Here is a 57,671-nt window from a genome sequence, read left to right as displayed (position 1 = left end):
CCGCGTCGGGCGAGGCGATGGCATCGCCGGCGCTGCCGCCGCTGCGCATCCTGCTGGTCGAGGATGATGCAACCGTGGCCGAGGTGATCGCCGGGCTGCTGCGCGGTCGCGGCCACAGCGTGGTGCATGTGCTGCACGGCCTGGGCGCACTGTCGGAGATCGCGACCGAGGGCTTCGATGTCGGCCTGCTCGACCTGGACCTGCCGGCACTGGATGGCACCGCCATTGCCCGCCAGCTGCGTGCACTGGGCTACGAACTGCCGCTGGTGGCGGTGACCGCACGTTCGGATGCCTACGCCGAAACGCAGGTGCTGGCGGCCGGCTTCGATGGTTTCCTGCGCAAGCCGGTCACGGGCGATCTGCTGGTGGCAGCGATTGCCCAGGCACGCGGAAAACGGCAGAGCAACGTCTAGGCACGGCAGTGCGCGGCGTGAATTGCGTGACTTTCGGTTTACCATGCCGACGCCCACGGCGTGGGATCATCATCAGCAGCATGAGGAGGCAATCGGTGGCGTATCTGCGGGCGGCAACGCTGCTGCTGATCCTGCTGTGCTGCGTGGCGCCCGCCGCGGCGCAGCCGGTGCCACCGACGCCGCGGCAGGTCACGGTGTTCGACGGCTTGCCGTCCAACACGGTCAACCGCATGGCCGAAGACCGCTACGGCTACCTGTGGATCGCCACCAACGATGGCCTGGCCCGCTATGACGGCCGCAACTACCGGATCTGGCGTTCCGAAGACGGGCTGCGCGACAACCGCATCTGGAGCGTGCTGGTGGATGCGCGCAACGAACTGTGGATCGGAACTGAGAACGCCGGGCTGGTGCGGATGTCGGCCGACCGGCGCCAGCTGCGCTTCTACGACCGCAGCAGCCAGCCGCTGATGGGCAGCAACACGGTATGGAGCCTGGCCACCACGCCCGATGGCGCGATCTGGTTCGGTACCCACGAAGGCGGCCTGTACCGGCTCGACAGCAATGACCGCCTGCAGCGGTTCCTGCCCGAGGCGAACAATCCACGCAGCGTGCCGGCGGCGTCGGTGCCCTATCTGGCGACCCTGGCCGACGGCAGCCTGTGGGTGGGCACCAAGCACGGCGTCGCGCGCTGGACCGGCACCGACTTCGAGCGGGTCGGCAGCAGCCTGGTGCCCAGCCTGCTGATCAACGGCCTCAGCACCGAACCCGATGGCAGCCTGTGGATCAGCACCCTGGCCGGAGCCACGGTGCGCCGGCCGGACGGCCATTTCGAGCCGGTGCCGTGGTCGCTGCCGGCGGGCGACCAGGTGCTGGGCATGATGCTGCGTGACGAACAGGGCGGGCACTGGCTGGATACCCGCAGCGGCCTGGGCCGCGCGATCGACGGCCAGTTCCAGACGGTGCCGCTGTACAGCGCGATCGCGCGTGGCCAGGTGCGGCCGAACTGGACCGGCGCCTATGAGGACCGCGAAGGTGGCATCTGGCTGGCCAGCACCAATGCCGGGCTGTGGCATCTGCTGCCGCGCTGGTGGCAGTTCTCGGTGTTCTCGCGGCTGGAGGATGATCCGTCCTCGCTGCGCAATTCCTATGTGCTCGGCACCAGTCCATCCGCCAATGGCGGGGTCTGGACCGTTGGCAGCCACGGTGCGCTGGACCGCTTCGATCCACGTACCGGCACGATCGAACAGCACCGGACCTTCGTCAATGGCATGCACTGGCTGACCTCGGTGCGCGAGGACCGGCAGGGCCGGGTCTGGGTCGGCTCCACCGATGCGCTGATGCGTTACGACCCGCGCCGCGGCGAGCTGCGGCGCTGGGGTCGCGATGCCGGCGCCGACGCGACCATGGAAGGCAACATCGAGGCGATGATGACCTGCGACGGCGACAGCCTCTGGTTGATGCTGTCGGCGGGCCTGCAGCAGCGCGATCTGGAGGGCCACGTGCGCCGCCGCCTGGAGAATGGCGAGGACGGCCTGCAGGCCGGGCAGCTCAACCTGGCCGTGGAATGCGGGCCGCAGGACCGGATCTGGCTGGCCAGCAGCCGCGGCCTGCTGCAGTGGCAGCCGGATGCCCAGCGCTTCCAGCCGGTACCCGGCGCGCCGGCCACCGCGGTGTATGCCCTGCACGTCGGCCAGGACGGGCAGGTCTGGTTGTCCGAGGACGGCCGCCTGTCACGCTATCGGTGGAGCCAGGGCCGCTTGGAGCGGCAGGCGGTGGTCGGTGCCGAACAGGGCTATCCGGCGATCTCGGCCACCGGGCTGGTGGTCGATGCGCAGGGCGTGGCCTGGGCCACCAGCGCCCGTGGGCTGGTGCGGGTGAGCGCCGATGGCGCCAGCGTGCGCCTGTACGGCGTGCATGACGGCCTGCCCAGCCAGGAATTCCGGGAGCACACGCTGGTGGCCACGGCCACCGGCCGCATGGTGGCCGGCACGCCGGCCGGCGTGGTGGTGTTCGACCCCGAGCAGGTGCGCCCGTCCACGCGGCGTGCGCCGCTGGTGATCGAGCGGGTGGAGGTGCGCCGCAACGAGCAGCTGCTGGACCTGACCCACGACACCCCGCTGCAGATCGCCGACGGCGACCGCGACCTGCGCATCGTCGCGCGGTTGTTGTCCTTCGCCGATTCGGCGTCCAATACCTACCGCTACCGCTTGGCCGGTTACGACCCGGACTGGGTGGAAGTGGGGCCGGCAGGCGAACGTCTGTTCTCGCGCCTGCCGCCCGGCGCGTACCGCCTGGAAGTGCAGGCGCGCTCGGCCGACCATGTCTGGTCGCGGGTGCAGACCCTGGAATTCCACGTGCAGCCGCCGTGGTGGCGCAGCCTGTCCGGCCTGCTGGTACTGGCCTCGATCGCGCTGCTGCTGACCAGCTGGTTCGCCTGGTTGTACCGGCGGCGCCTGCAGCGCCGGCATGCCTACCAGCTGGCGCTGCACAAGCAGGAGCTGGCCGAGCACGCGTCGGCGGCCAAGACCCGCTTCCTGGCCAACCTCGGCCACGAAATCCGCACGCCGATGACCGGCGTGCTAGGCATGAGCGAACTGCTGCTGGCGTCACCGCTGGATCCGCAGCAGCGCGGCTACACCCAGTCGATCCGGCATGCCGGCGAGCACCTGCTGCACCTGGTCAACGACGCGCTGGACCTGGCACGGATCGAATCGGGGCGACTGGAACTGCAGTCCAATCCGTTCCCGCTCAACCGCCTGCTTCAGGACCTCGCCGCGCTGATGGGGCCACTGGCCGCGCAGAAGGGCCTGCGCTTCATCCTCGACAACCAGCTGCCGGCGGGACTGCAGGCCACCGGTGACGCCATGCGGGTGCGCCAGATCCTGCTCAACCTGCTGTCCAACGCAGTCAAGTTCACCAGCCGCGGCAGCATCACCCTGCACGCGCGCTGCGATGACGGCACGCAGGGCCTGTATTTCGAAGTGCGCGATACCGGTCCTGGTATCAGCCAGGAACAGCAGCAACGGCTGTTCCGCCGCTTTGAACAGGCCGATGGCGCGCGCACGGCCGCGCAGTACGGCGGCAGTGGCCTGGGCCTGGCGATCTGCCGCGAACTGGCACTGGCGATGCAGGGCCGCATCCGGGTGGAAAGCCAGCTTGGCAACGGCACCTGCTTCGGCGTCAGTCTGCCGTTGCCGGTGCAGCAGGACAGCGCGGGCGAGGGCGGCGCCGAAGGCGAGGGCGCCGATGCCGTGGCCAGCCTGCCGGCGCTGCGGGTGCTGCTGGTGGAAGACGATGCGACCGTGGCCGATGTGATGTGCGGCCTGCTCAGTGCCCGCGGGCATGAAGTGGTACACGCCGGCCACGCGCTGGCGGCGCTGCGCGAGATCAGCGCCGGCGATTTCGATGTCGGCCTGCTGGATCTGGACCTGCCGGGCCTGAGCGGCTTCGAACTGGCCCAGCACCTGCGCAACCAGGGCTACATGCTGCCGCTGCTGGCGGTGACGGCGCGTACCGATCCGGACCTGCAGCAGCAGGTGGAGGCGGCGGGCATCGGTGGCTTCCTGCGCAAGCCGGTGACCGGTGAGCTGCTGGTGGAAGCGATCGCGCGCGTGCTGGGGCGGTAAGGAGGGGGGGCGGCAGGGCTGCGCCCTGCACCTGCCGAAGCCAGAGCAACAGCAACGGCAACGGCAATGGCGGGGATTGCGTGGGATGACGGGGCGGTGTCGGAGTGCGGGGACGCCGCAAGTACGTCCGTGTAGGCTTTTCAGCCGCATCCATGCGGCTGAAACCCCGCACTCCGACACCGCCCCGCCTCTGACAGATCGCCGTGGCTGTTGGTCGATGTCGACCTCGGTCGACACGTCAGTCAGATCCCGGAATTGATCGATCGAGATTCAACAGATCGCGGAATATTGTCGAAGGCGGGGTGGCACCCGCCATCCCATGGAATTCCGCTGTTGCAGTTGCTGTTGCTGTTGCCCTGGCTTCGGCAGGTGCAGGGCGCAGCCCTGCAGGCGCTCTACTCCGCTACTTCTTCCACCTGGCGCGGCTCGGGCCTGGTATCGGGCAGCTGCCAGAAGATCAGCGTCGATGTGAGCGTTATCGCGCCCACGCACAGGAAGGTGGCATGCAGCGCCGCTGTCGCGCCGTGGCCATCCAGATGGCTGCCGAATGCCGCCAGCAGGCTGCCGGCCGCGGCGGCGCCGAAGCCGGCCGCCAGCATCATCACCATCGACAGCAGGCTGTTGCCGGAGCTGGCGAACTCGCGGTCGAGGTCGCGCAGGGTGACGGTGTTCATCACGGTGAACTGCAGCGAATTGACCGCACCGAAGAACGCCAGCTGCAGCAGGCGCCACGCCAGGTGCTGGCCCGGGGTCATCAGGATGAAGCTGGCCATCGCCAGCCCGACCAGCACCGTGTTGACCATCAGCACGCGGCGGTAGCCGTAGCGCTCCACCAGCCTCACCGCCAGCTTCTTCGAGACCATGCCGGCGGCGGCCACCGGCACCATCATCAGCCCGGCGTTCATCGGTCCCAGCCCCAGGCCGACCTGCAGCAGCAGCGGAATCAGCATCGGCATGGCGCTGCTGCCGATGCGCGAGAACAGGTTGCCGAGAATGCCGATGCGGTAGCTCGGCACCCGGAACAACGCCAGCGAGAACAGCGGTGCCGTGGAATTGGCGGCATGCAACCAGTAGCCCACCAGCGCGGCCAGGCCCGCGACCGTCATCAGCATCACCAGCGCATGCGGGGTGCCGAGCCCGGAAATGCCATCCAGTGCCAGTGACAGCACCACCATCGCGAAGGCCAGCATGAGATAGCCGCGCAGGTCGAAGCGGGTGCGATGGCTGGCGTAATGGTCGGGCATGATCTTCATCGCGGCGATGAATCCGATCACGCCGATCGGCAGGTTGATCAGGAACACCCAGTGCCATGAGGCGATTTCGACCAGCCAACCGCCGAGCGTCGGCCCGATCAGCGGGCCCACCAGCGCGGGGATGGCGATGAAGCTCATCGCGCGCAGGAACTGCTCGCGCGCGACCGAACGCATCACCGCCAGGCGGCCGACCGGCAGCAGCATCGCGCCGCCGATGCCCTGCAGCACGCGGGCGCCGACCAGCTGGTGCAGGTGCTGGGCCAGCGCGCAGGCCAGCGACCCCAGGGTGAACAGGATGATGGCCACCAGGAAGGTGCGCCGGGTGCCGTAGCGGTCGGCAATCCAGCCCGATGCCGGGATGAAGGTAGCCACCGCCAGTGCATAGCTGAACACCACCGACTGCATCTGCAGCGGGCTTTCGCCGAGGCTGGCGGCCATCGCCGGCAGGGCCGTGTTGACGATGGTCGAATCCAGCATCTGCATGAAGATCGCCAGCGAGACCAGCCACAGCAGGGGGCGGTGGCGGGAGTAGTCGTCTGGCGGTGCGGACATGGCGTGCGGCCGGTGCTGCGTGGGGGACGCCATGATCGCGCACTGCGGGTCACGGCGCGATAAAGACGGTGGTCCCGATCGCGCAGTGAGCGAGCCGGACGCTCAGCGACGGCTGTGCGCGTGCACCGCGTCAACCAGCACCTGCACGTGCGCCGGGTCCATGTCCGGCGACATGCCGTGGCCCAGATTGAACACGTGGCCTTCGCGCGAGCCCCCGTTTCCAGCGGCATAGGTATCCAGCACCCGCGCCGCAGCGGCAGCGATCGCATCGGGCGAGGCGTACAGCGTGGTCGGGTCGAGGTTGCCCTGCAGGGCGACGCGGCCACCGGTACGGCGCATCGCCTCGTCCAGGTCCAGCGTCCAGTCCAGGCCCAGCGCATCGGCACCGGTCTGTGACAGCGCTTCCAGGTGCAGGCCGGTGCCCTTGCCGAACAGGATCAGCGGCGTGCGCTCGCTGCCCTGGCCACGGTCCAGGCCCTGGGCAATCCGCTGCAGGTAGCGCAGCGAGAACTCGCGGTACATCGCCGGCGACAGCACGCCGCCCCAGGTGTCGAACACCTGCAGGGCCTGCGCGCCGGCCGCGCGCTGTGCGCCCAGGTAGGCGATGACCGCATCGGTGGTGACTTCCAGCAGGCGGTGCAGGGCCTGCGGATGGTTCAGCGCCATCGCCTTGATGCGGGCGAAATCCTTGCTGCCGCCGCCTTCCACCATGTAGCAGGCCAGCGTCCACGGGCTGCCCGAGAAGCCGATCAGCGGCACCTGGCCGTCCAGTTCGCGGCGGATCAGGCGCACTGCGTCCATCACATAGCCCAGGTCCTGCTCCATGTCCGGCACGGTCAGCCTGGCGATGGCGGCTTCGTCGCGTACCGGGTGACGGAACTTGGGGCCTTCGCCTTCGACGAAATACAGCTCCAGGCCCATCGCATCGGGAATGGTGAGGATGTCGGAGAACAGGATGGCGGCGTCCAGCGGGAAGCGGCGCAACGGCTGCAGGGTGACTTCGCAGGCGATCTCCGGGTTCTTGGCCATGGCCAGGAAGCTGCCGGCCTTGGCCCGGGTGGCGCGGTACTCCGGCAGGTAGCGGCCGGCCTGGCGCATCAGCCAGACAGGGGTGCAGTCCACCGGTTCACGGCGCAGGGCGCGCAGCAGGCGATCGTTGCGGAGAGGGCGGGTCACGATGGGCATTCCTTGTGCGAAGTGGCGGCGGCGCGTTCAATCGCCGTGCGAAAGGATCTGGAAGCCGCGATGCAGCTCGGCATCGCGGGCCTTGTCGAAGGCGTGGCGGGCTTCGTCGGCGTGCAGGTACACCTCGCGCCGCAGCTGCGAGCGGGCCCCGACGCGACCGGATTCGCGCAGCAGTTCCCAGCCGCCGAACAGGTCCGGTAGCAGGGTCAGGCGCAGGAAGCGCGGTACCTCGGTGCCGATGGCGGGTTGTTGCAGGTGGACGTGCATGTGCCGATTGTAGCGGGGCCAGGGTGACCCCGGCCGCAACGCGGTAGCGCCGGCCGCTGGCCGATAACCTCGTGAATCGTCCCGGCAGCGCCGGGCCATGCCCGGCGAGCGCGCAAGCGGTCAGCCCGCAGCCAGCACCTTCAGCACCGCGGCCTCGTCCACATCGGGCACCACTTCGGCGCGGCCGATGCCGCGCCACAGCACCAGGCGCAGGCGGCCGGCCACGTTCTTCTTGTCCAGGCGCATGCGCCCGAGCAGGGCCTGCGGATCGAGCCCGGCCGGGATCGCCACCGGCAGGTCGAGCTGTTGCAGCAGGGCCTGCAGGCGCGCCCGGTCGGCGTCGTCGGCCAGGCCCAGCGCGCTGGACAGTTTCGCCGCCAGGACCATGCCCACCGCCACCGCCTCGCCGTGGTTCAGCGCGTCGCGGCCCGGTGCGGAATAGCCCTGCTCGGTTTCGATGGCATGGCCGAAGGTGTGGCCCAGGTTGAGCAGGGCACGTTCGCCCTTCTCGAAGGGATCGCGCGCGACGATCGCCGCCTTGTGCCGGCAGCTGCGGGCGATGGCTTCGGCGATCACGGCCTGCTCGCCATCGAGCAGCGCAGCGGCATGCTGCTGCAGCCAGTCGAAGAATGCCGCGTCGCCCAGCGCGCCGTACTTCACCACTTCGGCCAGGCCAGCGCGCAGCTCGCGTGGCGGCAGGGTGGCCAGCACGCGGGTGTCGGCGATCACCGCACGCGGCGGGTGGAAGGCGCCGACCAGGTTTTTGCCGGCCGGAATATCCACGGCGGTCTTGCCGCCGACGGAGGAATCGACCATCGCCAGCAGGGTGGTCGGCAACTGCACGCAGTCCACGCCGCGCATCCAGCAGGCGGCAGCGAAACCGGCGAGGTCGCCGACCACGCCGCCGCCGAGTGCGAACACGCAGGCATCGCGGGTGGCGCCCAGTGCGGCCAGCGCTTCGATCGCGCGGCCGAACTCGGCCAGGGTCTTGGAGGCCTCGCCGGCGGCCAGGACATGCTCGGCAACGATCAGGTCCGGGCGTGCGGCCAGCAGGGCCTGCTTCACGGCAGCCAGGTAGCGCGGTGCCACCTCGCTGTCACTGACCAGCAATGCATGGCGGCCACGCACGTGGGCGGCGAGTGCGGCGCCGTCGGCCTGGGCACCGGTGCCGATGGTGATGGTGTAGGGACGGTCGCCGCCAACGGCGACCTGCAGCAGGGCAGGGGAGGTCATGCAGTGGGGTCCTGTCGCTGCCATTGCGTGGCCAGCTTGACCACAAGCTGGGCCGTCGCATCGGCGGCGGTGTACGGGTCGGTATCCAGGGTGAGGTCGGCCAGCTCGCGGTACAGCGGGTCGCGCTGCGCGGCCAGGTCGTGCAGTACCTGCTCGCGGTCCGGTCGCTGCAGCAGCGGCCGGCCCTTGTCGCGCGCCAGCCGCTCGAGCTGGGCGGCCACGCCGACCCGCAGGTAGACCACGAAGCCGCGCCGGGCGATCAGGCGGCGGTTGTCCGGATCCAGCACCGCGCCGCCACCGGTGGAGACCAGCTGGCCGCGCCCGGCCAGTACCTCCGCCAGCGCCTGGCGTTCGTGGGCACGGAAGCCGGCTTCGCCGGAATGCTCGAAGAGGGTCGGGATGCTGGCGCCGGCGGCATCGACGATGACCTGGTCGACATCGACGAAGTCCAGCGTGAAGCGCTCGGCGAGGCGGCGGCCGATGCAGGTTTTACCGGCGCCCATCGGGCCGATCAGGATCAGGTTCGGAGCGGGATTCATGCCCTCTGATCCTAACACCTCCGTGCCCTGGCCTTTACGTTCTTCACGTCAGGGTGGGCGTTCCTGCGGGGTTTCCCGCGCTTGACGGAGTACCTGCCATGTCGGTTGCCAAGGTCATCGAAATCAATGCGTCTTCGCCCAAGAGCGTGGAGGATGCGGTGCGCAGTGGCTTGAAGAAGGTCTCCGGGACGGTCAAGGGGATCCAGGGCGCCTGGATCAACGAAACCAAGGTGGTGACCGATGGCAACGGTGAAATCACCGAGTGGCGGGTGAACCTGCGGGTGACCTTCCTGGTCGAGTAGCCGCCCTCAGCGCACGCTCTGCACCTGGCGCTGGCCGTCCAGCACCACCACGTGGTCGGCCAGCGCGGGCAGTGCGCGCAGCGCCTGCCGGCTGACCCGCTCGTAGTACTGCACGAAGCGCTCCAGCTGCGGCCGGCTCATGCCGTGCCGGCCCGGCTGCGCGGTCTGCAGGTTCTGCTCCTGCTGCCAGCGCCAGCGCGGCACCACCGAGAAATCCGGCGGCTGCAGGAACCACAGACGATCGCAGCGTTGCCACAGCGCCGGGTAGTCGCGCGCCAAGGCCTGGTTGCACCAGTGCCGCCAACGGCCGTCGGCGTCGGCTTCGCGCTCCAGGGCGTTGAGCGGTGCCAGCAGGTCGGCTTCGTCCTGTGCCGGCGTGCCGAGGAACCAGCCTTCGAACACCAGCAGATCCAATGGCTGCTGCAGCTGCGGCCACTGAGCCTCGGGCAGGCGCTCGTCGGCCAGCTTGTCGAAGCGCGGCAAGGCCACGGGCTGGCGTGCGGCCACCGCATCCAGCACCGCATGCGCCAGCGGCAGGTCATGGGTGCCCGGCGGGCCGCGGGTGATCAGCAGCGGATGCACCTGGCGGGCCAGGCGCTGGCGCTGGCCACGGGTCAGGTAGACATCATCGATCGACAGCGTGGCCGCGTTCAGCCCGCGCACCTGCGCGCGCGCCACGATCTGCGCGGCCAGCGTCGATTTGCCGCTCCCCTGCAGGCCGCTGATCGCCAATACTGGAACGGCTGCGCCGCTGTCCAGCGCATCGTCGAGCGCCTGCTCGGCAAGCGTTTCCGGGAATCCTTTCACGTGGGGCATGTACGCTGCAGCGACCATGCCGCCACAATAGCCCAATCCGTGTGAGAAGAAGCGAACCATGAGCGACCTGTACGCCGAAGCCCTGTCCACCTTTGCGGCGCTGTTTGAAGAAGCGAAGCAGAGCCGCGAGGTCGAGCCCAACGCAATGACGGTGGCCACCGCCGATACGCAGGGCCGGCCATCGGCGCGCACCGTGCTGCTGAAGGCATTCGATGAGCGCGGGTTCGTCTTCTATACGCATCTGGACAGCCACAAGGGCCGGGAACTGCAGGCCAATCCGCAGGCGGCGCTGCTGTTCCTGTGGCGCAGCCTGCGCGAGGCCGGCATCCAGGTGCGTATCGAAGGCCGCGTCGAGCAGGTCGCCGATGCCGAGGCCGATGCCTATTTCGCCAGCCGCCCGCGCATGAGCCAGATCGGCGCATGGGCGTCGCTGCAGTCGAAGACGCTGGCGACGCGCGAGGAATTCGATGCGCGCGTGGCCGAGGTCGAAGCCCGCTTCGAAGGCAAGGACGTACCGCGCCCGGACGGCTGGAGCGGCCTGCGCGTGGTGCCCGACCGCATCGAGTTCTGGTACGGCGCGCAGTTCCGCCTGCACGAACGCTGGTGCTATGAAGCCGGTGCCGAAGGGCGCTGGAGCAAGCGCCTGCTGTACCCGTAAGGCCGCGTGATGAAACGCCTGCCGCTGTACCGCGTGGTGGTGTTCGTGCCGACTGATGCACTGGACGCGGTGAAGCGGGGCATCCTGGCGGTGGACGCGCTGGCGGCAGGCGACTACGAGCACGGCATGTGGTGGTCTGCGCCGGGGTTCGAGCAGTTCCGCCCCCGCGCGGATGCGATGCCCGAGCAGGGAGAAGCGGGCCGTACCGAAGTGGTCGGCAGCGTGCGGCTGGAGTTCTGCCTGCCACGCGATCCGCAGCGGCTGCAGCGCATTTTCGAGCAGGGCATCGCGCCGCATCACCCGTGGAAGGTGCCGGTGGTGCAGGTGGAGGAAATCGAGCTGCTGCTGGCCGACAGGCGGCCGTTGTAGAGCCGAGCCATGCTCGGCTGCGGTTGCTCTGGCGCGTAGGGCAGTCGAGCATGGCTCGGCTCTACAAGGGCAGGGTGTCGCGAACGGACTGGTCAGCTTCATCTGCGAGCAGGTCAGCAACCGGCACACTCCGACGAATGCCCTCGATTTCCGGAGTCGCCATGCCCTCCTGGCGTTGCCTGTTTGCCGTGCCGCCGCCTCGCCGCGGCGCCGAAGCACTCTTGCTGCTGCTCGCCCGCATCGTCGCCGGTGTGATGTTCTGCGTATCCGGCTGGAACAAGGTGTTCACCGATGCGGGCCGCGAGCGCATGGTGCATACGTTGGTTGATGCGGGCATTCCGTTCCCGGTGTTCAGTGCGCCGGTGCTCGGTGCGATCGAATGGATCGCCGGCGGCCTGCTGGTGCTGGGTCTGTTGAGTCGCCCCTCGGCCCTGCTGCTGGCGGCGATCTGCGCGGTTGCTGCGCTGACCGATGGCATCGCGCGCATTCCTGCCGGGCTTAGCGTGCCGGATTGGCTGAGCTGGTTCTTCTATCTGAGCGAAGTGCCGCTGGGCGTGCTGCTGTTATGGGTTTCGGCAGTGGGCAGCGGCCGGTTTGCGATAGAGGCGCGCTGGGCACGCTCGCGCCATCTGTAGAGTCGAGCCATGCTCGACTGCTTCTGCTCCGGGTCGTAAGGCAGTCGAGCAAGCTCGACTCTACAAACCCTCCGCGCGCAACCAGCGCCACAGCGTGGTGCGCGATACACCCAGCGCCTGCGCCATGCCCTCGCGATCATTGCGATGTTCCTGCAGCAGCGCTTCCAGCTGCGTACGCGGCGGGCGCTTGCCGTTGCTTTCCACCGGCAATGCTGCAACGCCCTCATTCACAAGTTCGGGCGCCAGCTGCAGCAGTCGCGCAGCATCAATCAGCCCTTCACCGGGCTGCCAGTGGATGCGCAGGCGATCCACCAGGTTGCGCAGTTCGCGCACGTTGCCGGGCCACTCGGCGGCGGTCAGCATTGCCATCGCATCTTCATCCAGGGGCGCGTCGATGCCGCGCAACTGGCGGAAGAAGTGCTGTGCCAGCAACGGGATGTCCGCTCGCCGCGCACGCAGCGAGGGCAGGGCGATGCGCAGCGCCGCCAGGCGGTAATACAGGTCGCGCCGGAAGCTGCCGGTGGCCGCGCGCTGCTCCAGCGACTGCAGGGTGGCGGCCACCACGCGCAGGTTCACCGGGGTCGGTTCGGTGGCGCCCACGCGCAGCACTTCGCGTTCCTCCAGCACCCGCAGCAGGCGGGTCTGCAGCGGTAGCGGAAGTTCGCCGATCTCATCCAGGAACAGGGTGCCGCCATCGGCGGCCTCGACCAGGCCGACCCGGCCACCGCGCCGGGCGCCGGTGAAGGCGCCATCGCTGTAGCCGAACAGCTCGGCTTCCAGCAGCGATTCGCTGATCGCGCCGCAGTTCAGTGCCACGAAGCGTCCACGACGGCCGCTGGCAGCGTGCAGCTGGCGCGCGACCAGTTCCTTGCCGGTGCCGGTTTCGCCGGTCACCAGCACGGTGCTGTCATGCGGCGCGTACAGCGCGATCTGCGCGCGCACGTCCGCCATTGCGCTGCTGTCGCCGAGCAGCGCCTGCGCATCAGTGCGCGCGGCGGCGCGGCGGCGCGGGGCGGGGCGCTGGCCACTGGAACGGGCCAGGGCCTGGGTCAGCTCCAGCGCATGCTCGAACGCCTGCCGTACCGAATCGGCCGAGTACAGCAGCACCCCGGGCAGGCCGGCCTGCTCGGCATGGTCGATGGCCATGCCGGTGCCCACGATCACTTCGATGCCGTTGGCACGCAGGTCGGCGATGCAGTCACGTGCGTCCTCGCGGGTCACGAAGCGCCGATGCTCGATATCCAGGCCGAAGCTCTGCTGGAAATTGCTGAACACCGGTACGTCGCTGGCGTGGGTGACCAGGCCGATGCGCGGGGCGATGCGGCGGGCGCGTGCCAGCGCTTCCATCAGGTCGAAGCCGTTGGCCTGGATCGGCACCAGGGGCAGCTCGAGCCGTCCGCGCAGCCAGGCCGCGTTGGAGCCGCCGGCAATCACCACATCGCAGTGCTCGCGGCGCAGGCGTTGACCGATCACGTCCACCGCCTCTTCGAAGCCGAGGTTGATCTGCTCGATGCGCGCGCGGCGGTCGAATTCGGGGATGACATCACCGAGCAGGCCGGTCAGCCGCGAGACGCTGACCGTCCAGATCACCGGGCGGCCGGGGTCGGCATCGGCGTGGCGCAGGGGGGAGCGGGGCAGGTACATGGCGGCGGGTTCGGGCGGGACGTTTCATGATACATCTGTTTCAATGTTTCATATGTTCCACTGTTGCAGGATGGTCATGCCCGTGAAATCAACGGCTTGCAGCTTGGCATGGTGCTTGCGCCTACCCATCCGTTCTTCAACCTGGATCGCCGCATGACCGCTTCCACTCCTTTCTCTGCCGGTGCCCGCTTCCGTGAGGCGCTGGCTGCCGAATCGCCGCTGCAGGTGATCGGCGCGATCAACGCCAACCACGCCCTGCTGGCCAAGCGCGCCGGCTTCCGCGCCATCTACCTGTCCGGTGGCGGTGTCGCTGCCGGTTCGCTGGGTCTGCCGGACCTGGGTATCAACACCCTGGAAGACGTGCTGATCGACGTGCGCCGCATCACCGATGTCTGCGACCTGCCGCTGATGGTCGATATCGATACCGGCTTCGGCCCGAGCGCGTTCAACATCGCGCGCACCGTGAAGTCGCTGATCAAGGCCGGCGCGGCCGCCTGCCACATCGAGGACCAGGTCGGCGCCAAGCGCTGTGGCCACCGCCCAGGCAAGGAGATCGTCTCGCAGGGTGAAATGGTCGACCGCGTGAAGGCCGCCGCCGATGCCAAGACCGATCCGGACTTCTTCCTGATCGCGCGTACCGACGCCATCCAGGTGGACGGCGTGGACAAGGCCATCGAGCGTGCCATTGCCTGCGTCGAGGCCGGTGCCGACGGCATCTTCGCCGAGGCCGCCTACGACCTGGACACCTACCGGCGATTCGTCGATGCGGTGAAGGTGCCGGTGCTGGCCAACATCACCGAGTTCGGTGCCACCCCGCTGTTCAGCCGCGATGAACTGGCCTCGGCCGGCGTGGCCATCCAGCTGTTCCCGCTGTCAGCGTTCCGTGCGGCCAACAAGGCGGCGGAGAACGTCTACCAGGCGGTGCGCCGCGATGGCCACCAGCGCAACGTGGTGGAGACCATGCAGACCCGCGAAGAACTCTACGACCGCATCGGCTACCACGCCTTCGAGCAGCAGCTCGATGCACTGTTCGCCGCCAAGAAATAAGCAGTACCCTGCACCATCAAGTTTTCGGAGGGAAACATGAACGATACGACCGCAACCCCGACCTTCAAGCCGAAGAAGTCCGTCGCCCTGTCCGGCACCGCTGCCGGCAACACCGCGCTGTGCAGCGTCGGCCGCAGCGGCAACGACCTGCATTACCGCGGCTACGACATCCTGGACCTGGCCAACACCAGCGAATTCGAGGAGATCGCCTACCTGCTGGTGCACGGCAAGCTGCCGACCCGCGCCGAACTGGTTTCGTACAAGGCCAAGCTGAAGTCGCTGCGTGGCATTCCGGCCGCGGTGAAGGCCGCGCTGGAAGAACTGCCGCCGTCGGCCCACCCGATGGACGTGATGCGCACCGGCGTGTCCGTGCTCGGCTGCGTGTCGCCGGAGAAGGACGACCACAACCATCCGGGCGCGCGTGACATCGCCGACAAGCTGATGGCCTGCCTCGGTTCGATGCTGCTGTACTGGTACCACTGGAGCCACAACGGCCGCGCCATCGACGTGGAAACCGACGACGACTCCATTGGTGGCCACTTCCTGCACCTGCTGCACGGCGAGAAGCCGCAGGATTCGTGGGTGAAGGCGATGCACACCTCGCTGATCCTGTACGCCGAACACGAATTCAATGCGTCCACCTTCGCCTGCCGCGTCATCGCCGGCACCGGCAGCGACATGTACAGCGCGATCTGCGGTGGCATCGGCGCGTTGCGCGGTCCCAAGCACGGCGGCGCCAATGAAGTGGCGTTCGAAGTGCAGAAGCGCTACGACAACCCCGATGAGGCCGAGGAAGACATCAAGGCCCGCGTGGAGCGCAAGGAAGTGGTGATCGGCTTCGGTCATCCGGTCTACACCGTGTCCGATCCGCGCAACAAGGTGATCAAGGACGTGGCCCGCGAGCTGTCCGAAGAACAGTCCAGCATGAAGATGTACGACATCGCCGAGCGCCTGGAAACGGTGATGTGGGACATCAAGAAGATGTTCCCGAACCTGGACTGGTTCAGCGCCGTCAGCTACCACATGATGGGCGTGCCGACGGCGATGTTCACTCCGCTGTTCGTGATCGCCCGCACCGCCGGCTGGAGCGCGCACATCGTCGAACAGCGCATCGACGGCAAGATCATCCGCCCGAGCGCCAACTACATCGGCCCGGAAGATCGCGACTTCGTGGCGATCGACAAGCGCGTCTGATCACACCGCTGCACCTGCTGCAAGCGTCCGGCCGGCCCCGCGCCGGCCGGATGCCTTCACCGCCGTATCGCCGGCACCCGGCCCGCCACGAGCATTCCGCCAGCCCATGAATACCGATTACCGCAAGACCCTCCCCGGCGCTTCGCTGGACTACTTCGACGCGCGTGCCGCCGTCGATGCGATCCAGCCCGGCGCCTATGCCACGCTGCCGTACACCTCGCGCGTGCTGGCCGAGAACCTGGTCCGTCGCTGCGACCCGGCCACGCTTGCAGATTCGCTGAAGCAGCTGATCGAGCGCCGCCGCGACCTGGATTTCCCCTGGTTCCCGGCGCGTGTGGTGTGCCATGACATCCTCGGCCAGACCGCGCTGGTGGATCTTGCCGGCCTGCGTGATGCCATCGCCGACAAGGGCGGCGACCCGGCCAAGGTCAACCCGGTGGTGCCGGTGCAGCTGATCGTTGATCACTCGCTGGCGGTGGAATGCGGTGGTTTCGATCCGCAGGCGTTCGAGAAGAACCGCGCGATCGAGGATCGCCGCAACGAAGACCGGTTCCACTTCATCGACTGGACCAAGCTGGCCTTCCAGAACGTGGACGTGATTCCGCCGGGCAACGGCATCATGCACCAGATCAACCTGGAGAAGATGTCGCCGGTGATCTACGTGCAGGACGGCGTGGCCTTCCCGGATACCTGCGTGGGCACCGACAGCCACACCCCGCATGTGGATGCGCTGGGCGTGATTGCCATCGGCGTCGGCGGCCTGGAAGCAGAAAACGTGATGCTGGGCCGCGCCTCGTGGATGCGTCTGCCGGACACCGTCGGCGTCGAATTGACGGGCCGCCCGCAGCCGGGCATCACCGCCACCGACGTGGTGCTGGCGCTGACCGAGTTCCTGCGCAAGGAACGCGTGGTCGGTGCCTGGCTTGAATTCTTCGGCGAGGGCGCCGCGGCACTGACCATCGGTGACCGCGCCACCATTTCCAACATGTGCCCCGAATACGGCGCCACCGCTGCGATGTTCTACATCGATGCGCAGACCCTCGACTACCTGCGCCTGACCGGCCGCGAGGAATCGCAGGTGGCGCTGGTGGAGAACTACGCGCGCACCACCGGCCTGTGGGCCGACGATCTGGCCACCGCGCAGTACGAGCGCGTGCTGCGCTTCGACCTGTCCAGCGTGGTGCGCAACATGGCCGGCCCGTCCAATCCGCACAAGCGCGTGGCCACCGCCGAGCTGGCCGAGCGCGGCATCGCCGACGAAGCCAAGCTGGAAGCGGGCCGGGCCGAGCAGGCGCAGGGCCTGATGCCGGACGGTGCGGTGATCATCGCCGCCATCACCAGCTGCACCAATACCTCCAACCCGCGCAACGTGATCGCCGCGGCATTGCTGGCGCGCAACGCCAATGCACGTGGCCTGCAGCGCAAGCCGTGGGTGAAGTCGTCGCTGGCACCGGGCTCGAAGGCCGTGCAGCTGTACCTGGAAGAATCCGGCCTGCTGCCGGACCTGGAGCAGCTGGGCTTCGGCATCGTGGCCTTCGCCTGCACCACCTGCAATGGCATGAGTGGCGCGCTGGACCCGAAGATCCAGCAGGAAATCATCGACCGTGACCTGTATGCCACGGCGGTGCTGTCGGGCAACCGCAACTTCGATGGCCGCATCCATCCGTATGCGAAGCAGGCCTTCCTGGCCTCGCCGCCGCTGGTGATCGCCTACGCCATCGCCGGCACCGTGCGCTTCGACATCGAGAAGGACGTGCTGGGCGTGGATGCCGATGGCAACGACGTGCGCCTGAAGGACATCTGGCCGAGCGATGCCGAGATCGATGCCGTGGTGAAGGCTTCGGTGAAGCCCGAGCAGTTCCGCAAGGTCTACAACCCGATGTTCAACGTGCGCGTGGAGCACGGTGCGGCGGTCAGCCCGCTGTATGACTGGCGCCCGCAGAGCACCTACATCCGCCGCCCGCCGTACTGGGAGGGCGCGCTGGCCGGTGAGCGCACGCTGTCCGGCATGCGCGCGCTGGCGGTGCTGCCGGACAACATCACCACCGACCACCTGTCGCCGTCCAACGCGATCCTGGCCTCCAGCGCCGCAGGCGAGTACCTGGCGAAGATGGGTCTGCCGGAAGAGGACTTCAATTCCTACGCCACCCACCGCGGCGACCACCTGACCGCGCAGCGTGCCACCTTCGCCAACCCGAAGCTGTTCAACGAGATGGTGCGCAATGACGACGGCAGCGTGAAGCAGGGTTCGCTGGCGCGCGTGGAGCCGGAAGGCAAGGTGATGCGCATGTGGGAAGCAATCGAGACCTACATGGACCGCAAGCAGCCGCTGATCATCATCGCCGGCGCCGATTACGGCCAGGGCAGCTCGCGTGACTGGGCCGCCAAGGGCGTGCGCCTGGCCGGCGTGGAAGCGATCGTGGCCGAAGGCTTCGAACGCATCCACCGCACCAACCTGATCGGCATGGGCGTGCTGCCGCTGGAGTTCAAGCCGGGCACCACCCGCCTGACCCTGGGCATCGACGGCACCGAGACCTTCGATGTGGTGGGCGAGCGCACCCCGCGCGCCGACCTGACCCTGGTCATCCACCGCCGCGACGGCCAGGACGTGGTGGTGCCGGTCACCTGCCGTCTGGACAGCGATGAGGAAGTGGCGATCTACGAGGCCGGTGGCGTGCTGCAGCGTTTCGCACAGGACTTCCTGGAAGGTGCCAGGGTGGCGTGATGCCGGGCTGAATGCCTGCCCCCGGAGGCCGGGGGCGGGCTTGTCCGACTCCAGGGCTGGGCGCACATTGACTTGGCAGAAACTGCCAAAGGAGAGTTTCATGGCCACCATGAACATTTCGCTGACCGATCCGCTCAAGCAGTTCGTGGACGAGGAAGTGCGCGAAGGCGGCTACTCCAGTACGTCGGACTATGTGCGTGACCTGATCAGCCAGCGCCAGCGCAGCAAGGCCGAAGCACTGCTCAGGCAGCTGATTGCCGAGGGGCTGGCTTCTGGCCCTGGCGTTCCGGTGACGGCCGACACACACTCGAGCGCATGCGTCGCGAACTGACCGAAAGGATGGAGCGTGAAAGCGATTGAATGGCGGCCCAGGGCCGAAGCCGACGCGGCCGATGCGGCGCTGTGGTTCGCTCGACAGGGTGGCCTGGTACCTGGTCGGCGCTTTCTCGCCGAGTTGCAGGTCACGCTTCAACGAATCGCGTGTTTCCAGGCTCGGGTTCGACCCGGCACGCCGACCTCGCAGCACAACTACCGGTGCCGTTGTGCCTCATGCGGGTTCCGGGCTTCGAACACTACCTCGTCTATTGCCTCGATCTATCGGACCGCGTGGACATCATGCGTGTGTGGTGCATTGATCGTGGTCTTGACGCACTGATGCAAGACATTTCCTGAAATCCAAACGCGTGGATTCGACGATGACCTTTCTCCCGCAACTCCGTATTCCCGCCACCTACATGCGCGGTGGCACCAGCAAGGGCGTGTTCTTCCGCCTGCAGGACCTGCCCGACGCCGCGCAGGTGCCCGGCGCCGCACGCGACGCGCTGCTGATGCGCGTGATCGGCTCGCCCGATCCGTATGGCAAGCACACCGATGGCATGGGCGGTGCCACCTCCAGCACCAGCAAGTGCGTGATCATCTCCACCGCTTCGGTGCCTGACCACGATGTCGACTATCTGTACGGCCAGGTCTCGATCGATACCGCCTTCGTCGACTGGAGCGGCAACTGCGGCAACCTCAGTACCGCAGTGGGGCCGTTCGCGATCGCCAACGGCCTGATCGATCCGGCGCGTGTGCCGCGCGATGGCCTGTGCACCGTGCGCATCTGGCAGGCCAACATCGGCAAGACCATCATCGCCCACGTGCCGATGCAGAATGGCGAAGTGCAGGAGATCGGCGATTTCGAGCTGGACGGCGTGACCTTCCCGGCCGCCGAGATCCAGCTGGAATTCATCGATCCTTCCGATGACGGCGATGCCGGCGCGATGTTCCCGACCGGCAATCTTGTCGATACCCTGGATGTGCCGGGCGTGGGCAGTTTCGAGGTGACGATGATCACCGCCGGCATCCCCACCATCTTCCTCAACGCCGCCGATCTGGGCTACACCGGCACCGAGCTGCAGCCGGCGATCAATGAGGACAAGGCCGCACTGCAGAAATTCGAGACCATCCGTGCACATGGTGCACTGCGCATGGGTCTGATTTCGAAACTGGAAGATGCAGCGACCCGCCAGCACACGCCGAAGGTCGCCTTCGTGGCGCCGGCGCAGAACTACGTATCGTCCAGTGGCAAAGCGATCCCGTCTTCGGCCATCGACCTGCACGCGCGTGCGTTGTCGATGGGCAAGCTGCACCACGCGATGATGGGCACTGCTGCCGTGGCGATTGGCACGGCGGCGGCGATTCCAGGCACGCTGGTCAACCGTGCCGCCGGCGGAGGCGAACGCGAGGCGGTGACCTTTGGTCATCCCTCCGGCACGCTGCGCGTCGGCGCCCAGGCCGGCCTCGTTGACGGCCAGTGGACGGTGACCAAGGCCATCATGAGCCGCAGCGCCCGCGTGCTGATGGAAGGCAAGGTGCGGGTGCCAGGCGATACCTTGTAAGGCAGGTGCTTGCGGTAGCGCCCGGCCGTGCCCGGCGAGCGCAGCGGGCCCGCCGATGAACCGCCGGGCGTGGCCCGGCGCTACCGGAGCACGAGTGATGTCCGAGAGTCCTACCTCCTCCAATGAACATGCGGCGTGGGATGCGCTGCTGGTGGACATCGTCGACTACGTGCGCGATGCCCGCATCGACTCGCCACTGGCCTTCCAGACCGCGCACCACTGCCTGCTCGACACTCTGGGGTGTGGTCTGGAGGCGCTGTCCTTCCCCGCCTGCAGCAAGCTGCTGGGTCCCCTGGTGCCGGGCATCAGCGTGGCCAACGGCGCGCGGGTCCCGGGAACGAACTTCGTGCTGGACCCGGTGCAGGCCGCTTTCAATCTCGGCGCGATGGTGCGCTGGCTCGACTTCAACGACACCTGGCTGGCTGCGGAGTGGGGACACCCCTCGGACAATCTCGGCGGCATCCTTGCCGTGGCCGATTGGCTGGGCCGCAATGCGGCAGCGCTGCGCCGTCCGCCACCGACCATGCACGATGTGCTGCTGGCGATGATCAAGGCGCACGAGATCCAGGGGGTGCTGGCCCTGCAGAATTCCTTCAACCGGGTCGGCCTGGACCATGTGCTGCTGGTCAAGGTCGCCACCACCGCCGTGGTCGCACAGCTGCTCGGGCTGGACCGTGGGCGCATGCTCAATGCGTTGTCGCTGGCGTGGGTCGATGGCCAGGCACTGCGCACCTACCGGCATGCGCCCAACACCGGCTCGCGCAAGAGCTGGGCCGCCGGCGATGCCACCAGCCGCGGCGTGCGCCTGGCATTGATCGCCGCCAGCGGAGAGATGGGGTATCCCAGCGTGCTGAGTGCGCCGACCTGGGGCTTTGAAGCAGTGTCCATGCACGGCCAGGCACTGACGCTGGGCCGCCCGCTGGGCAGCTACGTGATGGAGAACGTGCTGTTCAAGATCAGCTATCCCGCCGAATTCCATGGCCAGACCGCAGTGGAGGCGGCGATCGCGCTGCACGGCCAGCTGCGCGCGTCGGGGCGCACGGTCGATGACATCGCGCACATCGCCATCCGCACCCAGGAAGCCTGCCTCCGCATCATCGACAAGCAGGGCCCGCTGCACAACCCGGCCGACCGCGATCACTGCGTGCAGTACATGGTGGCCATCGCGCTGCTGCATGGGCGGCTGGTGGCCGAGGACTACGAGGACGACATGGCGGCTGATCCGCGCATCGATGCCTTGCGCGCGAAGATGGCCTGCCACGAGGACCCGCAGCTCAGTGCCGACTATCTGGACCCCGCCAAGCGCAGCATCGCCAATGGCCTGAGCGTGCGCTTCACCGACGGCAGTGAACTGCCGGAGGTGCTGGTGGAGTACCCGCTCGGCCACGCGCGTCGCCGGCAGGAGGGTATCCCGCTGCTGATGGACAAGTTCCGCCGGCACCTGGCCCATCGCTTCCCGACCGCCCAGCAGCAGCGCATCCTGGCCGCATCACTGGACCCGGTCACACTGGCGGCGATGCCGGTGACCGACTACGTGGACCTGTACCTGCCGGGGTAACCCGCTTCGGCAGGCGTCGACCCTGGTTGGCCCCGGTCCGGTCCCGCCGGGCATGGTCCGGCACTACCGTTCCGCGGCATTCCTGCCGAATCCGCGTCAACACCTTGACGCGGCCTGCCTATAATGGCCGCCTCGATCAAGGAGTGACGACATGAGCGGTCCGGCACGGCGGAAGCGGTGGGGATGGACGGCGGCAGTGCTGGCGGCAGGCCTGGTGCTGGGCCTGGCCGGTTGCCGCAACGACAGCGGTCAGCTGCCCAAGGCCAGCGGCGAAGCCATCGCCACCCAGGCCGAGCAGGTGAAGGAGTTCACGCTGCTGCGCGCCTTCCCGGACCAGAAGAGTGACGGCCTGTCGTTGGCGCTGGAGTTCTCGCGCCCGCTGGTCGGCACCCAGGACTTCGACAAGCTCGTCCGCTTCGAGGAGAAGGTCGGCACCGATGACAGCAGCTGGACCCTGTCCGACGACGGCCTGACCCTGCGCTACCCGTTCGTTGAAGCCGGCAAGGAATTCAGCCTGGTGGTATCGGCCGACCTGCTGGCCGCCGACGGCAGCCGGCTGGGCAAGGAGCTGAAGCAGAAGGTGTTCAGCGGCGAGCTGAAGCCGGTGGCGGGCTTCGCTTCGCAGGGGAGCGTGCTGCCGGCCAAGGACAGCCGCGGCCTGCCGGTGGTATCGGTGAACGTGCCCGAGGTCGACGTCGAGTTCCTGCGCGTGCGCGAAAAGGACCTGCCGACCTTCTTCAGCCAGTACCAGCGCGGCGGCCGCCGCGGCAGCTGGGAACTGAGCAGCGACTACGAGCGCAGCCCGATCAGCAAGCTGGCCGAGCCGGTCTACGTCAACCGCTTCATCCTGGGCGGCAAGCAGAACGAGCGGGTGCTGACCTACCTGCCCACCCAGGACATCAAGGAACTGCAGGAGCCGGGCCTGTACTTCGCCCTGCTCAAGCGCACCGGCGATTACGAGGGCGAGTTCGATACCGCGTTCTTCTCGGTCAGCGACATCGGCCTGCACACCCGGGCCTACAAGGACAAGCTGTTCGTGCACACCGCCAGCCTCAAGGAGGGGGCGCCGCTGAAGAGCATCGACCTGCGCGTGCTGGACGCCAAGGGCGAAGTGGTGCTCAAGGGCAGCACCGACGGCAACGGCAACGCACTGCTGAACTACACCCTGGACGCCACCCACGTGCTGGTGGCCAGCAGCGGCAAGGACACCAGCTTCCTGCCGTTCAACCAGCCGGCGCTGGACCTGAGTGAATTCGCCGTGGCCGGCCGTGACAATGCCTGGTTCGACGTCTACGCCTGGTCCGGCCGCGACCTGTACCGCCCGGGCGAGACCGTGCGCCTGTCGGCGCTGCTGCGTGACAACGACGGCAAGCCGGTGAAGGCTCAACCTGTCTTCCTGCGCCTGAAGCAGCCCGACGGCAAGACCTTCCGCGAAACCCGTGTGCAGCCCGGCGAGCAGGGCTACATCAACTTCGAACAGACCATCCCCGCCGAGGCGCCGACCGGGCGCTGGCAGGTCGAGTTCCGCACCGACCCGGCCAGCAAGGAAGCGATCCAGGGCATGACTCTGCGCATCGAGGAGTTCCTGCCCGAGCGCATGAAGCTGGACCTGGACAGCGCGCAGAAGACCCTGAAGCCGGGCGAGGACCTGCGCCTGCAGGCCAATGGTGCGTATCTGTACGGCGCGCCGGCCGATGGCAACCGCTTCACCGCGCGCTTGGCCGTGGCCGCCGAGCAGCAGCCGGTGGAAGGCCTGCCGGGCTATTTCTTCGGCGATCCGACCCTGCAGCTGCCGCGCGAAGCCAAGGACGTGGTCGATACCACGCTGCCGGCCAATGGCCAGCTGCGCGAGGACGTGGCGCTGCCGGAAGAGGCGGCCAAGGCCAAGGCGCCGATCGCCGTGGTGCTGTCCGGCAGCCTGTACGAGACCGGTGGCCGCACCGTCACCCGCACCCTGAAGCGGGTGATGTGGCCGGCCAACGCGCTGGTCGGCGTGCGCCCGCTGTTCAACCCCGATGACGGTGCCGATGCCAACGGCACTGCGCGTTTCGAACTGATGCGCGTCGATGCGGCGGGCAAGCCGCAGCCGGCCAAGGGCCTGAAGGTCACCCTGGTGCGCGAGCTGCGCGATTACCACTGGACGTTCAACGACAATCGCTGGGACTACGATTTCACCCGCCGCTTCGAGAACAAGGAAACCCGCACCGTCGACGCCGGCAGCAGCGCGGTCGCCTTCGATGTACCGGTGGAATGGGGCGAGTACCGGGTGGACGTGTTCGATCCGTCCACCGGCCTGACCAGCCGCTATCCGTTCCGCGCCGGCTGGAGCTGGGGCGATGACAACCGCGGCCTCGATGCGCGCCCGGACAAGGTCAAGCTGGGCCTGGACAAGACCAGCTACAGGGCCGGCGACACCCTGGAAGTGACGGTGACCCCGCCGCATGCCGGCAAGGGCGTGCTGATGGTCGAGACCGACCGCATGCTGTACGTGCAGGACATCGACGCCAAGCCGGGTGCCACGTTCAAGATTCCGGTCACCGCCGACTGGGAGCGCCACGATGTCTACATCACTGCGCTGGTGTTCCGTGGTGGCAGCGCGCCGAGCAAGATCACCCCGGCCCGGGCCGTCGGCGTGGTGCATGTTCCGATGGACCGCAAGGGCCGTACGGTGGCGGTCGGCCTGGTCGCGCCCAGGCAGATGCGTCCCGAGCAGGACCTGCCGGTGACGGTCAGCGCGCCGCAGCTGGCCGGCAAGACCGCGCACGTCACCGTGTCGGCAGTGGATGTGGGCATCCTCAACATCACCCGCTTCCCGGTGCCGGATGCCGGTGCGCACTTCTTCGCCCAGCGCCGTCTTGGCATCGATGCCTACGACATCTACAGCCGGGTGATCGAGAGCTTCGACGGCAGCAGCGGCAAGCTGAAGTTCGGCGGCGACATGGCGCTGCAGGCATTGCCGCAGGCCAAGCGACCGACCGCGCGCGTACAGACCGTGGACCTGTTCTCCGGCCCGGTGCAGCTGGATGCCAAGGGCAACGCGCGCATCCGCCTGAAGGTGCCGGACTTCAATGGCACGCTGCGGGTGTCGGCACTGGTGTACAGCGACGAGCAGTACGGCAAGCGCGACGTGGAAACGGTGGTGCGTGCGCCGATCCTGGCCGAAGCCAGCATGCCGCGCGTGCTGGCGCCGGGCGACCGCAGCACCGTGACCCTGGATGTGCAGAACTTCACCGGCAAGCCCGGTCAGTTCAACGTACGGGTCGACACCGAAGGGCCGTTGTCGCTGGCCGAAGGCACGCGCAGCGTGCAGTTGAACGCCGATGCCAAGAGCACGCTCAGCTTCCCGCTGTCGGCGCGCGAAGGGCACAGCGTGGCCAAGGTGCGGGTGCGGGTGGACGGCAACGGCTTCAAGGCCGACCGCCGTTACGAGCTGCCGGTGCGTGCGGCCTGGCCGCAGGTGCTGCGCTCGCAGGTGCGCACGCTCGATCCGCTGGCCGCGGTCAGCCTCGATGGCGGCCTGATGGACGGGCTGATGACCGAGTCGGTCAACGCCCGACTGCTGGTCAGCCCGCTGCCACCGATTCCGTTCGCCAGCGCACTGCAGGGCGCACTGAACTACCCGTACGGCTGCGCCGAGCAGACCACCAGCAAGGGCTACGCCGCGCTGATCCTGGACCAGGCGACGTCGTCGATGCTCGGTGCCGACGGCCTGGATGCCAAGACCCGCCGCGAGCGCATGGAGGGCGCATTCGGTCGCCTGGCGTCGATGCAGGTGGCCAATGGCAATTTCTCGATGTGGGGCGACGACGGCTACGTGAATCCGTGGCTGACGCCGTACATCGCCGAGTTCCTGCTCGATGCCAAGGATGCAGGCTTCGCCGTGCCCGACAACGTGTTGCAGAAGGCACTCAACCGCCTGAGCGAGGACCTGCTGTCCGGCGGCAATCAGTTCTATGGCCAGGACAAGCGTGAAAGCCTGAAGTTCGCCAACCAGGCGTATTCGGGCTACGTGCTGGCGCGGGTCAACCGCGCGCCGCTGGGCACCCTGCGCACGCTGTATGACAACGAGCGCAGCAAGGCGGTCGGTGGCCTGTCGCTGGTCCATCTGGGCGTGGCGCTGTCGCTGCAGGGCGATGCCAAGCGCGGCCAGGCGGCGCTGGCAGCGGCCTTCGCCAAGTCCAGCGGCGAACGCCCGCCCTATTTCGGCGACTACGGCAGCGCGATCCGTGACGATGCGCTGATGATCGCGCTGACCCACGAGAACAAGCTGGCCAAGCCGGCCTGGGATGCGCGTGCGGTCGATCTGGGCCGTGGCCTGGATGCGCGCCGCAACGCCGGCTGGATGTGGCTGAGCACGCAGGAACAGGTGGCCATTGCCCGCCTCGGCAAGGCCCTGGCCGCCAACCAGAAGGCGCTGGTGGCCGGTGACCTGGTGATCGGCGGCAGCACCGAAGCGATCGGTGAGCGCAAGCTGTTCGGTCGCAACTTCAGTGCCGGCGAACTGGCCAGCGGCGTGCGCTTCACCCCGCAGGGCCAGCCGCCGATGTTCGCCAGCATCGATGTTGCCGGCATCCCGCGCACTGCGCCGGCGCCGGACAACAGCGTGCTCGGGGTGGAACGCAGCTACTACGGAACCGATGGCAAGCCGTGGACGCCGCGCCCCCTGAAGGAGGGCGAGGCGCTGATCGTGCGGGTCACCGTCACCCCCGACACCGAGATGCCCGATGCGCTGCTGACCGACCTGCTGCCGGCCGGGCTGGAGATCGAGAACTTCAACCTGGGCGATGCCAAGCAGTGGGCCGACGTCGTGGTTGACGGCATCACCATCAGCGACCGTGGCGAAGCGGCCGACACCAAGCACGAGGAATTCCGCGACGACCGCTACGTGGCGGCGCTGAAGCTCTCGCGTGGCAGCAAGGCCAACGTGTTCTACCTGGTGCGCGCGGTGACCCCGGGGACCTACTCGGTGCCACCGCCGCTGGTGGAAGACATGTACCGGCCGCAGCTGCGCGGTGTGGGGCGCAGCAACCCGACGACGCTGACCGTTGTGCAGCCGTGACCGATCGGCAATGCCAGCAGCGCAGGGGAGCACGCATGTGCTCCCCGCTGCAGTCCGGTCACTCGATCGATTCGTCGTCGATGTCGCGTCCGTTGAATGCCTGCAGCGGCCGGCTGTTGTGCGGGTAGAGCGCACGCAGATCGGCAAGCTGCTCCTGCGAGAGGGACTGAGGTGTCAGTTCGATGTTCCACAGCACGTCTTCGGTACAGGGCGGTGTGGTCAACGAGCCGACATAGCGCAGGCCGGCCGGGTTGGCCGGCAGCAGTGCGGCCAGGTGCATGGGCTTGCGCAGTTCAACCTGGTCACCCGGCGAGGCCAGGTGCCGGGGCATCTGTGCGAAGAACGCGCCGAGCGTCGCGTTGGGCGCGCCAATGTCGAAGAACACCGCGACCACGGCGGTCTTGCCGCTGTCGCTGGCATGCACCAGGTGCAGCTCCATGGCATGGGCGCGGCCATCGACGAAGTGCTCGCTGGGCGTGTGCACGTGGAACTGCAGCAGCCTGTAGCGCTCGCCGTCGATGGTCACGCCACCCTGCGGCTTCGGCAGCGGTGTTGCCTGCAGGGTATGGCCATTGTTCAACACCGAAAAGTGCATCGCCGGATAGTCCACGTGCAGCGCGTGCGGATGTCCGTGGCCGGCCCTGCCCGGCAACAGGTTGATCGGCGACTGCAGGTCGCCGGCACATGCCGGGGCCAGATCCGCCCAATCATCGGGCGTGGTGATCTTTTCGTAGCCCCAGTGAGGGGCGCGGTCATCGGCGCTGGCATGCAGCGACAGGCAGCCGGTGGCAAGCAGCAGCCAGGCCATGCAACGGGAAGGGAAACGGGACATGGGCATGGGTACGTTGGGGGAGGTGGTGGATGCATCCCTCCGGGTGGGCAGGGCGGGCTGAAGAGAACCGTGCTGGCGTGGCCGGTTTTCGCGACGGCCACCACCCGGGGGAATGCATGAGGAAATGGTCCTCCCGCTGGCGCCGCCTGTTCCATCGGACGCATCCGATTCTGCCGTGGCTGCGCTGGGGCACGGCGGCCCTGCTGGCCCTGCTGCTGGTGCTGGACCAGGTCTTTCCGCCACCGCTGCCGAAGCAGCGGGATACCAGCACGCTGGTGGTGGCCGCCGATGGCAGCCCACTGCGCGCGTTTGCCGATGCCGAGGGCGTGTGGCGATACCCGGCCGCGGTGGACAGCGTTTCGCCGTTGTACCTGCAGGCCCTGCTGACCTACGAGGATCGCTGGTTCTGGCGGCATCCGGGGGTCAACCCGCTGGCCATCCTGCGCGCCGGCGGCCAGCTGCTGCGCGGCGGGCGCATCGTGTCGGGCGGATCGACGCTGACCATGCAGGTCGCACGCATCCTCGATCCGCATTCGCGGACCCCGTGGGGCAAGCTGAAGCAGATGCTGCGCGCGGTCCAGCTGGAAGTGCATCTGTCCAAGCAGGAGATCCTGGCCCTGTACCTGGAACGTGCGCCGTACGGTGGCACCATCGAAGGCGTGGAAGCGGCCAGCTGGGCCTATCTGGGCAAGCCGGCCGCGCAGCTCTCGCATGCCGAGGCGGCCCTGCTGGCGGTGCTGCCGCAGGCGCCCAGCCGGCTGCGCCCGGACCGCCATCCCGAGGCTGCGCAGAAGGCGCGCGACAAGGTGCTTGCGCGGATGGCCGAGCGCGGGGTGTGGACCCCGGACGAGATCGAGGATGCGCGCATCGAGACGGTGGTCGCGCGCTCGTTGCGGCCACCGCTGCATGCGGCTTTGCTGGCCCAGCGCCTGCACGCCGCGCACCCGGGCCAGGCGCGGATCGAAAGCAGCATCGACATCGGCCTGCAGCGCACCCTGGAAGAGCGCGTGGCCAGCTATTTCTCGACGTTGCCCGAGCGCACGTCGGCGGCGCTGCTGGTGGTCGACAACCAGACCCTGCAGGCGCGCGCCTATGTCGGCACGCTGGCCTTCGGCGACCGCCAGCGCCTGGGCCATGTGGACATGGTGCAGGCCTGGCGTTCGCCCGGTTCGACGCTCAAGCCGTTCCTGTACGCGATGGCGCTGGATGACGGCCTGATCCATTCGGAAAGCCTGCTGGTGGACGCGCCACAGAGTTTCGGCAGCTACCGGCCGGGAAACTTCGACGAAGCGTTCAACGGCCCGGTCAGCGCGGCCAGTGCGCTGCGCCTGTCGTTGAACGTGCCGTCGGTGGACCTGCTGCAGCGGGTCGGTGCCGCACGCTTCGCCGCACGGCTGGCGCATGCCGGCATCCAGCTGCGCTTTCCCGCAGGCAGCTCGCCCAACCTGTCGCTGATCCTGGGCGGCACCGGTGCGCGCCTGGAGGACCTGGTCGGTGCGTTCGCAGCGCTCAACCGCCACGGAATCGCCGGGCGCGTGCGCTACACCGCTGACGATCCACTGATCGAGCGCCGCCTGGCCTCGCCCGGGGCAACCTGGATCGTGCGCGAGATGCTGGAGTCCAACCCCCGCCCGGGCTACGGCGTGGGCACCTTCGATGTCGGCGGGCGGCCACGCGTGGCCTGGAAGACCGGGACCAGCTACGGCTACCGCGATGCCTGGGCGATCGGCAGCACGCGCCACTACACGGTGGGCGTGTGGGTGGGACGCCCCGATGGCACGCCGTTGCCGGGCCAGTACGGTGCGGTCACGGCCCTGCCGCTGATGTTCGAGGTGATCGACAGCCTGCCGCGCCAGCGCGGTGATTCGGCTGCCGCACCGATGCCGACCAGCGTCAGCCAGGCCGACATCTGCTGGCCGACCGGTGAGCGTGCCGACGGCCTGGCGCCGCCGTTGTGCCAGCGGCGCCTGCCGGCCTGGCTGCTGGATGGCGCGGCACCGCCGACCTTCCCCGAACGCGAAGCACGGCGCTGGCAGCCGGGGCGGCAGCGCTACCGCGCCGACGCGGCCAGCGGTCTGCGCCTGTCGGCCGACTGCAGCGCGGCGCACGACGAGGTGGAGCGGGAAATCGCGCGCTGGCCGGCGCTGCTGTCGCCGTGGCTGCCCAAGGCGACCCGCGACGCATCGCAGCTGCCCGCGCTGTCACCCGACTGCCGCGATGACGGACGCGAGACCAGCGTGGCGCTGCACATCGATGGCCTGAACGAAGGGGCGGCGCTTGCCCGTGCGCCCAACGCCGGCCATGGCGTGCGCCTGCAGCTGCGTGCGCTCGGCAGCGAGCAGGCCGTGGACTGGCTGCTGGATGGCCGCTGGATCGCACAGACGCGTGGCGCGCAGCTGATGCAGCGCGAGTTTGCCGATCCCGGTGCGCATACCCTGACCGCGCTGGCCGCCGATGGCGCATGGACGCAGGTGCGGTTCACCGTCCTGCGGTAGCGCCATGCCCCTGTAGCGTCGAGCCATGCTCGCCTGCGTCTCCCGAGTCGAGCATGGCTCGACTCTGCAGGGAGCGTTGCCAGGCTATTCCCCGATCCACCCATCCAGCAGGTCGGCGAACTCGTCGGCGTGCTCTTCTTCCTGGGCCAGGATCTCTTCGAGGATGCGTTTGGTGGTGGTGTCGCGGTCACCGATGAAGGTGATCATTTCACGGTAGCTGTCGATCGCGATGCGCTCGGCCACCAGATTTTCCCGGACCATGTCACGCAGATCGCTGCCCTCCTTGTACTCGGCGTGCGAGCGGGCAGTCAGCGTGTCCGGGTTGAGGTCCGGTTCGCCACCCAGCTGGACGATGCGCTCGGCCAGCTTGCCGGCGTGCGCCTGTTCCTGCTGTGCGTGCTCGAGGAACTCGGCCTTGACCGCGTCGGCCAGCATCCCCTTGGCCATGAAGTAGTGCCGGTAGTAGCGCAGCACGCACACATACTCGGTGGCCAGTGCATCGTTGAGCAGCCTGATCACCGCCTGGCGGTCGGCACTGTAGCTGCTGGTGATCGCACCGTCCTCGAGGTTGCGCCGGGCACGCTCGCGCAGGGTCTTGCGGTCACTGATGCCGGTAAGCGGGGCGGCGGGCTTGCTGGCGTTGGCTGGCTTGTTGGACATGGCTGGCCGTTTCCTGTTGTGGTGGGGGAAGCATCAGCTGGGCAGGTGCGCCAGCACGTAGTCGGCCGAAGACACTTCGAACTGGCCGGGCTGTTCGACCCAGGCTGCGCGCACCACGCCATCGACCACGTAGAGGGCGAAGCGGCGCGAGCGGATGCCCATGCCCGATGCGCTGGCATCGAGCTCCAGGCCGAGCGCGCGGGTCAGTTCGGCGTTGCCGTCGGACAGCATCAGCAGCCCGTCGGGCACGTGCTGGTCGGCGGCCCAGGCCTTCATCACGAACGGATCGTTGACCGCCATGCAGTAGACGTCGATGCCGCGCTTGCGGAAGTCATCGAACGCTTCGACGTAGCCCGGCAGGTGGCGTGCCGAGCAGGTGGGGGTGAACGCGCCGGGCACGGCGAACAGGACCACCTTGCGTGCATCGAACAGGGCGTGGGTATCGAGTGTTTCGATGCCCTCGCGGATGCGCTTGAGGGTCACTTCCGGAATGCGGTCGCCGACATGGATGGTCATGGGAACTCCTTGCTGGGGCAGGCTAGTGGGCCGGATGGGACGGAGGCGTCAAGACATTGGAAACCCCGCGTGCAGACCCCATCCTGTGCGCAGACGGCGGCGGCTTCCAGTCCCAGCCTGACGCAGGGGGATGGCAGCCGCATTGCGCAGGATCAGTCGGGCTCACCGTGGCCGCACGGCCGGCGGCGTAGCATCGCCGGCGCGTAGAATGAACCCGGGGCGGCGCCACCGGCGCGGCCGAAGCGAATCGAGGTAGCTGGATGGAATTCAAGGATTACTACGCCACCCTGGGGGTGGAACCGAGTGCGGGCGAGGCGGAAATCAAGACCGCCTACCGCCGGCTGGCGCGCAAGTACCACCCGGACGTCAGCAAGGAGGCCGGGGCCGAGGACAAGTTCAAGGCCGTCAACGAGGCCTACGAAGCGCTGCGCGATCCGGAAAAGCGCGCGGCCTATGACCAGCTGCGTGCGCAGGGCTATCGCCCCGGCGAAGAGTTCAACGTGCCGCCGAACTACGGCGGCGGTGGCTTCAATTTCGAGGAAGTGTTCGGTGGAGGCGGCGCCAACGGCGGCTTCAGCGACTTCTTCGAAAGCCTGTTCGCGCGCCAGCGCGGCGGCCAGGGCGCCGGCCCGGGGCCCGGCTTCAGCAGCCACGGGCATGCGCCCAACCGCGATACCCGGGCAAAGCTGTCGGTACCGCTGGAAGCGGCCTACAAGGGCGACAGCCTGCGCATCACCGTCAACGGCAAGCAGCTGGATGTGCGCGTGCCCAAGGGCATCCGTCCCGGCCAGGTGATCCGCCTGGCGGGGCAGGGCAACCACGGCGGCAACCTGCTGCTGGAAGTCGAGTATGCGGCCCACCCGCAGTTCGAGGTCGATGGCCGCAACATCCTCTACACCCTGCCGGTCACCCCGTGGCAGGCGGCGTTGGGCACCAGCATCAGCGTGCCGACGCTGGGCGGCGCGGTGGAGCTGAAGATTCCGGCCGATTCCGATGCCGGACGCAAGCTGCGTCTGCGCGGTCGCGGCCTGCCCGGCAGCCCCGACGGTGACCAGATCGTCGAACTGGAGATCGTGGCCCCGGCAGCGACCGACGAGGCGCAGAAGAAGGCCTACCGCAACCTGGCCAAGGCCTTCGGCGAGACGATCTGACCGGCCGGAGGCGCGCCGTCGGCGAGTCGGTCTGAAGGTAGCGCCGGGCCATGCCCGGCGGCTTTGACATGTAGAGTCGAGCCATGCTCGACTGCCGCGAGCAAAAGCAGTCGAGCATGGCTCGACTCTACAAAAACGGGCTCAGCCCTGGCCGGCGAACACCCGTTCCAGCACCTCGGACAGTTCGTCTTCCGAGAACGGCTTGGTGATGTATGCCTTGGCGCCCTGGCGCATGCCCCACATACGGTCGGTGTCCTGGTCCTTGGTGGTCACCAGGATCACCGGGATGTGGCGGGTGGCTTCATCGCGGGCCAGGGTGCGGGTGGCCTGGAAACCGTTGAGGTTGGGCATCACCACGTCCATCAGGACCAGGTCGGGCAGCTCGGCCTTGGCGGTTTCGACCCCGGCCGCGCCATCGGTGGCGGTCAGGATCTGGTGCCCGAGCTTCTCGACGATGCGCTGTATCCCCAACAGCTGCGACGGTGAGTCGTCGACAATCAGAATGCGTGCCATGTTGTTCCCCATGTGATGCCGGCAGTGTAGTGCCGGCACCGGGCCGACGGGAGAGCCGCGGCTGCCGTCCGTCGCCTGCCTGCTACGTTCAGTCGATCCGCACCACGGTGCGCCCCAGCGAGCCACCGGCCAGCATGCGTTCGAACACCGCAGGCAGGCCGTCCAGACCCACCTCGTCGGTGCAGATGCGATCCAGGTGGCGCGGTTTCCAGTCGCTGCCCAAGCGCGCCCAGACCTCTTCGCGCAGGGCGCGCGGTGCATTGGCCGAGGACACGCCCAGCAGGGACACGCCACGCAGGATGAAGGGCATCACCGTCATGTCCAGCGCCGGGCTGGCGGCCAGGCCGGCACTGACCACGCTGCCGTAAGGGACCGTCTGTGCCAGCAGGCTGGCCAGCATCGGGCCGCCGGCATTGTCCAGGCCACCGCCGAAGCGCGCCGACTGCAGTGGCCCGGTATCGCCCAGTGCCTCGCGCGGCAGGACCTCGGCCGCGCCGATGCTGCGCAGGAACCCGGCCTGCTCCGGCTTGCCGCTGATCGCGTGGACCTCATGGCCGGCGCGGCTGAAGATGTCCACTGCCAGGGCGCCGACGCCGCCGCTGGCGCCGGTCACCGCCAGCGGGCCGTGCGCGGGGCGCTGGCGGTTGTCCTGCAGGCGCAGCAGGGCCAGTGCCGCGGTGAAGCCGGCAGTTCCCAGCACCATCGCTTCGCGCGGGTCCAGGCCCGCTGGCTGGGCGATGACCGCGCTCGATTCCAGCCGCACATACTGGCTGTAGCCGCCATCACGGGTCTCGCTCAGCCCGCAGCCGGTGGCCAGCACGGCATCGCCCTCGCGCCAGGCCGGATCGGTGGACGCGACCACGGTGCCGGCCACATCGATCCCGCCCACCAGCGGAAAGCGGCGCAGGATCCGGCCCTTGCCGGTGCCGGCCAGCGCGTCCTTGTAGTTCACCGAGGACCAGTGGGCGCGGATCAGCACCTGGCCGGGGGAGAGGTCATCGACGCTGAGCCGGGCCAGGCCGCTGCGGTAGCCGGCGTCGTCGTTTTCGATGCGGAAGGCGGTGAACGGGGTGGTGGGGGCCATCGGCGTTGCCTGACTTCGAGGAAAACGCCACCTTACCCCGCCAGGCCCCTTTCAATCCTGCCGGTCCGCCCCATCTTGTATGATCGGTAATGGTTTCACGGCTGGCGTTGCGGGAAGGGCCCGCGTCGCAGCCCACATCTTGATGGAGCGTGCATGGCCTGGAATACACCCGGCGGCAACAAGGGCGGACAAGGCCCCGAGGACAATCGACGCGGGCCGTTCGGGTCGCGCGGCGGTGGCAATGGGGGCGGCTGGGGCGGGTTGCCCGGACCGCTGAAGGACCTGTTCGATGGCGGCATCCTGCGCTGGGTGGCTGCGGCGGTGGTGTTGCTGGTGCTGTTCTCCAGCTTCCAGCTGATCGGCGAACAGCAGCGTGGCGTGGTGCTGCGTTTCGGCCAGTTCTCCCGCGTGCTGACCCCTGGCCCGAACTTCAAGCTGCCGTGGCCGATCGAATCGGTCACCAAGGTCAACGCCACCGAGATCAAGACCTTCTCGATCCAGGTGCCGGTGCTGACCCGCGATGAGAACATCGTCAACGTCTCGCTGAACGTCCAGTACCGCATCGACGACCCGCAGCAGTACCTGTTCGGCACGGTCGATGCCAACCAGGTGCTGGAGCAGTCGGCGCAGAGCGCGGTGCGCGAGGAAGTCGGCCGTGCCGATCTCAACGCCGTGCTGAACAACCGTGGCCCGCTGGCCGTGGCCGCCGAGGAGCGCCTGCAGGCGCTGCTGCGCGCGTTCAAGACCGGCCTGACCGTGACCGGCCTGACCCTGCAGGACGCGCGTCCGCCGGAAGAAGTGAAGCCGGCCTTCGACGAGGTCAACGGCGCCCAGCAGGTCAAGGAACGCCTGATCAACGAAGCCCAGGCCTATGCCGCCAAGGTCGTGCCCGAAGCGCGTGGCCAGGCCTCGCGTGCGCGCACCACCGCCGAAGGCTACAAGCAGGCCGTGGTCTCCAAGGCCGAGGGTGACGCACAGCGCTTCAGCCTGTTGCAGGCCCAGTACAAGGACGCCCCGGACGTCACCCGCAAGCGCCTGTGGCTGGAAACCGTGCAGCAGGTGCTGAGCGAGAACCGCAAGGTGATCGGTGGCGATGGCCGCCAGCTGATCTACGTGCCGATGACCGGCGACACCCGTGCCGGCACCTCGGCCCCGGCGTCGGTGCCGAATCCGGATGTGGTGTTGCCGTCGCTGCCGGGTACCTCGGCAGTGGAACCTTCCCGTGATCCGGGCCGGCCGGTGGGCCGCCCGACCGGGCGTCCGAGCGGCCGTGAGGAGGGCAGCCGATGAGAAACTCGATGTGGATCGCCATTGTGGTGGCGGTGCTGCTGGGCCTGCTGGGTTCGGTGTACGTGGTCCGCGAGGACCAGACCGCCATGGTGCTGAACCTGGGCAAGGTGGTGCGTTCGGACATCAAGCCGGGCCTGCACTTCAAGCTGCCGGTGGTGGAGACGGTGCGGGTGTTCGACCGCCGTTTCCAGGTGCTGGACACCGCGCCGGCCCGCTACTTCACCGCCGAGCAGAAGGACGTCAGCGTCGACTTCTTCGCCGTCGGCTACATCTCCAACGTGGGTGACTACTTCCGTGCCACCGGTGGTGACCCGCGCGTGGCCAACGCACGCCTGCAGCCGATCATCACCGATTCGCTGCGCAACCAGATCAACTCGCGCACCCTGCAGCAGCTGGTGTCCGGCGACCGCAGCGAGCTGATCGCCGCGCAGCTGAAGGACATCAACGAAGCGGTGGCTGGGCTGGGCATGCAGATGATCGACCTGCGCATCAAGCAGGTCGACCTGCCCACCGACAGCCAGGTGATCAACGACGTGTATGAGCGCATGCGCGCCCAGCGCAAGCAGGAAGCGGCCAAGCTGCGCGCCGAAGGCGAGGAGCAGTCGCTGACCATCCGCGCCCAGGCCGACCGTGACAGCACCGTGCTGATCGCCGAAGCCGAGCGCGATGCGCAGCGCCTGCGTGGTGAAGGCGATGCCGATGCGGCCCGCATCTACGGCAGGGCCGGCTCGGCTGACCCGTCGTTCTACGCCTTCTACCGCAGCCTCGAGGCCTACCGTGGCTCGATGACCGACGGCAACGGCGTGATCGTGCTGGACAAGAACGACCCGTTCCTGCAGTACCTGAAGAACGATCGCTGAGGTTTCACGGCACTACCCTGCGGGGCCCGGTCACCACCGGGCCCCGTGTTTTTTTGCGGAGTTGTTCCCCCATGAAAGATCTGTTCGCTGCCATCTGCCTGGTCGCGGTGCTGGAAGGCCTGGTGCTGTTCGTGGCCCCGGTCGCCTGGAAGCGCATGGCCGAGCGCCTGCTGGACCTGCCCGGTCCGGCCCTGCGCAGCTTCGGCGGGCTGGTCCTGCTGGCCGGCCTGAGCCTGCTGTGGTGGGTGCGCCACTAGAGGCTCCGGCACGGCCGGCCCTACCGGGGAGGCGCCTGACCGGCCGGTGAAGCCGTCCGTCGGAAAGGTGGCACCGGACCCCGGAAACCCGGATAATGCACAAAAGCCGGACGGGCCTCCCCGTTCGGCTTTTTCCGTGTCTGGGCCTTCCATCGCCGGCTGCTCCCCGTCTGGAGCCGCCACCCAAGCGCTGGCCAGCCCCGCTGCGGTTTACCCGTCCGCGGCCCCGATGGCCGCAACAAATAGAGGAACCCGTCATGGGTCAGTCTGTCGTAGTGCTTGGTGCCCAGTGGGGCGATGAAGGCAAGGGCAAGATCGTCGATCTGCTCACTGAGGAAATCGGCGCCGTCGTGCGCTTCCAGGGCGGCCACAATGCCGGCCACACCCTGGTCATCAACGGCAAGAAGACCGTGCTGCACCTGATCCCGTCGGGCATCCTGCGCGACGATGCGCTGTGCCTGATCGGCAACGGCGTGGTGATCTCGCCGGCCGCGCTGCAGAAGGAAATCGCCGAGCTGGAAGCCTCCGGCGTGGAAGTGCGTTCGCGCCTGAAGATCTCGCCGGCCGCGCCGCTGATCATGCCGTACCACATCGCCCTGGACCAGGCGCGCGAGCGCGCTGCCGGTGGCAAGGCGATCGGCACCACCGGCCGTGGCATCGGCCCGGCCTACGAAGACAAGGTCGCACGTCGCGGCATCCGCATCGCCGACCTGCATTACCCCAAGCAGCTGGAAGAACTGCTGCGCACCGCGCTGGATTACCACAACTTCGTGCTGACCAAGTATCTGAACACCGATGCGGTCGATTTCCAGAAGACCTTCGACGAAGCGCTGGCCTTCGGCGAGTACGTGCAGCCGATGAAGTCCGACGTGGCCGGCATCCTGCACGACCTGCGCAAGCAGGGTAAGCGCGTGCTGTTCGAAGGCGCGCAGGGCGCGCTGCTGGACATCGACCACGGCACCTACCCGTACGTCACCAGCTCCAACACCACCGTCGGTGGTGCGCTGGCCGGTTCCGGCGTCGGCGCTGATTCGATCGACTACGTGCTGGGCATCGCCAAGGCCTACGCCACCCGCGTCGGCGGCGGCCCGTTCCCGACCGAACTGGACGACGAAATCGGCCAGGGCATCCGTGACCGCGGCGCCGAGTACGGTGCCTCGACCGGCCGCCCGCGTCGTTGCGGCTGGATGGACATCGTTGCGCTGAAGCGCGCCGTGGCCATCAACGGCATCAGCGGCCTGTGCATCACCAAGCTGGACGTGCTGGACGGCATGGAAAAGCTGAAGGTCTGCATCGCTTACGAATACAACGGCAAGCGCACCGAGTACGCGCCGCTGGACGCGCAGGGCTGGGAAGACTGCACCCCGGTGTACCTGGAGTTCCCGGGCTGGAGCGAGAACACCCACGGCATCACCCAGTGGGACGAGCTGCCGCCGGCCGCACGCGCCTACCTGCGTTCGCTGGAAGAGCTGGCGGGCTGCCCGATCAGCATCGTCTCCACCGGCCCGGACCGCGACCACACCATGGTCCTGCAGGATCCGTTCGCCTGAGTGCGTGACTGGTAGCGCCGGGCCATGCCCGGCGTCCGCTGGAAGAAGGAGCCCCGCGAACGCGGGGCTTTTTCGTTTTCGTTACTGTCTCGGCATAGCCGGCAGGGAAGCGCGGTGATTGATCAGGATGTCGGCGTGAAGGGCGAAACGGTGCTGAGGATCATCCTGTGGGTGTTGTTACGTCGATACATTGCCGCGCGGCCGCTCATGGCTTCAACTGGCCGTGCTGGTCGTGGATCCGGGGTTGGCGGGCTGGCCGGCCACGGTGGAGCCGCAGCCGCCGCTTGACCCGCTGAAACTGGCAGGCTGGATTACCTACTGCCGTGACCGTTCCTCCTCTGGAAGATGGCGGCTATTCCAGCTGATTCCAGAGGTTGCGTTGACTGTCTTTAGTTTGGAGTTGCGGCGCTGGTGGCGCCGCAACTCCTGTGTTCAATCATGACAAATGCCAATATTGGAGGCTCTCGGATCAAGCGGAGTGGGTCGGGCGGATTCATCTGCCTACCTGGAGCCGAAATGAGTCAAAGCCCTATCTCGGTTCTATTCGTAGGTAATCGATGGATCCCAACGGCTACTGTCGCAGAAGTGATTCGTTCTGGCTCCGACCATGAAAAATATGCCATCGCCGGGAATGACGTTCCGAATGATGTTCAGGGACTTCCCGACCGTGTCTCCGTTGTCGATGGCTGCAGAATATATCTGCTCGCCATTATGTACGACCGATGCATTGACTCCATCTCCGCAGGTGATGTCTGCATCGCGCAATGTGCCTTCGATTCTCACGGTTCCTGCCTTGGGAGCAACCCATTTCAGTACAGGGATTTCCACTGCGGCGGGGTGCATGCTGTCCCGCCAGATGCGTGGCCAGTCCGTGTTGCTTCCCCAGTATGAGTCGATCCACGACAGGTCGAATATGCCTGCTTCACTTCCCCTTTGGTACCACCAATATGGCCCCTGCGATGATGTGAAATCGGTCGATTGTCGAAACGTGTCTGTCGATACGCCAAGGTTTACTTTCCAACGGTAGATGCCGAAGTTCCGAGGCACAACGCCGGGATCCTTAAGGCAGTACACGTATATGTACTGGCCGGAGACGGCATTGGTTCGCCCTCCCGCATCTGCAATGGAACAGTACTGGTAGCCGCTGACCGGGTGAGAGTTGGATGCGACTTCGTCGGCAATGCTGAGCGAGGGGTTCCAGTTGATTGCATCATGCGATTCGTAGAGATCAACGTTGGTATTTCGGCCTCCCCAGGTCATGAACGTCAGCGCCATGTAGTACTTCCCGCTGTGCGTGCTATAGGTTGCTTGCGAGTGCGTGATGCCCCAAGGGGCAATCCTGCTTGAGTTGCCGCCCAGTCCAGGTTCTGAGAATGCACCTGCAAAGTACTTTTTCCACAGCTGTGCGCCTGCGCTGCCCTGTCGTGCCTGGGCAATGACGTCGGCAATTGGTGCGCGTGCGATGGCTATGCCTGATGTATCGGTGAAGTAGACATAGATATAGCCATCGCGCGTGACGTATGGGAGGCCCTGGATGTTGTGTGGTTGGGGCTCGCCATAGGCGCTGAGTATTCGCCCTAGATAGGTCCAGCTTTCTCCGCCATTACTCGACCAGGCGAGTCCTATTCTGGTCCTTCCCTCCTGGTTTCCTGCGACACCGCCGGATCCACCTACGCGCTCTTCATGTACGAACGCAAGCACTTCTCCCTGTTCGTTCGCTTGATAGGTGTTCACAAACCACACGTCGATAGTGTCGCTGGTAGTGAATGCCGTGAATGCAGTGCCAGGACCACTAACGCAAAAGTTGTTCGCTCCTCTGTTGCAGCTGTTTTTCGACCATTTCAAGGAAGCATAGGGGGTGTCCAGCGAGCCTTGATGAAGAGAATGTTTGATTCCCCCAGCTTGGTGGTTCCATTCAGACTTTAACCATAACCGCTGACCATTGACAGTGAATGTGGACATGGGTGCGTCCATCTGAGTTCCCGTCAGTGGCCCACTCGTCATACTCGAAAAGTCTGCGACGATGATGGGGGAAGATGACTTGGCGCTCGTCTGGATCTGCGCATGGGCACCCAGCGGAGCCATCAATAGGGTAAGAACAAGCCAGAAGTTCGAGAGGCGCTCTAATCCTTGTCGGCAAGCATGCGAATCCATGAATTCCATCTCCATAATGCTGTTTATCCAGCCGCGCGAACATGCCACACTTCTCTTCGTGCTGCACTACAGTTCGTGGCAAGCTTGGCTGTGCATGCGGGCCCCACTCTCTGGCGGTGCAGTGCACATGCATAGGTCAGTCCCAGAGGCGCCGATGACTTCGTGTCTTGGCTCTCTAGCTGTTGGGTCGCTACCGTGTTGCAATACGCCGCACCACGTGCTGCCGGGCGCGAAGCCACTTCGCAGCAGCAGAGTGCTTGATTCCGCACAACTTTAGACGGAATGTGAGAGAAGACTTTCGGGGCAAGATGCGGAGCTAGTCTCCACTCACTCGATGCAATAACGGATAGGGATTGATCGACTCGCCCTTCCACCACTGTTTTTCCGGCCCCAGCACATGCACCTCGAAATGCAGGTGCGGCGCGTCGGCGCTGGCGTTGCCGGTGCTGCCGACGTAGCCGATCACATCCCCGCGCCTGATCACCTGCTTTTCGGCCAGGCCATCGGCATAGCGCTGCAGGTGCGCGTAGTAGTAGCACCAGCGCCCGCTGGGCTCGAACTGGTAGATCGTCAGGCCGCCCCGTTCGCTGTCGAACAGCTTTTCCACCGTGCCATCGGCCACTGCCAGCACCGGCGTGCCGGCGTCGGCCATGATGTCGATGGCATCGTGCACGCGGCCTTCGCTGCGTGCGTCGGTAAAGGTATCGCGCAGCTGCGATGGCGCGATGCCCTGCACCGGCAGCAGCAGCCCCGCCGGTGCGTCGGCGGAGGCCGCCGCGTCTGTGCGCGCGGGTGAGGGCATCGTTGGTGGCGCGGTCGCCTGGGTGGGCGCGACGGCAACGGTGGCGGTGGTCGCAGCAGGAACCGCGGGACGCTCCCGCACCCGTTCCCGCTGCAGCCACCAGCCGCCGGTCACGCCCAGCACCAGACCCAGCACGATCAGTTGGGCAAGGCGCATCGATCTACTCCTGCATCACCACGGACACCGTCGTGTCCACGGCCGCTGCGATCCGCAGCGCATCCCAGTTGGTCATGCGCACGCAGCCGTGCGACTCGGTCTTGCCCACGTGCCCGGGCTCCGGCGTGCCATGCAGGCCGTAGTGCGGCTTGGACAGGTCGATCCACACCTGCCCGACCGGATTGTTGGGGCCGGGGGGAATGGTCGCCTTGCGGTCCCCCTTCTTTGCGTCCCAGAACAGCTTGGGGTTGTAGTGGAAGGGCGGGTCGCGGAACACGCCGAGGATCTTCCACTCACCGATCGGCAGCGGGTCATGCTCGCTGCCCGACGATACCGGCACCTGTGCGATCACCTTGCCCTGCGCGTCCAGCAGCTGCAGGCTGGAGTCGGACTTGTCGACCACCACCTTGGCCGCCTTCGGCAGCGCCGCCGGAGCGATGTTCGGCACCTGGATGCGGCTGCCCGCCTTGCCCAGATCGACGCCGGGGTTGAGCGCCGCCAGCAGCTCCGGCGCGGCATGGAAGCGCTCGCCCAGCGCCTCGGCCACGCTGGCATAGCCCAGGGCTTTCATCTTTGCCTGCGCTGCCGGCTTCTTCGGAATGGCAACGAACGGACCGGCCACGTCCTCCGCGGTCAGCGTGTAGCTGGCCAGCGGGCCGACCGTGCCGGCCTGCAGGGCCTGCCAGGTCGCATCGTCCAGTTCACCGGTGACCGTGAGTCCATGCGCGGCCTGGAAACCGGAGACCGCGCGGCGCTGGTTGCTGCCGACTTCGCCGTCGATCTGGCCGGGCGAGAAGTTGGCCCGGTCCAGCAGCACCTGGGCGTGCAGGGCCGAGCGTGGTGCGGTGTCCGGGCCGGCTTTTTCCGCAATGGGCGCGGGCAGGGCGGGCGCCGGCGCCTGCGCGAAGGCCGGCGATGTCAGCAGTGAGAGGGCAAGCAGGGCGGGACAGCGTACAGTCATGGGCATCTCCGACATTCACGGAACTACCATGCCTGTGCGCGATGCAGGCATGCCGTGAAAACAATCTGATGCCGAGATGAGCAATGCATGCGTGACCCGTCGCTTCAAAAGCCCGGCACGAACATGCGAGGCAACAAGGGCAGGCGCCGGACCCGAATCTGCCGCCGCCTGCCCATGGCCTCAATCCACAGTGACTGTAATGTCGATGCGGTTGTTGTCCTCTCGCGATTCGCTGACGGTGTTCTGATCGTCAATCAGCAGCTGGATGGTGTGCACCCCAACGGTCGGACGCCAGACGTCGTTGTACGTTCTTATAGTGATGTTGGTGCCTGGTGGCAGGGTATAGTTTTGGAGGCCGCCCCATACACACCCCTCGGTGAAGCACTGGCCGTTCTTCAGGGCCATCAGCCCAATCCAGGGAGCACTGGCAGCGACCGAGCCAACATTTTCGATGGTGGCAGAGAAGGATGTTGCATCGCCGGCTTTCGGGCGCACCGGCTGTGATTGGGCGCTGATAACACGAAGGTCAGGTTTGTCTGCCACCTGGATGACTCGGGCCAGCTGATTATTGCCCTCGTTCGACTCCTGGATCAGCCCTTGGTCGTCAACAATGGAAGTAATCTCCTGCTGACCGCCTACAGCTGGCCAGACGGGGCCTGAGGGAGGCAGCCACACAGATTCACCTGGCGCCAGACCCATGGTCAGACCACCCCACGGGCAGCCGCTGGGTGGGCAGACACCATTCACCAGATAAACGGTACCGAGCCAACCAGCAGGCGCAGGCATTGATCCACGGTTGGTTACCGCCGTGCGGAACGTCACGGCGTCGCCCGGCTTGAAGCTGGCTGGAATGGTTTCGAGCAGGTACGGCTGCAGATCGGGCAGGTCACCCACCATGATTTCCCGGGTCAATTCATTGTTGTGTTCATCCAGTTCCTTGATACGGTCGGCGTCGTCAGCGAACGCGGTCACCGCATGCAGACCTGCAGAAGGTGTCCAATGAGGGCCTTGGCTGAGATCTATGATGGCTTGCTGTCCTGGGGCCAGACTCGTGGTCAGAATTCCCCATTGACATCCTCCATCAAAGCACCGGCCTTCCTCATGGACAAGAACGCTGTGGTGATTCATGGGTGACGGTGCATTTCCAGCATTCCTGATGGTTACCCGGAAACGAACCGGCTCCCCCGCCCGGAACTGGCTCGGAACGGTTTCGATGCGGGTGACCTGCAAGTCCGGCTGGTGTGTGAGGTCATCAATGACGGAGTTGAAGATGACAGGGCAGTTCTGCCCATCGAACTGATAGTCCGGTCGCGCCCCAGGCCAGAATGCAAAGTAGGCGCTACCCAGATTTCGAGGGCGGTCCTCTCCATACACGGCCTGCAAAGCAGCTTCGAGCTTCACCCGGAAACTGGAGCGAAGTCCCGGGTCACTGCAAGTGTTGTAATTGAAGGCAGGAAGGACGGGAACCATCCCACCTCCCAACAATCCATGTCGCTTCCACTTCTGGTACTGGGCGATCTGTTCGTTCAGGTTGTTCTGATACTGATCAACGAACACAACATCCTGCGCATATGGGCTCATCGCGTATTGAATCTGGGCATCGGTCAGCGATCCCATCAGATTGGCGATGATCACCGGGCGAGCAGTTGCATCGGGATCGGCCTGCCGGATTCTCTCGTACACCAGTTCCTGGAAGCGCTTGCAGATACCAAGATTCTTCGATGGCTGTGGCAAAGCAGGTTCGTCGAAGGTGTAGTAGCCAACCACAATGTCTGCGTTCTGCAGCGCGAGTGCAGCAAATGCATCTAGGTCCTGCTGAAGCCAGTTCGGCAAGCGTTCGTTTCCAGGAGAACAGGCATTGCCTGGATCCACATACCAGGCGTCGTACACGGGGCCGTTAAGCTGGAGCAGTACTTTGAATCTGGACAGCAACGGATCCTGCCTCAACGCCTGAAGGCGGGAGCTGAGTTCAGCTGTATTCCATCCGCTCACAGGAATCACGTTTGCACCGGCATTGTGCAGTTGGGTCAGCTGGGAGCGAACTGCGGGGTCGGTATTGCCTATGATGTTGGAGGCATAGAGGAACTTGAAGTTGCTTCCGGTGTAGGCGTCCTGGGCGTGTGCGGATTGCACGCCTGCCATGCCGGCAAGCAGGATCGGAAGGGCACGGAGATACTGCCTCATGGTCATCCTTGTTTGGGGCGTGATTGGCCGTGGCCTGGCGTTCTGCAGATCAGCGGCGCCCTAGCATAACGACATCGCGTGGATCAGACCCCTGCCGAGGGGCTGCGCATTGACCCGTGGCCATCCGAGCCAACGTGAACCGCGCCCGAAGCATTCAGCATGTGCGGATCAAGATCCAGCTTCGAAACGCCGATAAGGGCGCATCCCCCCGTTTTGGATACCCCCATGAATTACTTGAGGAACGTCAGGGTTGCCTGGCGTCTTGGGCTGGGCTTTGGCCTGTTGCTGCTGCTGGTCGCGGCGGTCGTCGCTACCGGTGCCACCGCCACCACCGTGCAGAAGCGCGCGATGCAGCAGGTGGTCGAGGTCAGCGTGGCCAAGGTACGGCTGCTGTCGGAAATGCTCGATGCCAACAACCAGATGATGGTGGTGCGCCGCGAGATGCTGATCCGCCAGGGCGACGCACGCGCGGCCGACGAGCAGCGCATCGCCGATCTGGTCAAGCGCTACGAGGCCAGCTGGGCCGCCTATCAGGCACTGCCGGGCGACGCCGAGGGCAAGGTGATCGGCGACACCATCGCCGCCAAGCGCGCGATCGCGCGCCCGCTCAACAAGCAGACCAGCGAACGGATGGAGCAGGGCGATTATCCCGGCGCCGTGGCGCTGACCCTCGGCCCGGTGCAGGAGGCCGCCAACGGCTGGAACAAGGCGCTGGCCGACGGCGTGGCCTATGAAGAAAAGGAAAGCCGCGAGGCCGCCGCCGAGGCGATCCGCCTGGGTGAGCGCAGCCTGTTGCAGCTGCTGGTACTGGGGGGTGTGGCGCTGCTGGTCGGCATCGCCGCCTCGGTACTGATCGGCCGCAGCATGACCGCGCCGCTGGCGCGTGCGGTGCAGCTGGCCGAGCGCCTGTCCAAGGGCGAGCTGGACCAGGAGTTCCGCCTCGGCGGCCGTGATGAACTGACCCAGCTGGGCGAGGCGATGGCCAGCGTGCGCCAGAGCGTGCAGGCCGCGATCGGTGCGCAGCTGCAGATGGCCGAGCAGCATGAAGCCGGTGCGATCCGTTACCGGATGGACGCCAGCGCGTTCCCCGGCGATTTCGGCCGCATGGTGCAGGCCACCAATCACCTGGTCGAGTCGCACGTGCAGGTGCAGCTGCTGATGGCCGAGGTCATGCAGCGCTATGCCATCGGTGATCTGAGCCGCGATCTGCCCGAGTACCCAGGCGAGAAGGGCACGCTGACCCGCACCCTGGCCGCGGTGAAGCAGAGCCTGATGGCGATCAACGCCCAGATCGATGCACTGGCGCAGGCCGCCCGCGCCGGTGATTTCAGCATGCGTGGCGATGCATCGGCCTTCCAGTACCAGTTCCAGGCCATGGTCAACCACCTCAACGGCATGATGGCCAGCTCGCAGGCCAGCATCGCCGATGTCTCCGACGTGCTGCGTGCGATCTCCCACGGCAACCTCACTGCGCGCATGGACGGCGAGTACGAAGGCGTGTTCGCGCGCATGCGCGACGATGCCAACACCACCACCGCACAGCTGACCGGCATCGTGCGTGGCATCCAGGTGGCCGCCGACAGCATCAACAACGCGGCGCAGGAACTGGCCGCCGGCAACAACGATCTGTCGCGCCGCACCGAACAGCAGGCCGCCAATCTGGAAGAGGCCGCCGCATCGATGGAAGAGCTGACCTCGACCGTGCGCCAGAATGCCGAACTGGCGCGCCAGGCCGACAGCGAAGCGCACGCTGCCGGTGCTGCGGTGCGCGAGACCGAACAGGCCATGGCCCAGATGGCCACGGTGATGGGCGAGATCGATCAGTCGTCGGCGCGCATCTCGGAAATCTCCACGGTGATCGACGGCATCGCCTTCCAGACCAACATCCTGGCGCTCAATGCGGCGGTGGAAGCCGCACGTGCCGGTGAGCAGGGACGCGGCTTCGCCGTGGTCGCCAGCGAAGTGCGCACGCTGGCGCAGCGCGCCGGTGTTGCCGCCAAGGAGATCAAGGAGCTGATCGAGGATGCCGCCGCCAAGGTCCAGAGCGGCCTGGCGGTGACCGTCGAATCGGAAGCAGCCATTGCCCGCGTCGCCCAGGCCAGTGCGCGCACCACCCAGCTGATGAGTGACATCGCCGCGGCCAGCAAGGAACAGGCGGCCGGCATCGAGCAGGTCAACCAGGTGGTGGTGCAGATGGACCAGGTGACCCAGCAGAACGCCGCACTGGTGGAAGAGGCAACAGCCGCCAGCCGCGCGCTGGAAGAGCAGGCGCATGCCCTGACCACCTCGGTGTCGGTGTTCCAGCTGGAGCAGGATGTGCGCAAGCCTGCGGTGTCTGCGCGCGCGGCGTAAGCACTGCGTAGTTGGATGCTGGATGACGCCCTGCATGCGATGACCCGCATGCAGGGCGTCGATGCACGCAAAGGTTGAGTGCCGCTAGCGCCCGCGCGCCGATCGTTCGATCAACCAACCGGCTGCGTACAGCAACAGCAGTGTTGGCGGAACCAACACCGCATACGCGGTCGACCAGGGCTTGCCGTACAACAGGCTGCCTGCGCCGATGGCATCAAGCGCGGCGGACTGCAGCGTGATGGGGAGCGCCATCAGAATGTAGGTACCCTTGGGGTCCGCGTCCGTCTGCGCGCCGTGGACCAGCCATGCGGTCAGCAGCAGGTAGGCCATGCAGAGTGCAATGCCGGTCCAGCTCAGCAGTCGTCGCGCCTTCATCTGCAGGCCTCCTGTCAATGGACGTGGAAGTGGGCCTGCAGGGGCAGGCTCACATTCCGCAACAGATCCCTGACCACCACCTGCGCGGTCCACGTGCCCTTCGGGTCACCGGCCTCGGCGACGAACTTCAGGTGCAGGTTGGTCATGTACAGCAGAGTTGGTGGGCCCGGCAGGCGAGCGGTGAAACAGGGAACATCGCGTTCCTCCGCACTGCTGCTACCGTCCGGGCGAAGCATGCGCACGTCACAGTGCACCTTGGCTGCGCCATCCTCGCCCAGTTGCGGGTTGGACAGGAACGTCAGCACGAACAACTCTCCGCCCAGCTGCACGTCGCTGGCCTCGGTGAAGCTCGGCGTGGTGTCCGCGGGGGTTTCCCACTTGGCCTGCCAATCGGCATCGGAGGTGAGCAGCAGTGACGCCGCAAACCCATCCCGGGATTTCATGGCATCGGTCTGCGGCACTGCCTTGCCGTCGTGATCGATCCAACCGCCATCGGCAAGGGCGGGCAGCGGCAACGTCAAGGCCATCATGGCCAGTGCGGATGTCCATCGCATCATTGTTTCTCCTTGGCAGCCGCGTCCTGCGGCGGGGGCGCAAGTATCGCTGATCCGACATGCCCCCCATAGCGGGGGAGCATGCCGGTTTCAGGACAGCCTCAGCGCGGCGCGGCGCTGGCCTGCGGCGGGCAACGGCGCGGGTTGCAGCGTTGCTTGCCGCTGCCATCGTTGTTGCCGAGCGTATTGGTACCAGACGCGCCACCGGCTGCGCCATAGCCCACACGCAGGCCGATGCTGCTGGCACGGCTCGAACCACGGGTCTGCTCGTGGCCCAGCAGCAGCGACATGAACCAACCACGCTGCAGGCGCACATCCATGCCGGCCGCGATCGACAGCGCATGGTCGTTGTAGCTCTGCATGCGCAGCTGGTAATCCTGCGCACGCGGGCCCACCACGTAGTTCATGTAGGCATCCCCCTTGTCATCCAGTGCCTGGCGGTACTCGATGCTCCAGAACGGACGCACGCGCGCCTCCGGGTCGGTGGGCAGGTACGCGCCCTCCAGGCCCAGCGCGACGGCGCTGTTGCGTACCACCTGCTCGCGATAGACCAGGTCGTACAGGCCAGCGCCACGCTCGTGGTAGCTGTCCAGCGTGCTGCGGCTGGCTTCGACCCGACCGTAGCCGGCCAGCGAGATCCCTGCAGTGCGGTGCTCGTAGCCGACAGACAGCGAACCGAACCACTGGTCACCCTCACGCTTGCCCTGTGCAAAGGCATCCGCGTCCGCACTCCAGCGGCGCGTATCGAAGTCCAGCGTGCCGGTCGCGAGCACGCCATCGACGAACACGTGATCGCCACCGCGCCACAGACCGTAGGCGGCCAGCGAGCGCTGATCGGATCTGACCCGTGCATCGCTGTCGTCCATGTCACTGGTATTGCGGCCGATGCTGGCGGCGAGGCCGAACAGCAACTGGTCGCCGAACGCACGATCCACGCCCACACTGAGGCCATCGGTGCGGAAGTCGTAGCTGCTGCGGCCTGCAACGGCACCGTAGCTGGCAGTACCGGAGGCCCACATGCCCCAACCAGCAGGCAGCGTCGGCAGCGCATCGCCGCCCAGGCGCGACATCGGCACCGACACGCTGGGTAGATCGTTGCCGCCGCTGTAGCTCAGCGACACCTGGTTGCTGGAGGTATTGCTGCCGCCGCGGACCTGACGCAGGCGATCGCGGATGTTGGCCTGCTGCGCACTGGCGAAGCGCACACTGGCATCGACCTGGGCCTGCAGGCCAGCGATCACGCCGGGGTCGCGGCTCGGATCGGGACGCTGGCTGACGACAAGGCGCAGCTGCGCGGTGCCCACCGCAAAGCCACCGGCGGCGGCCTGGGTGACGGTCAGGATCGTTACGCCCTCGCCGGCAACGGTGACGGTCCGGCCCTGCACGGTGGCGACCGAGGTATTGCTGCTGCTGTAGCTGAAGGTGCCGCGGCTCGGGCTCTGCGGGTCGGCCAGGTCGAACGCGGCCTCACCGAACACCTTGTGCAGTTCCTGCGGCCACTGCAGCACCGGTACGGCGGCGGTGATGTCCACGTCCAGCGTGACCTGGGCCGCGGCCTGGTACTGCGCGTTGCCGGCCTGGTCGGCGGTCAGGCTGCAACGGCCGGCCGCCAGCATGACCACCGCGCTGCCTTCGACACGGCATATCGCAGGGGTGGTGGTGGCAAAGAGCACCGGACTGCCGGAGGCGCCACCGCTGGCTGAGACGGTGAAGCGCCCATCGATGCTGTAGACCGGGGCGGTGGGATTGGCCACGAACGCGGTGATCTGCTGGACCGCCTCGATCACGTCCAGGGTGAACGCCTGGCTCGCGGTGAAGCCGTTGCCATCGGTGACGGTCACCGTGAACGCGTAGCTGCCTGCACCGGTGGGCGTGCCGGAGAAGGTGCCATCGCTGCCCAGGCTGAGGCCGGAAGGCAGGGCGCCCGCGCTGACCTGGAAGCTGTAGGGTGCGACACCTCCGGAAACCTGCAGCCGCTGGGTGTAGGCGACGGCTGTGGAGGACTGCGGGAGCGTGGACAGCGCAAACCCGATCTGCGGCGCGCTGACCTGCAGCGTGTAGGCCGTATCAACATGGAACGGGCCGCTGCCCGTGCTGCTGTCGGTAGCGCGGACGCTGAAGGTATACGTGCCAGCGGCGGTCGGTGTGCCTGCCAGCACCCCCGCGGCGCTGAGCGTCATGCCGCTCGGCAGGGAGCCGCCCTGCACCTGGTAGCCGTAGGGCGCGGCGCCACCGCTGGTAACCAGCGCCTGGGTGTAGGCGGTGCCGGCCGTGGCGGCGGTCAACGACGCCGGCGAGGTGGCCAGGGTCGGCGCGGAAACGGTGAGTGACACCACCGCCGTGGCCGAGGTCATGTTGCCGTCGCTGGCCTGGAAGCTGAAGCTGTCGGTGCCCGCGTAGCCGGGCGTGGGGGTGTAGGTGACGGTGGTGCCAACAACGGACGTCGCGCCATGGGTGGGGGCGCTGACGATGCTGACCGTACTGGCCACGCCGCTGATCGCCAACGGCACCACGCTGCCTGCGCCGTAAGGCACGGTCGCACTGGACGGACTGGCGACGATCGCATCGGCCGCGACGGCCGCGTTGGACGCGGGCGAGGGCGCGCTGGTGCCGCTGCTGTTGGTGGCCGTCACCGTGAAGGTATAGGTCTGGCCGACCGTGAGCCCACTGACGGTGATCGGGCTGCCCGCGCCCAGGGCGGTGATGCCGCCAGGAATGGACGTCACGCTGTAGCTGGTGATCGCAGCGCCACCGCTGCTGAGCGGAGCGCTGAACGCTACCTTGATTTCACCGGTGCCCGAGGGCGTGGCGATGGCGCCGGTGGGTGCGCCCGGTACCACCGGATTGACCGTGAAGGACTGGCTGACCGGGTTCGCCGCCAGATAGCTGCTGTTGCCGCTCTGGTCCGCGCGGACGGTGCAGGTACCGGCAGTGGCGAAGGCCAGGACGCCGCCGCTGGTGATCGTGCACACGCCGGGAGTGGCCGAGGTGAACGACACCGGCAGGCCCGATGTCGAGGTGGCGGTCAGCGTGGGCATGGTGCCGTAGTTCTGCGCGCCCGGGTTGGCGAAGGTGATGGTCTGCGGCGAGGCCGGGATGACGGCGTTGGAAGCGGCTGATCCGTTGCCGGTGCCAACGTTGTTGGTGGCGGCGACGGAGAACGTGTAGTTCACGCCATTGGTCAGGCCGGTCACGGTGATCGGCGAGCCAGCACCGATGCCGGTATTGCCGCCCGGGTTTGCGGTCACCGTGTAGCTGGTGATGGGGGCGCCGCCGTTGCTGGCCGGCGCGGTGAAGGTGACGGTGGCCTGTGCATCGCCTGCGGTGGCGGTGCCGATCGTCGGCGCCGTGGGCGTGATCGCGTTGACGGTGAAGCTCTGCATGACATCCGCCGCTGCGGCGATGGCGCCGTTGCCGGCCTGTCCGGCGGTGATGCTGCAGGTACCGGCAGAAATGAAGGCCACGGTGCCGCCACTGGTAATCGTGCACACAGCGGTGGTGCTGGAGGTGAACGTCACTGCCAGGCCGGCGCTGCTGCTGGCGGTCAACGTCGGCGTCGTGCCGAAAATCTGGGTGCCGGGATTGGCGAAGGTGATGCTCTGTGCAGCCTTCGGTGTAACGGCATTGGATGCACTGGATGCCACGCCGGTGCCGATGGCATTGGTGGCGGTGACGGTGAAGGTATAGGCCGTACCGTTGTCCAGTCCGGTGACGAGCAGCGGCGAGCCGGCGCCGCCCACGGTCATGCCGCCCGGCGACGCCGTCACGGTGTAGCCGGTGATGATCGAGCCGCCGTTGTCGGGCGGTGCAGTGAACGGCACCGATGCCTGGCCGTCGAAGGCGGTTGCAATGCCTATGATTGGGGCGCCGGGTGCCGTGGGGATGGCCACGGTATGGGTGCTGCCCGCAGTGAACGCTGCGGCCGCGTTGCCGGCGGTGTCGACGACGTTGGTACCGCTGTTGAGGTTCAATCGAAGCGTGCCGTTGCCGGTGATGCCGGTGACGGTCACGGCGTAGGTTGTTCCGCTGCCGGACACCGCGCCGACGCTGCCGGCCGCGCTGCCGGTGCCGACGACAGTGAAGTCGTCGGTGGACACATTGCTCACCGGTTCGCTGAACACCGCATCGAAGGTCATGCTGGTGGCGGTAGCCGGCGGTGAACCGCTGGGTGCGATGCTGGCAACGGCCGGAGCGAGATCGTCGATGACGGTGAGGTTGAAGATCTTCTCCACGCTTGCGCCGGCACTGTCGGTGCTGCGCAGACGGATGCTCACGCCACCTGCCGCAAGCGTGCGCGCATCGTTGGCGCGGAGCGTGTTTCCGCTGATGTTGAAGGACGCATTGCCGCCGTCCCCGGCGCCGCTCGCCAGGGCGTAGGTGAAGGTGTCACCGGCATCGGCATCGGTGGTGCTGAGCGTACCGATCACGGCATTCACCCCCGCGCTCTGGCCGACACTGGGATTGCTCAGCGTCATGTCCGCAGGCGCGGTGTTGGCGGCCTCGACGAGCAGGTTGTTGATCGAGTGCCAGCTGCTGTTGATGTTGGTGCCGCCACTGAGCGTGCGGATCCGCACTTCATCCACATTGCCGAAGATGCCCGCTGGCAGTGACACGGTGAGCGGAATGCTCAGGCCCGGAGGAATCGAGAAGTTGCGGCTGCCGACCACGGCGCCGCCGCGGTAGCCTTCAACGGTATACGTCGTGTCCAGCGTTTCGCCCCAGTTGTAGTACTTGAACGAGGCTATCGAGAAACGCCGGCCGTTCGCCGACCGGATTGCCAGGCCGAAACGGCCGGCATTGTCGACATGGGTCAGCCCGTTCCACGACGGGTCATCGCTCAAGAAAAAGGTGTTGTCCTGCCAGGTCATTCCAGCCGCAGGCGTGCCGGCTGCATTGCTGGTGTGGAATATCTGCAGGGTGATGCCTGGGATATCGGTCGACCCGCCCTGGCCGTCCTCTGCGAAGGTGGCGCCGATGCCGCCGGCGTTGCTGAAGATCAACTGGGTCGGTGCGGCCTGCACGCTGGACAGGATGCCGGCCAGCAGCAACAGCAGAAGCGCCGCCCGCAGCAGCGGCCGGATGAAGTTTGGTGCGGACATGCGATCCCCCTGATCAATCCACGAATGTCAGCCACCGCACTGCGCCTGCGCGCCTCTGCCGGTGGGCCCTTCCTTTCTTCCAGATTCCCGATGCCGGCCGGGTTGCCGGTCGACAGTCCCTTGCCGTGATGCAATTTCCGTGCCGTGGCACGTACTTTCCCAATCCCCTCGGCCGCCGCAGGCGACCTGTGTGGCGGCGATTCTAGCGGTTTCTGCGGGATTGCCAATGGGGGCTTCTGAACCACGCATCGCCGTGACGAGCGACGGTCGCGTACGGGAATACGGACGATGGCTGCAGCCACGATTGGGCTATGCTCGCAGGCACCTCCGGCGAGGACCGCCTTCATGGCTGCAAGGATGGCCAACGGCATGCGGATGCGTGGTGCGGAGATCCACGGGTACGGTCATGGCGAATCAGCGCGGTGAGCGCGCTGGCGCTGCCGGAGGTGGTGATGCTGCCGGGCCTGGACGGCACCGGCGCGATGTCGGTGCATTTCCTGTCCGCGCTGCAGGCCCATGGGCTGGCTACGCGGGCGCTGGCGCTGCCGGCTGAAGGTGGGCAGCAGTATCCCGCGCTTGCCACGTGGATCTGGCCACGGCTGCCACGATCGCCGTTCGTCCTGATTGCCGAATCGTTCTCGGGCCCGCTGGCGCTGGAACTCGCGGCGCGGCGGCCGGGCGCGCTGCGCGGGCTGGTCCTGGCCGCCACCTTCGTGCGCCGGCCGGTACCGCTGCCGGCGGCCAGCGCGGCACTGCTGTTGCCGGCCTGGCCGATGCCGCCCCCCGCGCTGCTGGCGCCTCTGCTGCTGGGGCGGTGGCGCACCGGAGCGCATCTGGCGTTGTTGCGCGCTGCCCTGGCGCAGGTCCCGGCGGTCACGCTGCGGCAGCGCGCCGCAGCGACCCTGCGCGTCGATGGGCGCGCGCTGCTGCCCCGGATCGCGGTACCGACGCTGTCCCTGCAGGGCCGTCAGGATCGCCTGCTATGGCGTGCGAGCGTGACCGAGCTGCGGGCGTTGCTGCCGGAGGCACAGCACGTTGCGCTGGAAGGACCGCACCTGTTGCTGCAGGCCTGCGCCGAACCGGCCGCCGCAGTGGTGGCCGGTTGGGTGAAGGCGCTGCCGCGCATCGATTAGCTGCGTGCGCGGGTACGTGCGGCCTTCTTCGCCGCAGTGCTGCGCGCGGCCTTCTTCGCGGCGCGCGTCTTCGCCGCCTTCCTGGCCGCAGCGCTGCGCGTGGCAGCGGTGCTGCTGGACGTGCTGGTCGCTGCCTTTTTCGCCGTCGTCTTCTTCGCAGCCTTCTTTACTGCGCGCTTGCGCGGCGCTGCCGGCGTGGTCGCGGTCTTCTTTGCAGTTTTCTTTGCCGTCTTCTTTGCCGTCTTCTTTGCCGGCGTGCGCGTTGCCGCCTTCTTGGTGGCCGCCGTCTTCTTCGCAGGCGCCCGGGTGGCCGTCTTCTTCGCCACCTTCTTCGCCGGCGCCTTGCTGGCCGACGCCTTCTTTGCGGTGGTCTTTTTGGCTCCCTTCTTTGTTGCCTTGCGCGCGCTGCCACTGCGTTTGCCACCACCGTCCTGCTTGTTCACGGTGGCCCAGGCAATGCGCTCGGCGGTGCCCTCGCTGGCACCCCGCGCGCGTTCGCTGTGCTCGATGTGCTCGGCCTGGCGCTTCTGCTTGTCTGTGTAGGCGGATTTGTCACCCCGGGGCATGTCGGTTCTCCTGTGGGTCGGTCAGGCCAGCAGGCGCAGTTTCGGTTCGCGCGCCCACTGGCGGTTGGCGGCAGCCGCGAGGAAGGCCTTGCTGTCTTCGGCTTCCACGATGCCGGCATCGTTGCCGACGCGCGCTGCCTTCAGCAGCGCCTGCGCGCCTTCGTCACTGGCAATGGCCTTCAGGTGGGCCCAGGCATCGCTGACGAAGCCGACCGCGGCGGCGTCCTTGGCCAACGCCTTGCCGGCGTCGGCGCTCAGTACCACCGCGACGGCGTCGAATACCACCGAGGGGGTGCCGGCGAGCTGTCCGTCGGCCGCCTGCAGCTTGCCGTCGCTGAGGGTCGCGCCACCCACCCTGGGGGCGACCATCTTCACGCTGGCGCCGGCCTTTTCAGCAGCCTTGCGCAGGCTGGCGATGATTCGCGCGTCGGAACCTGCGTCGAACAGGATGCCGATGCACCGGCCCTGCAGCACCGGCTTGTTGCGGCCGATCACACGGACCTCGGGCGCCGCTGGCAGGTCCTGTGCGGGCGTCGCCGTCGGCGCAGGATCGGGCAGGGCCGGCAGGGCCAGTCCATCGGCCACGCGCCTGGCCAGGCCTTCGTCGATGTTGCGCAGATGGCTGACGGTGCGCACGCGCACCTTCTCGGTTTCCACCTTCGACAGCTCGAACACCAGCGCAGAGGCCAGGTGCGCCTGTTCCGGCTTTTCCAGGCTGCGGAAGAACATCCGCGCCTGGCTGTAGTGGTCGGCGAAGCTCTCCGCGCGGGTGCGGCCCTTGCGTCCATCGTCGGCGCTGGCGTGGCTGCGGAACCCCGCGGGCGTTTCACGCGGGCTGTCGTCCTGCAGCGAGCTGGGATCGTAGGCGACGCGCCCCTTCGGCACCTGCATCTGCATGTGGCCATCGCGCTGGTGGTTGGCGAACGGGCACTTCGGTGCGTTCACCGGAATCTGGTTGAAATTGGGCCCGCCCAGCCGGATCAGCTGGGTGTCCAGGTAGGAGAACAGGCGGCCCTGCAGCAGGGGATCATTGCTGAAGTCGATGCCCGGCGGCACGTTGGCCGGGCAGAACGCTACCTGCTCGGTCTCGGCGAAGAAATTGTCCGGCCAGCGATCGAGCACCATGCGCCCGATCACCTGCAGCGGCACCAGCGACTCGGGGATGATCTTGGTCGGATCCAGATGGTCGAACGGGAAGCCTTCGGCCTGCTCTTCAGTGAACAGCTGCACGGCCAGTTCCCACTCGGGGAAGTCGCCGCGCTGGATCGCCTCGAACAGGTCGCGGCGGTGGAAATCGTTGTCGGCGGCCTGCAGTTTCAGCGCCTCGTCCCAGATGGTGGACTGCAGCCCCAGCTTCGGCCGCCAGTGGAACTTGACGAAGGTGGAGTTCCCTTTCTCATCCAGCAGGCGGAAGCTGTGGATGCCGAAGCCTTCGATGGTGCGCAGCGAGCGCGGAATCGTGCGGTCGCTCATCGCCCACATGATCATGTGCATCGATTCGGGCATCAGCGAGACGAAATCCCAGAACGTGTCGTGTGCGCTGGCGGCCTGCGGGAACGCGCGGTCCGGTTCCATCTTCACCGCATGGATCAGGTCGGGGAACTTGATCGCGTCCTGGATGAAGAACACCGGAATGTTGTTGCCGACCAGGTCCCAGTTGCCTTCCCTGGTATAGAACTTCACCGCGAAGCCGCGCACGTCGCGCGGGGTGTCCACCGAGCCGGCGCCACCGGCAACGGTGGAGAAGCGGGTGAACACCGGCGTCTTCACCCCGACCTCGGTGAGGATCTTCGCGCGGGTCACCTTGCTCAGCGAGCGGGTGAGTTCGAAGAAGCCGTGGGCGGCCGAACCGCGGGCATGGACGATCCGCTCGGGAATACGCTCATGGTCGAAGTGGGTGATCTTCTCGCGCAGCAGGAAGTCTTCCAGCAGGGTGGGGCCGCGTGGTCCCTGGCGCAGGGAGTTCTGGTTGTCGGCAACCGGAATGCCCTGGTTGCTGGTCAGGACCGGATGGGCGCCTCCCGCGAGCTGGTGCAGTTCATCGCCCTGGCCGCGGCTGTCACGGTCGGCGGAGGGGGTGGCGGAAGCGCGCTTGCCGGTCGGCTTGCTGGCGGCCATGGAGGGTCTCCTGGAGCGGGTAGGGGGCAGACCCAGACAGTGGCGGCGCCGGCGTTAATGCACGGTCCCGTGGGAGTGAACGCGCAGACAAATCGGCGGCTCGGGTATGCTTGCCGCATGCGAGTCGAACCCGCCGACATCGAAGCCCTGTTCGACGCCATTCCGGACGTGCTGTTCTTCATGAAGGACCGCCAGGGCCGCTACACCTACGTCAACCAGACCATGCTGCGACGGCTGGGCCTGCGTGCGCGCAAGGAGGTGATCGGCCGAACCGCGGCCGAGATCTACCCCACCGGGCTGAGCGCCGACTATGTCGACCAGGACGCACGCGTGCTGTCCGGCGAGGTGATCGAGAACCTGATGGAGCTGCACCTGTTCGCCAACCGCGAACCGGGCTGGTGCCTGACCTGCAAGCGCCCGCTGGTGGTGGACGGGCAGGTGGAGGGGCTGATCGGCATCTCCCGCGACCTCGGCCAGAAGGACAGCCTGGGCAGCCAGTACGAACAGCTGCGGCTGGCCCTGGCCCACCTCAATGCGCACTACGCCGAGAACGTGCGCATGCAGACCCTGCTGGACATCACCGGCTTCTCGCTGTCCAAGCTCGAGCGCAGCTTCCGCAAGGTGTTCCAGATGACTCCGCAGCAGGTGCTGACCCGGCTGCGCATCCAGATGGCGATGCACCTGCTGCATGGCAACGAAAGCATCGCCTGCATCGGCCAGGCCTGCGGTTTCAGCGACCAGAGCGCGTTTACCCGCAAATTCAAGGCTGAAACCGGTTTCTCCCCGCGCGCCTACCGGGCCCGCATCGGTGAGCCGGTGCCGGCCTGAGCGGCCTGCTGCGCTGTGCCTATCCCGGCGGGCGCCGGACCATGTAAGGTGTCGCCCCTGTAGCCGCCGCCAGCCCTGCCGATGCCCGCCACCCCCGATCAGACCGCTTCGCCCTCCCGCCTCGGCCATTCGCTCAAGCCGCGCCAGCTGATCATGATGGGCCTGGGCAGCGCGATCGGCGCCGGCCTGTTCCTCGGTTCCGGCGTGGGCGTGCAGGCGGCCGGTC

At 67.1% G+C, this 57,671-nt stretch carries 43 protein-coding genes and 1 pseudogene (2 of these 44 only partly in view); 23 read left to right on the top strand and 21 right to left on the bottom strand.

Going from position 1 to position 57,671, the window contains the following annotated elements; genetic code table 11:
• Both Q5Z10_RS16320 and Q5Z10_RS16315 read left to right on the top strand, forming a co-directional pair.
• Positions 1 to 413, top strand: the final stretch of a protein-coding gene (locus Q5Z10_RS16320; RefSeq protein ID WP_303636423.1) for a hybrid sensor histidine kinase/response regulator. The gene continues 3,136 nt to the left of window position 1, outside the view; only the last 413 of its 3,549 coding nucleotides appear in the window; its start codon lies off the left edge, out of view; its stop codon occupies positions 411 to 413.
• Between the two features lie 95 nt (positions 414 to 508).
• On the top strand, positions 509 to 4,039 hold the full coding sequence (locus tag Q5Z10_RS16315; protein WP_303636422.1) for a hybrid sensor histidine kinase/response regulator: 3,531 nt from the start codon (positions 509 to 511) through the stop codon (positions 4,037 to 4,039).
• 395 nt (positions 4,040 to 4,434) lie between these two features.
• Here the strand turns inward: Q5Z10_RS16315 and mdtD are convergent, their stop codons facing one another.
• The 5 genes from mdtD to Q5Z10_RS16290 all read right to left on the bottom strand — a co-directional run bounded on the left by mdtD (position 4,435) and on the right by Q5Z10_RS16290 (position 9,068).
• Positions 4,435 to 5,844 (bottom strand): multidrug transporter subunit MdtD, encoded by a 1,410-nt coding sequence (mdtD, locus tag Q5Z10_RS16310; protein ID WP_303636421.1) that lies wholly within the window; start codon positions 5,842 to 5,844, stop codon positions 4,435 to 4,437.
• 102 nt (positions 5,845 to 5,946) lie between these two features.
• On the bottom strand, positions 5,947 to 7,029 hold the full coding sequence (gene hemE, locus Q5Z10_RS16305; protein ID WP_303636420.1) for a uroporphyrinogen decarboxylase: 1,083 nt from the start codon (positions 7,027 to 7,029) through the stop codon (positions 5,947 to 5,949).
• Positions 7,030 to 7,056: 27 nt separating this feature from the next.
• Positions 7,057 to 7,296, bottom strand: a complete 240-nt coding sequence (locus tag Q5Z10_RS16300) for a WGR domain-containing protein (RefSeq protein WP_303636419.1) — start codon at positions 7,294 to 7,296, stop codon at positions 7,057 to 7,059.
• Between the two features lie 120 nt (positions 7,297 to 7,416).
• Positions 7,417 to 8,529 (bottom strand): 3-dehydroquinate synthase, encoded by a 1,113-nt coding sequence (aroB, locus tag Q5Z10_RS16295; protein WP_303636418.1) that lies wholly within the window; start codon positions 8,527 to 8,529, stop codon positions 7,417 to 7,419.
• Positions 8,526 to 9,068 (bottom strand): shikimate kinase, encoded by a 543-nt coding sequence (locus tag Q5Z10_RS16290; protein WP_303636417.1) that lies wholly within the window; start codon positions 9,066 to 9,068, stop codon positions 8,526 to 8,528. The genes aroB and Q5Z10_RS16290 overlap by 4 nt, the downstream gene beginning before the upstream one ends.
• Positions 9,069 to 9,166: 98 nt before the next feature.
• Here Q5Z10_RS16290 and Q5Z10_RS16285 point away from each other — a divergent pair, with 98 nt between their 5' ends.
• Positions 9,167 to 9,370: a dodecin family protein gene (locus tag Q5Z10_RS16285; RefSeq protein ID WP_025876997.1), complete on the top strand. Its 204-nt coding sequence runs from the start codon at positions 9,167 to 9,169 to the stop codon at positions 9,368 to 9,370.
• A 6-nt stretch (positions 9,371 to 9,376) separates the two neighbouring features.
• On the opposite strand, the gene Q5Z10_RS16280 is transcribed toward Q5Z10_RS16285, so the two are convergent.
• Positions 9,377 to 10,204: a kinase gene (locus Q5Z10_RS16280; protein WP_303636416.1), complete on the bottom strand. Its 828-nt coding sequence runs from the start codon at positions 10,202 to 10,204 to the stop codon at positions 9,377 to 9,379.
• Positions 10,205 to 10,244: 40 nt separating this feature from the next.
• Here Q5Z10_RS16280 and pdxH point away from each other — a divergent pair, with 40 nt between their 5' ends.
• From pdxH to Q5Z10_RS16265, 3 genes are all read left to right on the top strand, one after another.
• Entirely contained in the window at positions 10,245 to 10,844 is a 600-nt protein-coding gene (gene pdxH / locus Q5Z10_RS16275; protein WP_303636415.1) for a pyridoxamine 5'-phosphate oxidase, read from the top strand.
• 9 nt (positions 10,845 to 10,853) lie between these two features.
• Positions 10,854 to 11,213, top strand: a complete 360-nt coding sequence (locus Q5Z10_RS16270; protein WP_303636414.1) for a YqfO family protein — start codon at positions 10,854 to 10,856, stop codon at positions 11,211 to 11,213.
• 161 nt (positions 11,214 to 11,374) lie between these two features.
• Positions 11,375 to 11,848, top strand: coding sequence for a DoxX family protein (locus Q5Z10_RS16265; RefSeq protein WP_303636413.1), 474 nt, complete (start codon positions 11,375 to 11,377; stop codon positions 11,846 to 11,848).
• A 60-nt stretch (positions 11,849 to 11,908) separates the two neighbouring features.
• Here the strand turns inward: Q5Z10_RS16265 and prpR are convergent, their stop codons facing one another.
• Positions 11,909 to 13,492 carry a propionate catabolism operon regulatory protein PrpR gene (gene prpR, locus Q5Z10_RS16260; RefSeq protein ID WP_303636412.1) on the bottom strand — a complete coding sequence of 528 codons (1,584 nt, stop codon included), beginning with the start codon at positions 13,490 to 13,492 and terminating at the stop codon, positions 11,909 to 11,911.
• 153 nt (positions 13,493 to 13,645) lie between these two features.
• On the opposite strand from prpR, the gene prpB reads away from it, so the two are divergent.
• The 7 genes and pseudogenes from prpB (at position 13,646) to Q5Z10_RS16225 (ending at position 26,955) form a co-directional block, all read left to right on the top strand.
• Positions 13,646 to 14,539, top strand: a complete 894-nt coding sequence (prpB, locus tag Q5Z10_RS16255) for a methylisocitrate lyase (RefSeq protein ID WP_107231270.1) — start codon at positions 13,646 to 13,648, stop codon at positions 14,537 to 14,539.
• A 36-nt stretch (positions 14,540 to 14,575) separates the two neighbouring features.
• The gene (prpC, locus tag Q5Z10_RS16250) at positions 14,576 to 15,733 is read left to right on the top strand and encodes a bifunctional 2-methylcitrate synthase/citrate synthase (protein WP_046985081.1); all 1,158 of its coding nucleotides are present in this window, start codon (positions 14,576 to 14,578) and stop codon (positions 15,731 to 15,733) included.
• A 106-nt stretch (positions 15,734 to 15,839) separates the two neighbouring features.
• A complete protein-coding gene (acnD, locus tag Q5Z10_RS16245) occupies positions 15,840 to 18,458 on the top strand; it encodes a Fe/S-dependent 2-methylisocitrate dehydratase AcnD (RefSeq protein WP_303636411.1) in 2,619 nt (872 codons plus the stop codon).
• A gap of 100 nt (positions 18,459 to 18,558) precedes the next feature.
• Positions 18,559 to 18,818: pseudogene (locus Q5Z10_RS16240) on the top strand (type II toxin-antitoxin system ParD family antitoxin).
• 335 nt (positions 18,819 to 19,153) lie between these two features.
• Entirely contained in the window at positions 19,154 to 20,338 is a 1,185-nt protein-coding gene (gene prpF, locus Q5Z10_RS16235; RefSeq protein ID WP_303636409.1) for a 2-methylaconitate cis-trans isomerase PrpF, read from the top strand.
• A gap of 97 nt (positions 20,339 to 20,435) precedes the next feature.
• Complete coding sequence (locus tag Q5Z10_RS16230) at positions 20,436 to 21,896, top strand: bifunctional 2-methylcitrate dehydratase/aconitate hydratase (protein WP_303636408.1); 1,461 nt, start codon at positions 20,436 to 20,438, stop codon at positions 21,894 to 21,896.
• A gap of 151 nt (positions 21,897 to 22,047) precedes the next feature.
• Positions 22,048 to 26,955 carry an alpha-2-macroglobulin family protein gene (locus Q5Z10_RS16225; protein WP_303636407.1) on the top strand — a complete coding sequence of 1,636 codons (4,908 nt, stop codon included), beginning with the start codon at positions 22,048 to 22,050 and terminating at the stop codon, positions 26,953 to 26,955.
• Between the two features lie 58 nt (positions 26,956 to 27,013).
• On the opposite strand, the gene Q5Z10_RS16220 is transcribed toward Q5Z10_RS16225, so the two are convergent.
• Positions 27,014 to 27,787: a carbonic anhydrase gene (locus Q5Z10_RS16220; RefSeq protein WP_303636406.1), complete on the bottom strand. Its 774-nt coding sequence runs from the start codon at positions 27,785 to 27,787 to the stop codon at positions 27,014 to 27,016.
• A 116-nt stretch (positions 27,788 to 27,903) separates the two neighbouring features.
• On the opposite strand from Q5Z10_RS16220, the gene pbpC reads away from it, so the two are divergent.
• Positions 27,904 to 30,282, top strand: a complete 2,379-nt coding sequence (pbpC, locus tag Q5Z10_RS16215; RefSeq protein ID WP_303636405.1) for a penicillin-binding protein 1C — start codon at positions 27,904 to 27,906, stop codon at positions 30,280 to 30,282.
• 84 nt (positions 30,283 to 30,366) lie between these two features.
• Here the strand turns inward: pbpC and Q5Z10_RS16210 are convergent, their stop codons facing one another.
• A complete protein-coding gene (locus Q5Z10_RS16210) occupies positions 30,367 to 30,942 on the bottom strand; it encodes a ferritin-like domain-containing protein (RefSeq protein WP_303636404.1) in 576 nt (191 codons plus the stop codon).
• 33 nt (positions 30,943 to 30,975) lie between these two features.
• A complete protein-coding gene (locus tag Q5Z10_RS16205) occupies positions 30,976 to 31,458 on the bottom strand; it encodes a peroxiredoxin (protein ID WP_303636403.1) in 483 nt (160 codons plus the stop codon).
• 260 nt (positions 31,459 to 31,718) lie between these two features.
• Here Q5Z10_RS16205 and Q5Z10_RS16200 point away from each other — a divergent pair, with 260 nt between their 5' ends.
• Entirely contained in the window at positions 31,719 to 32,609 is an 891-nt protein-coding gene (locus Q5Z10_RS16200; protein WP_303636402.1) for a DnaJ C-terminal domain-containing protein, read from the top strand.
• Positions 32,610 to 32,750: 141 nt separating this feature from the next.
• Here Q5Z10_RS16200 and pilH read toward each other — a convergent pair whose 3' ends face one another.
• Both pilH and Q5Z10_RS16190 read right to left on the bottom strand, forming a co-directional pair.
• On the bottom strand, positions 32,751 to 33,122 hold the full coding sequence (gene pilH / locus Q5Z10_RS16195) for a twitching motility response regulator PilH (protein ID WP_005410644.1): 372 nt from the start codon (positions 33,120 to 33,122) through the stop codon (positions 32,751 to 32,753).
• A gap of 88 nt (positions 33,123 to 33,210) precedes the next feature.
• The gene (locus Q5Z10_RS16190) at positions 33,211 to 34,206 is read right to left on the bottom strand and encodes a YhdH/YhfP family quinone oxidoreductase (protein WP_303636401.1); all 996 of its coding nucleotides are present in this window, start codon (positions 34,204 to 34,206) and stop codon (positions 33,211 to 33,213) included.
• 153 nt (positions 34,207 to 34,359) lie between these two features.
• On the opposite strand from Q5Z10_RS16190, the gene hflK reads away from it, so the two are divergent.
• The 4 genes from hflK to Q5Z10_RS16170 all read left to right on the top strand — a co-directional run bounded on the left by hflK (position 34,360) and on the right by Q5Z10_RS16170 (position 38,163).
• Positions 34,360 to 35,496, top strand: coding sequence for an FtsH protease activity modulator HflK (gene hflK, locus Q5Z10_RS16185; RefSeq protein ID WP_303636400.1), 1,137 nt, complete (start codon positions 34,360 to 34,362; stop codon positions 35,494 to 35,496).
• Positions 35,493 to 36,356, top strand: coding sequence for a protease modulator HflC (gene hflC / locus Q5Z10_RS16180; RefSeq protein WP_303636399.1), 864 nt, complete (start codon positions 35,493 to 35,495; stop codon positions 36,354 to 36,356). Before hflK ends, hflC begins: the two co-directional genes overlap by 4 nt.
• Before the next feature lie 71 nt (positions 36,357 to 36,427).
• Positions 36,428 to 36,613, top strand: coding sequence for a DUF2065 domain-containing protein (locus Q5Z10_RS16175; RefSeq protein WP_303636398.1), 186 nt, complete (start codon positions 36,428 to 36,430; stop codon positions 36,611 to 36,613).
• Between the two features lie 257 nt (positions 36,614 to 36,870).
• A complete protein-coding gene (locus tag Q5Z10_RS16170; protein ID WP_107231208.1) occupies positions 36,871 to 38,163 on the top strand; it encodes an adenylosuccinate synthase in 1,293 nt (430 codons plus the stop codon).
• Between the two features lie 540 nt (positions 38,164 to 38,703).
• On the opposite strand, the gene Q5Z10_RS16160 is transcribed toward Q5Z10_RS16170, so the two are convergent.
• From Q5Z10_RS16160 to Q5Z10_RS16145, 4 genes are all read right to left on the bottom strand, one after another.
• Positions 38,704 to 40,317, bottom strand: a complete 1,614-nt coding sequence (locus tag Q5Z10_RS16160) for a hypothetical protein (protein WP_303636397.1) — start codon at positions 40,315 to 40,317, stop codon at positions 38,704 to 38,706.
• A 316-nt stretch (positions 40,318 to 40,633) separates the two neighbouring features.
• On the bottom strand, positions 40,634 to 41,275 hold the full coding sequence (locus tag Q5Z10_RS16155; RefSeq protein WP_303636396.1) for a M23 family metallopeptidase: 642 nt from the start codon (positions 41,273 to 41,275) through the stop codon (positions 40,634 to 40,636).
• A gap of 4 nt (positions 41,276 to 41,279) precedes the next feature.
• Positions 41,280 to 42,236 carry a L,D-transpeptidase family protein gene (locus tag Q5Z10_RS16150; protein WP_303636395.1) on the bottom strand — a complete coding sequence of 319 codons (957 nt, stop codon included), beginning with the start codon at positions 42,234 to 42,236 and terminating at the stop codon, positions 41,280 to 41,282.
• 180 nt (positions 42,237 to 42,416) lie between these two features.
• Positions 42,417 to 44,420: a CARDB domain-containing protein gene (locus Q5Z10_RS16145; protein ID WP_303636394.1), complete on the bottom strand. Its 2,004-nt coding sequence runs from the start codon at positions 44,418 to 44,420 to the stop codon at positions 42,417 to 42,419.
• 225 nt (positions 44,421 to 44,645) lie between these two features.
• On the opposite strand from Q5Z10_RS16145, the gene Q5Z10_RS16140 reads away from it, so the two are divergent.
• On the top strand, positions 44,646 to 46,772 hold the full coding sequence (locus Q5Z10_RS16140) for a methyl-accepting chemotaxis protein (RefSeq protein WP_303636393.1): 2,127 nt from the start codon (positions 44,646 to 44,648) through the stop codon (positions 46,770 to 46,772).
• An 84-nt stretch (positions 46,773 to 46,856) separates the two neighbouring features.
• Here Q5Z10_RS16140 and Q5Z10_RS16135 read toward each other — a convergent pair whose 3' ends face one another.
• From Q5Z10_RS16135 to Q5Z10_RS16125, 3 genes are all read right to left on the bottom strand, one after another.
• Positions 46,857 to 47,147, bottom strand: coding sequence for a hypothetical protein (locus Q5Z10_RS16135; RefSeq protein ID WP_303636392.1), 291 nt, complete (start codon positions 47,145 to 47,147; stop codon positions 46,857 to 46,859).
• Positions 47,148 to 47,161: 14 nt separating this feature from the next.
• Positions 47,162 to 47,701, bottom strand: a complete 540-nt coding sequence (locus Q5Z10_RS16130) for a hypothetical protein (RefSeq protein ID WP_303636391.1) — start codon at positions 47,699 to 47,701, stop codon at positions 47,162 to 47,164.
• A 101-nt stretch (positions 47,702 to 47,802) separates the two neighbouring features.
• Positions 47,803 to 52,800 (bottom strand): autotransporter domain-containing protein, encoded by a 4,998-nt coding sequence (locus Q5Z10_RS16125; protein ID WP_303636390.1) that lies wholly within the window; start codon positions 52,798 to 52,800, stop codon positions 47,803 to 47,805.
• A 422-nt stretch (positions 52,801 to 53,222) separates the two neighbouring features.
• Between Q5Z10_RS16125 and Q5Z10_RS16120 the strand changes: the two genes are divergently transcribed.
• Positions 53,223 to 53,933, top strand: coding sequence for an alpha/beta fold hydrolase (locus Q5Z10_RS16120; RefSeq protein WP_303636389.1), 711 nt, complete (start codon positions 53,223 to 53,225; stop codon positions 53,931 to 53,933).
• On the opposite strand, the gene Q5Z10_RS16115 is transcribed toward Q5Z10_RS16120, so the two are convergent.
• Together Q5Z10_RS16115 and Q5Z10_RS16110 are read right to left on the bottom strand one after the other, a co-directional pair.
• Positions 53,930 to 54,499, bottom strand: coding sequence for a hypothetical protein (locus tag Q5Z10_RS16115; RefSeq protein ID WP_303636388.1), 570 nt, complete (start codon positions 54,497 to 54,499; stop codon positions 53,930 to 53,932). The two genes, Q5Z10_RS16120 and Q5Z10_RS16115, sit on opposite strands and share 4 nt — an antisense overlap.
• A gap of 21 nt (positions 54,500 to 54,520) precedes the next feature.
• Positions 54,521 to 56,617: a catalase gene (locus Q5Z10_RS16110; RefSeq protein ID WP_303636387.1), complete on the bottom strand. Its 2,097-nt coding sequence runs from the start codon at positions 56,615 to 56,617 to the stop codon at positions 54,521 to 54,523.
• A 117-nt stretch (positions 56,618 to 56,734) separates the two neighbouring features.
• Between Q5Z10_RS16110 and Q5Z10_RS16105 the strand changes: the two genes are divergently transcribed.
• Complete coding sequence (locus Q5Z10_RS16105) at positions 56,735 to 57,445, top strand: AraC family transcriptional regulator (protein ID WP_303636386.1); 711 nt, start codon at positions 56,735 to 56,737, stop codon at positions 57,443 to 57,445.
• Between the two features lie 81 nt (positions 57,446 to 57,526).
• Positions 57,527 to 57,671: the start of an amino acid permease gene (locus Q5Z10_RS16100; protein ID WP_442758922.1), read on the top strand. It continues 1,226 nt past the right edge of the window; 145 of the gene's 1,371 nt are visible here — the first part of the coding sequence; it begins with the start codon at positions 57,527 to 57,529; its stop codon lies beyond the right edge, outside the window.

Origin of the sequence: Stenotrophomonas sp. 704A1 (assembly GCF_030549525.1) — a bacterium.
In the GTDB taxonomy this organism is placed as follows: Bacteria; Pseudomonadota; Gammaproteobacteria; order Xanthomonadales; family Xanthomonadaceae; genus Stenotrophomonas; species Stenotrophomonas tuberculopleuritidis.
This window is presented reverse-complemented; position numbering and strand designations above follow the sequence as displayed.

Excerpts from the sequence above, each read along its gene's own strand:
- prpB (WP_107231270.1), top strand. The coding sequence starts at position 13,646 with ATGACCGCTTCCACTCCTTTCTCTGCCGGTGCCCGCTTCCGTGAGGCG.
- Q5Z10_RS16210 (WP_303636404.1), bottom strand. The coding sequence starts at position 30,942 with ATGTCCAACAAGCCAGCCAACGCCAGCAAGCCCGCCGCCCCGCTTACC.
- Q5Z10_RS16105 (WP_303636386.1), top strand. The coding sequence starts at position 56,735 with ATGCGAGTCGAACCCGCCGACATCGAAGCCCTGTTCGACGCCATTCCG.
- Q5Z10_RS16170 (WP_107231208.1), top strand. The coding sequence starts at position 36,871 with ATGGGTCAGTCTGTCGTAGTGCTTGGTGCCCAGTGGGGCGATGAAGGC.
- Q5Z10_RS16225 (WP_303636407.1), top strand. The coding sequence starts at position 22,048 with ATGAGCGGTCCGGCACGGCGGAAGCGGTGGGGATGGACGGCGGCAGTG.
- hflC (WP_303636399.1), top strand. The coding sequence starts at position 35,493 with ATGAGAAACTCGATGTGGATCGCCATTGTGGTGGCGGTGCTGCTGGGC.
- Q5Z10_RS16230 (WP_303636408.1), top strand. The coding sequence starts at position 20,436 with ATGTCCGAGAGTCCTACCTCCTCCAATGAACATGCGGCGTGGGATGCG.
- Q5Z10_RS16175 (WP_303636398.1), top strand. The coding sequence starts at position 36,428 with ATGAAAGATCTGTTCGCTGCCATCTGCCTGGTCGCGGTGCTGGAAGGC.
- Q5Z10_RS16130 (WP_303636391.1), bottom strand. The coding sequence starts at position 47,701 with ATGCGATGGACATCCGCACTGGCCATGATGGCCTTGACGTTGCCGCTG.
- Q5Z10_RS16155 (WP_303636396.1), bottom strand. The coding sequence starts at position 41,275 with ATGCGCCTTGCCCAACTGATCGTGCTGGGTCTGGTGCTGGGCGTGACC.
- Q5Z10_RS16140 (WP_303636393.1), top strand. The coding sequence starts at position 44,646 with ATGAATTACTTGAGGAACGTCAGGGTTGCCTGGCGTCTTGGGCTGGGC.
- Q5Z10_RS16290 (WP_303636417.1), bottom strand. The coding sequence starts at position 9,068 with ATGAATCCCGCTCCGAACCTGATCCTGATCGGCCCGATGGGCGCCGGT.
- Q5Z10_RS16220 (WP_303636406.1), bottom strand. The coding sequence starts at position 27,787 with ATGTCCCGTTTCCCTTCCCGTTGCATGGCCTGGCTGCTGCTTGCCACC.
- Q5Z10_RS16200 (WP_303636402.1), top strand. The coding sequence starts at position 31,719 with ATGGAATTCAAGGATTACTACGCCACCCTGGGGGTGGAACCGAGTGCG.
- Q5Z10_RS16265 (WP_303636413.1), top strand. The coding sequence starts at position 11,375 with ATGCCCTCCTGGCGTTGCCTGTTTGCCGTGCCGCCGCCTCGCCGCGGC.
- pdxH (WP_303636415.1), top strand. The coding sequence starts at position 10,245 with ATGAGCGACCTGTACGCCGAAGCCCTGTCCACCTTTGCGGCGCTGTTT.
- mdtD (WP_303636421.1), bottom strand. The coding sequence starts at position 5,844 with ATGTCCGCACCGCCAGACGACTACTCCCGCCACCGCCCCCTGCTGTGG.
- Q5Z10_RS16280 (WP_303636416.1), bottom strand. The coding sequence starts at position 10,204 with ATGGTCGCTGCAGCGTACATGCCCCACGTGAAAGGATTCCCGGAAACG.
- Q5Z10_RS16300 (WP_303636419.1), bottom strand. The coding sequence starts at position 7,296 with ATGCACGTCCACCTGCAACAACCCGCCATCGGCACCGAGGTACCGCGC.
- Q5Z10_RS16125 (WP_303636390.1), bottom strand. The coding sequence starts at position 52,800 with ATGTCCGCACCAAACTTCATCCGGCCGCTGCTGCGGGCGGCGCTTCTG.
- Q5Z10_RS16160 (WP_303636397.1), bottom strand. The coding sequence starts at position 40,317 with ATGGATTCGCATGCTTGCCGACAAGGATTAGAGCGCCTCTCGAACTTC.
- pbpC (WP_303636405.1), top strand. The coding sequence starts at position 27,904 with ATGAGGAAATGGTCCTCCCGCTGGCGCCGCCTGTTCCATCGGACGCAT.
- pilH (WP_005410644.1), bottom strand. The coding sequence starts at position 33,122 with ATGGCACGCATTCTGATTGTCGACGACTCACCGTCGCAGCTGTTGGGG.
- hflK (WP_303636400.1), top strand. The coding sequence starts at position 34,360 with ATGGCCTGGAATACACCCGGCGGCAACAAGGGCGGACAAGGCCCCGAG.
- Q5Z10_RS16270 (WP_303636414.1), top strand. The coding sequence starts at position 10,854 with ATGAAACGCCTGCCGCTGTACCGCGTGGTGGTGTTCGTGCCGACTGAT.
- Q5Z10_RS16190 (WP_303636401.1), bottom strand. The coding sequence starts at position 34,206 with ATGGCCCCCACCACCCCGTTCACCGCCTTCCGCATCGAAAACGACGAC.
- Q5Z10_RS16135 (WP_303636392.1), bottom strand. The coding sequence starts at position 47,147 with ATGAAGGCGCGACGACTGCTGAGCTGGACCGGCATTGCACTCTGCATG.
- Q5Z10_RS16145 (WP_303636394.1), bottom strand. The coding sequence starts at position 44,420 with ATGAGGCAGTATCTCCGTGCCCTTCCGATCCTGCTTGCCGGCATGGCA.
- aroB (WP_303636418.1), bottom strand. The coding sequence starts at position 8,529 with ATGACCTCCCCTGCCCTGCTGCAGGTCGCCGTTGGCGGCGACCGTCCC.
- Q5Z10_RS16285 (WP_025876997.1), top strand. The coding sequence starts at position 9,167 with ATGTCGGTTGCCAAGGTCATCGAAATCAATGCGTCTTCGCCCAAGAGC.
- prpC (WP_046985081.1), top strand. The coding sequence starts at position 14,576 with ATGAACGATACGACCGCAACCCCGACCTTCAAGCCGAAGAAGTCCGTC.
- Q5Z10_RS16115 (WP_303636388.1), bottom strand. The coding sequence starts at position 54,499 with ATGCCCCGGGGTGACAAATCCGCCTACACAGACAAGCAGAAGCGCCAG.
- prpR (WP_303636412.1), bottom strand. The coding sequence starts at position 13,492 with ATGTACCTGCCCCGCTCCCCCCTGCGCCACGCCGATGCCGACCCCGGC.
- Q5Z10_RS16110 (WP_303636387.1), bottom strand. The coding sequence starts at position 56,617 with ATGGCCGCCAGCAAGCCGACCGGCAAGCGCGCTTCCGCCACCCCCTCC.
- Q5Z10_RS16205 (WP_303636403.1), bottom strand. The coding sequence starts at position 31,458 with ATGACCATCCATGTCGGCGACCGCATTCCGGAAGTGACCCTCAAGCGC.
- hemE (WP_303636420.1), bottom strand. The coding sequence starts at position 7,029 with ATGCCCATCGTGACCCGCCCTCTCCGCAACGATCGCCTGCTGCGCGCC.
- prpF (WP_303636409.1), top strand. The coding sequence starts at position 19,154 with ATGACCTTTCTCCCGCAACTCCGTATTCCCGCCACCTACATGCGCGGT.
- acnD (WP_303636411.1), top strand. The coding sequence starts at position 15,840 with ATGAATACCGATTACCGCAAGACCCTCCCCGGCGCTTCGCTGGACTAC.
- Q5Z10_RS16150 (WP_303636395.1), bottom strand. The coding sequence starts at position 42,236 with ATGACTGTACGCTGTCCCGCCCTGCTTGCCCTCTCACTGCTGACATCG.